The following is a 57,671-nucleotide window of genomic DNA, read 5'->3' on the forward strand; positions in this document are numbered from 1 at the left end:
ACCGTACGGCCGCTCGTCGACACCCTGGCCTGGGACGACGACGGGCGGCTCACCGTCGGGGGCAGCTTCCCCGACGAGTCGGAGACGGCGTGGGAGCTGCTTCTCCAGCACAGCGGCCACGACGAGGAGGCCGTCCTTCCGGTCGTGGTGTCCGGCGGGCGGTTCGACGCGGCGCTGTGTCCGGTCGCGGTCGCGGGCCCCGCCGGAGTCCTGCCGCTCGCCGAGGGCCGCTGGCACCTGTTCCTGCGCGAGCCGGGCGAGAGTGAACCCGGCCGGTACCGCCAGGTCCATGTCGCGCCCGCCCTGCACGAGAGCCTGCCCCTCGTACGGGCCCTGGGCGGCCGGGACTTCCGCGTCGGGCGCCACTCCTACGACCGACTCGTCATCGGGTCGGGATCCGGCCTCGCCGTCACGGAGCGCGGCGGCGCCCAGCAGGGCGCGCTGCGCACCCGCTACGCGTCCCTGCGCGTCGAGCCCCGCACCGACACGGTCCTGTACTCCAGCTTCGACGGCCGCCAGTACTCGGACTCGCCGCGCGCCGTGCATGAGGAGCTCGTCGCCCGCGGCGAACCCCTCGAGCATCTCTGGGTCGTGCGCGACCAGCAGGTCGCGGTGCCCGCGAGCTGCCGGCCCGTGGCGCTGTGGAGCACCGAGTGGTACGAGGCCCTGGCCCGCAGCCGCTACGTCGTCACCAACACGCAGCTGCCCGACTGGTTCGAGCGCGCCGAGGACCAGTACGTCGTACAGACCTGGCACGGCACCCCGCTCAAGCGCATCGGCCGCGACCTGGCGGACAGCCCGTCCGGCGACCGGCGTTACATCGCGACGCTGCCGGAGCGCGCCGCGCAGTGGAACCTGCTCGTCTCCCCGAACCGTTTCTCCACCCCCGTCCTGCGGGGCGCGTTCGGCTACCACGGCGAGGTCCTGGAGTCCGGCTACCCGCGCAACGACCTGCTGCACGCGGCGGACCGCGCCAAGGTCGCCGCCGCGGTCCGCGAACGCCTCGGCATCCCCGAGGGCCGGCGCGTCGTCCTCTACGCCCCCACCTGGCGCGAGAACCAGCCGCGCAGGGGCGGCCGTTACGGGCTCGACCTCCGGCTCGACCTGGCGGCGGCCGAGCGGGCCCTCGGCGAGGACCACGTCCTCCTCGTGCGCCGCCACTACCTCGTCGGCGGCACCGTCCCCGGCACCGCTTCCGGCTTCGTACGTGATGTGACCCGTCACCCGGACGTGGGTGAACTCCTCCTGATCAGCGACGTGTTGGTGACCGACTACTCGTCGCTGATGTTCGACTTCGCGCAAACCGGCCGGCCGATGCTCTTCCACACCTACGACCTCGACCACTACCGGGACACGCTCCGAGGCTTCTACTTCGACTTCGTCGCGCAGGCGCCGGGACCGCTGCTCACCACCGGCGAGGAGGTCGTCGAGGCGCTGCGCGACCCGGCCGCCGCGACCGCCGGGCACAAGGACGCGTACCGCCGCTTCCGCGAGGTGTTCTGCGACCTGGACGACGGGCACGCCGCCGCGCATGTCGCCGACGCCATGCTGCCGGGAGGCCGCCGATGACCACGCCCGAGGTGTACGACATCAGCTGCGTCGTCGTCTGCGGCACGGACGCCGCCGCGCTGCGCGCCACCGTACGGTCCGTGCTCGATCAGACCCTGGCCGGCACCGAGGCCGTCCTGGTGACGGCCGGGGCGGACGAGACGGCCGCGTCGCTCGCGGCCGGCGACCCGCACCGGATCCGGCTGGTCCACGCCGGTGCCGCGAGCCCGGCGTGCGTCCTTCGCGACCTGGGCCTCGCAGCCGCCCGCGGCCGGTACGTCATGGTCGCCGCCCCGGGCGAGCGGCTCGAACGGCACGCCTGCCGCAACCTCTTCGAGGCGGGCCGCCGCACGGACGCCGACCTCGTCGCGGGACGCTGGGACAAGGCGCCCGCCTGGCAGAGGGAGCTGCACGCCAGGTCCCGCGTCGTCGAGGACCTCGCGGACGCGCCCGAACTCGTCACGCGCGACAGCCTGAGCGCCGGGTTCTGCGTACGGCGCTGCGCGCTCGGCGCGCTGTCCGGCGCCGGACGGGCCCCCCTCGGCGTGCGGGCCGCCCTCGCCGCCCGGCGCATCGCGCTCGTCCCGAACCTGATCACCTCCGGATGTGCCCCGGCCGACCCGGTACGGGACCTGCCCCGCGCCGCCGACGCCCAGCGCGGCACGCTGGAGCTCCTGGACGGCGACGCCCTGCGCGCGGCCCGCGAGAGCGCCTTCCTCGCCGACCACGTCATCCCGTGCGTCCGCGCCTTTCTGGCGCTCGGCCCGGAAGACCGCCGGGAGACGGCGGACTCTCTCGCCCCGAGCCTGCAGGGCCTCGTCACCCCGGACGCGCTGCGCGCTCTGCCGCCCGTCGAGCGCATCGGCGTGCGACTCCTCGTCGACGGGGACGCCGACGGCGTGCAGGCCGCCGCGTACGCCCTGGCCCGGCCCGGCACCGTCGTCTCCCCGCTCGTCATGACGGGCGGCGGACGCGTCCGCTGGAGCGCGGAGCACGCCGACGACGACATGTTCGACGTCACCGAACTCGGCCACCAGTACCGGCAGTTCACCGACCTCCGTCTCCTGAACCGCGTCACCCACTGCCTGCGCCAGGGCGCGGTGCTCGCCGTCGAGGGGCGGCTCGTCGTGCCGCTCGGCCTCCTGGACGACCGGCCCGCGCTCGCCGCCCGCCTCGACCTCTCGGTGCGAGGCGGCCGCGCGCACACGCTCTCCGTGCCGGTGGCAGACGTACGCCAGGAGGACGGGGGTGTCGTGTGGCGGACCGAGCTGCCCCTCACCGGCGCGCTGCGCCCGCGCGGCATCGGCGACCGCGTATGGGACCCGCGGCTCGTCCTCACCGTGGACGGCGTTCCCGTCACCACCGACCTGGTCGCCGACAAGGCGGCCGTCCCCACCCGGGCCACCACTCTCCCGGCCCGCCCCCGCCTGACCCGCCTCACCGCCGACACCTGGCAGCCCTACGTCACGGCCAAGCATCACCTGGCCGTCTGCCTGCTGCCCCGCCGCCGTGCGGCCCGCACCGCGCAGGCCGTCCTGCACTACGTCACCCACTTCAGGCCCGCCCGCAAGCTGAAGCCCGTACTGCGCGCCCTGAACAAGAAGCGCGAGGCGCTGCACTCCCAGCGGGTCAAGCTGCGCGTGTACCGGCGGATCCTGGCCAGGCTGCCCGTCAGCAAGGGCCTCGTCGTCTTCGAGAGCCACATGGGCAAGAGCTACGGGGACAGTCCGCGCGCCGTGCACGAGGAACTCCTGGCGCGCGGCGCCCGGGTGCGCTGCGTCTGGTCGTATGCCACGTCGAGCGCCGGGTTCCCGGCGGATTCCCGGCTCGTGCGCCGCTGGTCCTGGCGGTATCTGTGGGCCCTGGCCCGCGCCGAGTGGTGGGTCGACAATCAGGGGTTCCCGCACGCCCTCGACAAGCCGCGCCACACCACGTATCTGCAGACGTGGCACGGATCCGCGTACAAGCGCATGGGGTTCGACGAGGCGCGGCACAGGACGCGGAACGCGCCTGAACGCGAGAAGCTGCGGCGCGCGGTGGGCCGGTTCGACCACTTCATGGTCCGCTCGGAACACGACGTGCGGACCCTCGCCCGCGCCTACCGCATCCCCGAGGAGCGGCTGCTGCGCGCCGGCTACCCGCGCAACGACCGCCTGGTGGAGGCCCGCGGGCGCGACGAGCGCGAGGGCCGCTTCCCCCGTCCGGCGCTCGCCACGGAACTCGGTATCCCGGACCACCGCACGGTGGTGCTGTACGCGCCCACGTTCCGCGGAGTCCCGAAAAGCGGGCGGATCGTCCAACTGCCGCTCGATGTAAGGGAATTCGCCCACCGCTTCGGCGACACGCACGTGCTGCTCGTGCGCGCCCACTACATGGAGGCGGCGAACCTGCCCGTCACCCCGCCCGGCACCGTCATCGACGTCTCCGGCCACCACGACGTGAGTGAACTCCTCGTCCTCGCCGACGTGTTGATCACCGACTACTCGTCGATCATGTTCGACTACGCCCTCCTCGACCGGCCCCTCATGCACTTCGCGCCGGACCTTGATGCCTACGCGGCCGACCGCGGCGCCTACTTCGACCTGCGCAAGCGCGCCGGCGGGCCCGTCGTCGAGACGCAGGAGGAACTGCTGCGGACCCTCGGCGGGCTCAAGAAGGCCGACGGGGAGTGGCAGGCCGCGCGCCGCGCGTTCGCCGCCGAGTTCGGTTCCTACGACGACGGCGGCGCCGCCCGCGCGGCCGCCGACCTCATCCTCGGGAAGAAGGCCCGCGCATGACCACCACGACCACCCCGCGCGCGGGCCGCGACCTCTTCCTCGTCGCCAACACCGTCGACGAGCTGGGCGGCGTCACCGCCTGGACCCACCAGATGGCCCGTCTCTTCCAGCGCGCGGGCCACCGCGTGCACGTCATCGGCGTCCACGAGGCGGAGCTCAAACTCGCCCTCCCCGCCGACCTCGGCTACGAAGTGACCAGCCTCTACCCCGCGCACCCCCCGACCCCGCGCCCCGTGCGCGGCCTCGCCCGCCTCAGCCCCGCCGCGCACCGCCGCGAAGCCCGGCGTCTCGCGGACCGCGGGCGCGCCGTCGCCCGTCTCTCGGAACTCTTCCGCGCCGCCCGGCCCGGCGCCGTAGCCGTCGTCACCCAGGTGTGGCCCATGGAGTGGCTGCGCGAGGCGGACACCGCCGGTCTGCGGATCATCGGCATGAGCCACGAGTCGTACGCCTACTCGCGGGCCTGCCACCGCTACCGCTGGATCAGGCGGAACTACCCGTCCGCCGACCGCTGGCTCGCCCTGACCCAGGAGGACGCCGACGACTGGATCGCCGACGGCATGCACAACGTCGGCGCCATGCCGAACGCCCTCGCCCACCTGCCCGAGATCCCCTCGCCACGCACCGCGAAGGTCGTGTGCAGCATCGGCCGCCTCGCCGACCAGAAGGGCATCGACATGCTCGTCGACACCTGGGCCGAGGTCGCCCCGCGCCGGCCCGGCTGGACCCTGCGGATCTACGGTGCCGGGGCCGACGAGCCGGACCTGCGGCGCCAGTGCACCGAGCTGGGCCTCGACGGCTCGGTGGAGTGGATGGGCCGCACGGACGACGTGGCGGGGGCGCTCGCCGGAAGCGCCGTGTTCGTCCAGTCGTCGCGCGGCGAGGGATTCCCCCTCGCGCTGATGGAGGCCATGGCGAGCGCCGTGCCGTGCGCCGCGTTCGACTGCGCGCCCGGGGTGCGGGAGATCGTGCGCGACGGCGAGGACGGCCTCCTCGCACCCCCCGGCGACACCGCCGCCCTCGCCGATCGCCTCCTGCGCCTCACCGGCAACCCGCGGATGCGGGACGCGATGGGGGAGCGGGCCAGGGTCAATGTGCAGCGGTTCTCCGAGGAGCGCGTCCTGGAACGCTGGGAGGAGCTGTTCGCCCTGCTGGAGCGGTGAGGCCCGGCCCCGCGCCTTCCGTGCTCAGGCGCGCGGGCCGACCCGCTCGTCCGCGGGCTCCGGGCGCGGCCCGGCGATCGGCACCTCGCGCACGGACCGCGCCTCCTGGTCCTCGCCGAGCACGACGTGCCGCACGACCCGCTCGGCCGCCCGCCCGTCGTCGTACGGGCAGAACCGCTCGCGGAACGCGGCTCGCAGCTGCGCCGAGCGCGAGCCGCGCCAGTGTCCCGTCGTGAAGATGTCGATCAGCTCGTCCTCGCTGCGGGCGACGGCGCCGGGCGGGGACGTGCGCAGGTCGAAGTACGTGCCGCGCGACGCCTCGTACGCCTCCCAGTCGTCGGCGTGGATCACGATGGGCCGGTCGAGGTTGGCGTAGTCGAACATCAGGGACGAGTAGTCGGTGACGAGGGCGTCCGCCGCAAGGCACAGCGACTCGACGCTCGGATGGTCGGAGACGTCGACGACACGGCCGGTGCCCTGAGCGAAAGGTGCCTGGTGCAGCGGGTGGGCGCGGGTCAGGACGACGAAGTCCGTGCCGAGCCGGCGCAGCACCCGCTCCAGGTCGAGAGTGCAGCGCTGGGTGCGGCGGTAGTCGCGGTGGGTGGGCGCGTACAGGATCGCCGTCGCGCCCTCGGGGATGCCGAGGCTCTCGCGGATGCGGGCCACGTCCCGCGAACTCGCCCGGTGGAAGGCGTCGTTGCGCGGATAGCCGTACTCCAGCGTCGTGTACGCGGCCGGGTAGACGCGCTCCCACACGAGGGTGGAGTGCCGGTTGGCGGACAGGACGTAGTCCCAGGTGTCGACGGAGCGCAGGAGCTGGTCGAAGTCCTGGCCGCGGGCCGCCGCCGGGTAGTCCTGGAGGTCGAGGCCCATCTTCTTCAGGGGCGTGCCGTGCTGCGTCTGGATCACGACCTGGCCGGGGCGCTTGACCAGCCTGCGGTCGAAGTTGACGTTGTTGACCAGGTACTTGGAGCGGGCCAGCGCCGTCCAGTAGGCGGCGGTCCCGGGACTCAGGGCGCGGGTGCCGGACGGCAGGGTGTGGTGGTGCTCGGGGCCGGCGATCCACGCGGTGGCGACGTGCGGCGCGTGCGCGCGGAACGCGGCTTCCAGGGCGCCCGGGTTGCAGCCGTAGCCGCGCCCCCAGTAGCTGGAGAACACGGCCCGGTCCGCGCGCACCGGGAGCCGCAGCTGCACGCGGTAGTGCGCCTGGAGGACGGCCGCCCGGGCCGTACGCCGCAGCCGGTCCGTGAACCCCCGGACCCGCCGCACGAGACGCATCGCCGCGGCCAGCGACCGGTAGGTGCGGTGCGAACCGAGCCGCACCAGGCCGTGCCGGAGGCGGTCGCGGGCGGCGACGGGCGCGCCGGGGACGCGGTAACGGCGGTAGTGCGCGCGGGCCCTGCGCAGGAATTCGGGGCGGGTGCCGCGCGCCAGCCGGTCCGGGTTCGTGAACACCGTGGCGAAGTGCTCGACCATCCGCCGGAACAGCAACGGGCGCCACACGGAGGCGAGGTCGGGGTGCGCGTCGAGGAACGCGAAGACTCGGTCGTACTGCTCGAAGACGTCGAAGTGCGCGCGGGACGTGGTGCCCAGGATGTTGCCCCGGCGGCGCTGGCGGTAGTGGACGCAGACCCGGTCGAGGGTGGCGATCGTCCGCGCCGACATCAGGACCGGATAGGTCCAGGGGGTGTCCTCGTAGTAGCCGGGCGGGAAGGTGAAGCCCTGCTCCTCGATGAAGGCCCGCCGGTACGCCTTGTTCCAGACCACCATGAGGAGTTGGAGGATCTCGGGGCGGTCGGCGAGCGCGAACGGCGCCGGTCCGTCCTGCGTGAGCCGGTCCGCGTACTGGTTGCGCACGGCCTCGCCCGTCCAGTACGTGCGGGCGTAGTCGTAGACCAGGACGTCGGGGCCGCCGGTCTCCTCGATGCGGTCCGTGATCGCCTGGAGCGCGCCCGGCGTGAGGGTGTCGTCGCTGTCGAGGAAGAGGACGTAGTCCCCGGTGGCCTGTTCGAGGCCGGTGTTGCGGGCACGGCCGAGCCCCACGTTCTCCGGCAGACGCACCGTCCGCACCCGCTCGTCCCGCGCCGCGAACTCGTCGGCGATCGCGCCGCTCGCGTCCGGCGAGCAGTCGTCGACCGCGATCACCTCGAGATCGGAACACGACTGTTCCAGGACGGATTCGAGGCACGCGTGCAGGTAGGCCTGCACCTTGTACACGGGGACGATGACACTGAACCGGGGCAAGGCGCATCCATGGGTCGGCACGGGCATACTGCCCGGGAACGGCCGATGGAGTGATCCGGTTACGCCAGATGTGGCATACGAGGGACCCCTCGGTAGCCGAAGAGGGGCGAACCGTGACCGGTCCGCCCCCCCCAATTCGCCTGCGAATGCGGCTATTTCACCGCTCCTGCCATCACACCGGACACGAACTGCCGCTGGAAGGCGAAGAACACGGCCAGCGGGATCACCATCGAGATGAAGGCGCCGGGCGCCAGGATCTCGATGTTCCCGCTGAACTGCCGCACCTGCTGCTGGAGCGCGACCGTCAGCGGCTGCGAGCCGGAGTCGGAGAAGATCAGCGCGACCAGCATGTCGTTCCACACCCACAGGAACTGGAAGATGCCGAGCGACGCGATGGCCGGGCCGCCGAGCGGCAGGACCACCGTGGCGAAGAGCCGCGCCTCTCCCGCCCCGTCGAGCCGTGCCGCCTCCAGGAGTTCACGGGGGATCTCCGCGAAGAAGTTGCGCAGCAGGAAGATCGCGAACGGCAGCCCGAAGCCGACGTGGAACAGGATGACGCCGATGATGCTGCCGAAGATGCCGATCTTCCCGAAGAGTTCGGACAGCGGGATCAGCGCCACCTGCACCGGCACCACGAGCAGCCCGACGACCGCCATGAACCAGCCGTCGCGGCCCTTGAAGTCCATGCAGGCGAAGGCGTATCCGGCCATCGACCCGATGATCACGACGAGGAGCGTCGCCGGGACCGTGATCCAGATCGTGTTGAACAGGGCGTGGGTGATCTCGTCCTTCTCCAGGAGCGTCTGATAGCTCTTGGTCGTCAGCTGGGCCGGAGCGGTGAAGACCTTCCACCAGCCCGACGCGGCGATGTCCGTCGGATCGCGGAACGAGGAGACCAGCAGCCCGAAGGTCGGCACCAGCCAGAACAGGCCGACCACGAGCAGGAAGGCGCGCAGCGCCCCGCCCGCCGCGCCGCTCGCGATCCGGGCGGCGAGCGAACGCTTGGCGCGCACGGACGTGTCGAGTGCGGTCACCGCTGACGCTCCTTCCGCAGCCGGCGGATGTTGACCCACATCACCGGGAGGACGAGCAGCAGGAGCAGCACGCCGATCGCGCTGCCCGCGCCGAAGTTCCCCTGGCCGCCGAACGCGGACAGGAACAGCTGGAGGGCCAGGACGTTGGCGTCATCCTGGGACGGCTGCGGCGCGATGATGTAGATCAGGTCGAAGATCTTCATCACGTTGATCATCAGCGTGACCAGGACGACGGTGAGGACCGGCGCGAGCAGCGGCACGGTGACCTTGCGGAACACCTGCCACTCGTTCGCCCCATCGACGCGCGCCGCCTCCAGGAGGTTACGGTCGATGCCCGCGAGCCCGGCCGCGATCAGGACCATCGCGAAGCCCGCCCACATCCAGGCGTACGCGCCGATGATCGACGGCGTCACCAGGGCCGGGCCGAGCCACTCGACGCCGTTGTAGGCGGTCGCGAAGTTCGAGCCCGGGAGCCGGAGCTGGGCTCCGTCGGCCGACTTGGGCAGGGTGAAGGTGCCGTCGTCGCCGCTGGTGGTGGACGCGACGACCTTGCCGCCCTTCACCGCCTCCACCTTGACGCCCTTCAGGGCCTTCTCGCCCGCGTCGACGGCGCCCTTCTCGCCGCCCCCGCCGAGCTTGAAGTCCAGCCAGACCGTCCCGGTGACCTTGTCGCCCCCGGGGCTCGCCGGCTTGGCGTTCTGCGGGCTGCCGGGCACCTTGTCGGGTGCGATACCGACGAGCGGCAGGAACGCCGGGGTACCGGCCCGAGCGGTCTGCTTCGTCATGAACGAACCGCCGCCGGACGCCTTCAGGTCGCTGCCGATGGCAGGGCGCGCCTTGGGGTACACGGAGGCGTCGGCGAACGCGTCGTGCACGGACGTCACGATCGCGTTGGCCGCGCCCTGGTTCGGGTCCTGCTCGTAGACCAGGCGGAAGATGATGCCCGCCGCCAGCATCGAGATCGCCATCGGCATGAAGACGATCAGCTTGAACGCCGTGCCCCAGCGCACCCGTTCGGTCAGCACCGCGAAGATCAGGCCGAGCGCCGTGCACAGGGCCGGCGCCACGGCCACCCAGATCGCCGTGTTCCTGACCGCGATCAGCGTCTGGTGGTCGCGGAAGATGTCGCTGTAGTTGTCGAGGCCGACGAATTCCGAGCCGCCGGAGTCGTAGAGGCTGCGCCAGACCGAGTACCCGATCGGGTAGACCACGAGCGCGCCGAGCAGGACGAGCGCGGGCAGCAGAAACAGCGCCGCCACCCACGGCCGGGTCCCGATCACGCTCTTGCGCGGTGTTCCGGACGGCGCCGGCGGCAGTGCGCCGGCGCCCCCCGCCTTCGCCACGGAGGACGACATACCGCGCCGTCAGCCGTTCTTGTACGCCTTGGCGGCGTCGGCCTCGAGTTGGCGCTGGGTCCCGGCGACGTCCTTCGGGTTCTTCAGGAAGTCCTGGAGCCCCTTCCACTCGCCGACGCCCTGCGTGCCGCCGAACGCCGCGGGCGCCTGGTCGGACATGTCGAAGCGGAAGTCGTCGCCCGCCGCGAGCAGCGCCTTCGCGATGTCCCGGGTGACCGCGTCCTTGTACTTGGCGGTGTCCATCTCCTTGTTGGGGGAGATGTAGCCGCCCTGTGCCGCCCAGATCTCGGCCGCGTCGGTCGAGGAGAGGAACGTGACGAGCGCCTGGGCGCCCTCGCCGCCCTTGAGCGCCACCGCCACGTCGCCGCCGCTGACCACGGGGGCCTTGTCGCCGACCGCCGGGAACGGGAAGACCTTGGCGTCCGTGCCGACCTTGGCCTTGGTGTCGGCGTTGATGTTGGCGGTCACGAAGTCGCCCTCGTAGACCATCGCCGCGGGGGTGTCACCGGAGAACGTCTGCGTGACGGACTTCGGGAACTCCGTGCCGAGCGCGCCCTTGCGGCCGCCCGCGATCAGGTCGTCCTTGCCCCACAGCTGGGCGAGCGTGGTCAGCGCCTCCTTCACGGAGGGGTCCGTCCACTTGATCTTGTGGGTGGCGAGCTGGTCGTACTTCTCCGGGCCCGCCTGGGAGAGGTAGATGTTCTCGAACCAGTCGGTGAGCGTCCAGCCGTCCGCGCCGCCGATGGAGACGGCGGGGGAGCCGGCGTCGGACAGGGTCTGCGCGGTGGACAGGAAGTCGTCCCACGTCTTCGGGGTCTTGGAGATCCCGGCCGCCTCGAACGCGGCGGTGTTGTACCAGACCAGCGACTTGTTGGCGGCCTTCACATAGACGCCGTACTGCTTGCCCTTGTACGCCCCGAGGTTCTTCCACCCGGCCGAGAAGTTCTTGTCGACCTGGGCCTGCGCGTCACTGCCCAGCGGCTTGATCCAGCCCTTGTCGGCGAACTGGTGCAGCACGCCGACCTGCGGCAGGAACGCCACGTCCGGCGGCTTGCCGCCCTCGATCTTCGTACTGAGGAACGTGGCGGTGTTGTTGCCCGTCGGCACGAAGTTGACCTTGGCGCCGGTGCGCTTCTCGAACTCTTTGAGGACCTTGGTGAAGTTGTCCTGCTCCGGCCCGGTCCAGACGGCCGCGACCTCCAGGGTCTGCCCGTCGAGCTTGGGCAGCTTGACGGAGGCGCTGCTGCTCTCGCCGCCGCCGCTCGTGTCCTTGCCGCTCTTGTCCTTGCCGTCCCCGCCGCCACAGGCGGTCAGTGTCAGCGCGAGGGCGCCCGCGGTCAGAGCTGCCGCTGCGGCTTTCGCGGCCCCGGACGTCCTCGACGCCCTTGATGTCGTGCGTGTACGAATGCTGCGCATCGCTGCCCCGTTCTCGTCCCGAACGCTGAACGTACGCACCGAACGCTGAACGTACGTATGTGCGCTGTCCCGTGGCGTCTGGTTCTACGCCCGGCCAGGGAGGACAGGCAAGGGCGCCTGCGGTGTCAGCTCCAAGATCGTGACGGGGTCGTGATGTCGGCCCCGAACATGGGGAGTCGGAAATTTCCGGGCCGTCCTGCCGGAGGTCCCGTCACAGAAGCGACGGCACCTCCTGCGCCGCGACGGAACGTGCGGCCCGCTCCAGCGCGCTGGCCAGCAGGGCGAGATCGGTCGGCCCGTTCCCCAGCTCCCTTACGGGGCGCCGGGCCGGCGGGTCGCCCATCCGCGTCCAGTCGAGCGGCACCACCGTGGGCCGCTGCGTGGCCGTACGGGGGATCCGCCCCGTGACCCGGCCCGCCTGGAACGCCAGCTCGCGTCCGTCGGCGCCGGAGAGCCGGCCGCGGCCGGGCGCCGGGTCGTCGGGACCGGCCGACGGGGCGTCGAGCACGACCCGCAGCGCCACGCCCCACGCCGGCTCGGAAGCGGACGCGCGGGCCGCGACCAGATGCACCCCCAGACGCTCGCCGTCCCGGACGACGGCCTCCAGGGCCCGTACGACCGATCCCGCGGCGGGTCGCCCCGGCGAGCCGAGCGGGGGTGAGAGCAGCGCGTCCAGGTCGTCCACCAGGACCACGAGACGGGGCAGGGGCGGGGCCGGATCGGCCTCCTTGCGGGCGGCGGCGGGCCGCAGGCGCAGGGTCGAACTGGGCGGCGTGTCCAGGTCCCCGGCGCCCTGGTCGGCCGTGCGGGGCGGCGCGGGGCGCTGGGCGACCATCCGGCCCGACACCTCGCGCTGGGTGTGCCACTCGGCGAAGTGCCGGCGCCCGAGCAGCTCGGCGCGGCGCTTCAGCTCGGCGGCGAGCGACTGGGCGAACTCCCGCATGCGCACCGGGTCGTTGGCGGCCAGATGGGTCGTGACGTGCGGCAGGTCCGTGCAGACGCGCAGTCCGTCGCCCCGGTCGGCGCCGCCGGTACCGTCCCGCCCGTCGACGAGGACGAGCCCGAGCCGGTCGGGACGCTCGGCCGCCGCGAGCGACGCGGCGATCGAGCGCAGCAGCTCCGTGCGGCCACTGCCCGCCGGGCCCTCGATCAGCAGATGGGGGCCCTCGGCGGCCAGGTCCACGACGACCGGTCCGCGCGGTCCGGCGCCGAGCACGGCCCACGCGCGCCCGCCGAGCGCCTCCGTGTCGTCCCCGGCGGCGGCCCAGCGGGCCATCAGGGAAGCGGGTGTGGCCCGCGCGAGCCCCAACTCGTCCAGGAGGCGGGCGATTTGGGGCAGCGGTGCGGAGACTCTGGGGTGCGGCTCGCTGGGGCCGCTGTCGGTGCGCAAGGGGGCGATGGCCCGCGCGAAGCGCTCGGCCCAGGCCGCCGACACCGCGTCGATCGCGGCGACCGTGCCGTGCCCGACGACCTGGCCGTGCGACGTCCGCATCAGCCGCAGCGCCGTCGCCACATCCCCGCTGAGCAGCGCGACGGCGCCGCACGACTTGAACGCGGGCGACACGGCGCACGCCATTTCATAGGTCTGCGTGACCGGCGACGCGGGCGAGGACGCGGGGGCCTCGGCGAGACAGATGACATGGATCCCGGCCCGGCCGCCTTCCGTCGCGAGCCGCACGGTGGCCTCGCGCAGCCCGGCCGATCCCGGGTCCCCGTCGACGACGAGGACGGTCAGCGGGCCGGTCCAGCGGTGCCCGGCGCCGGAGCCCTGGGGCGGCCAGGTCTCCTCGGCGGCGGGGTGCCCGGCGGGGTGGTCCGTCGTACGAGGTTCCCGGTCGGCGGTGGGCCTGAAATCGGCGTGGCCGTCCGCCGGGGCGTCGCTCGACCGGCCTCCCGCGCCTTCGTGCCCGTACGGCCCGGGCATTCGGCCACCGCGCTCGCCGGCGTCTGCGGCTTCACCCGAACGGGACCTCGGCACCATGGGGCCGAAGCCGGCCGGCTGCTGCCCCGCGCGGGCGGCCGCCGGCCCGGCGTCCGGGCGGCGCGACTCGTCGGCGATGTGGTCGTCGAGGCGGCGCAGGAGCTCGCCCGTGCGGGCCACGGCCTGCTCGCGGTCGTACGCGAGGAGGAGCCGGCAGTCCTGGCCGTGCGCGGGACGCAGATGGGGGAGCCAGCCGAGCCAGGACCACTCGGCAGCCCGGTCCTGGACGCTGCGCGACCGGTCCGTGCTGACCAGGACGATCTCCAGGGCGTCCGGCGAGTGCAGCGCCGCGAGCTGCGCGACGACGGAACGGGCCACGCCCGACAGCCGCGCCCGCGGCCCGGCGAGACCGAGCGCGCCCGCCTCCCGCAGCCCCACCGTCACCGGGACGCCGGGCAGCAGCCCCGTGCGGTCCGGGGCCGTCCGGTCGTCCGTGCCGAGCCGCACCGCGAGCGCCTCGGGGTGCTCGGGGCCGCGCTCCCAGAGCCGTGGCCCCGGGCCGAGCGCGGTGAGCAGCAGCGCGGCCGCGTCGGGCCAGGACTCGGAGGATCCCCTGGAGGAGGGGGAGGCGGGGGCGAAGGTCTCGGGGACGTGCGGCGGCTCGCCGTGGTGGGCGCCGGTGTCGTACGGGGACCCGTCCTCGCCCGTACGCCCGCCGGCCAGGCGCCGCGCCCAGGCGCCGAGCCCGCCGCGCCTGCGCTGCTCGCGCGGCACGGGTGTCCCGCGCGCGGGGGTGATGGTCGGCGTGCTCTCGGCGGCGGGCGGCCCGGCCTGCTCGGGCACGACGGGGCCGGATCCGGCGGCAAGCGCGGCGGGCCCGTACGCGTGCCGGGTCTCGCCCGCGAGACCCGGCTGGGAGGAGAGGGCTCCGGAGTCGCCCGCGTCCGGGGCCGTCACGCGCACGTGGCCCTCGCCGTCGGGCGCCGTCCGCAGCACGGGCCCCGAGGAACCTGAGAAACCAGTGAAAGACGAGGAACCCGCGGCGCCCTCGGGGGCCAGCCGCAGCGTGGACTCGCCGAGCCGCAGGAGCGCGCCGGGGGCGAGCCGGGCGGGGCGGTCCCCGACAGGGCTGCCGTCGACCGTCGTCCCGTTCGTCGAGCCCAGGTCCGTGACCGTCACCCGACCGTCCGTGCCGAGCGTCACAGCGCAGTGCATCCGGGACACATCGGGGTCGTCGAGCGCGACATCGGCGTCCGCGGAGCGGCCCACACGGATCTCGCCGCCGTGCAGCAGATGCACACCGCCCGCGTCGGGCCCCGCCACCACATGGAGCTGCGCCGCCGCGCCCTCGATCTCGGGTCCCGGCTCGGCGGGAACACCCAGGGACAGCACGGCCCCGTCGGTCAGCGGCGGCTCGCCCAGCGTGCAGCGCTGCCCGTCGAGCCGCTCGGGTCCCGCGTAGAGAATCGCCGTGCCCTCGCCGCCCGCGACGGCCGTCACCAGGGCGGAGGCCACCGCGGCGAGCGCGGTGCCCGCCGGGGCGGTCACCAGCACGTCGCACGACGCCGCGCGGTCTTGCGGGTCGGGGCGCGTCCCCAGGGGGTCTACGACGGTCAGCCGGATCTGCATCGCGTCAGCGGTCCCTTCTGCGCGGGCGCCCGGGAAGGGGCTGCACCGCGGTCACCCCACCGCAGATCCCCCACCGCACAACGGGCACGTAGGCCAGTACGAGAGGCATCCTCGCACTTGCCACCGACAACACGCCCGTCGGCCACCCGTAAGTGATCTTGATTGGTCGGCTCTGCCCGCAAAAGTGCCTGCATGATGCCGCTTGGGACCGCTCACCCCCTTGCCGGCGGCAACCAACCGCCCACCCCGGGCGTCTTTCCGTCGAACGTGGCTGTGGCGGGCGGGGAGTCGCGGAAGATCAACAGACAAAGGGTTGTTCGACGGCACTACAGTGGGTCGGAACACCCAAGAACGAGCAAGACCAAGCAGTACGCCAGTACGCAGCAAGCAGGGAGCGCATGACGTGCGGCCGGTAGGCAGTAAATACCTGCTCGAGGAGCCGCTCGGACGCGGCGCCACGGGCACCGTCTGGCGGGCCCGCCAGCGGGAGACCGCGGGGGCCGAGGCGGCCGTTGCCGGGCAGCCCGGCGAGACCGTGGCGATCAAGGTCCTCAAGGAGGAGCTCGCCAACGACGCGGATGTCGTGATGCGCTTCCTGCGCGAGCGCTCCGTGCTGCTCCGCCTGACGCACCCCAACATCGTGCGCACCCGCGACCTGGTCGTCGAGGGCGAGCTCCTCGCCCTCGTCATGGACCTGGTCGACGGCCCTGACCTGCACCGCTACCTCCGCGAGAACGGCCCCTTCTCCCCGGTGGCCGCGTCCTTGCTGACCGCCCAGGTCGCGGACGCGCTCGCGGCGAGCCACGCGGACGGCGTCGTGCACCGCGACCTGAAGCCGGCGAACGTCCTGCTGAAGCAGGACGGCGGTGAGATGCATCCCATGCTCACCGACTTCGGCATCGCCCGCCTCGCCGACTCCCCGGGCCTGACCCGCACCCACGAGTTCGTCGGCACGCCCGCGTACGTCGCGCCGGAGTCCGCCGAGGGCCGCCCGCAGACCAGCGCGGTGGACATCTACGGCGCCGGAATCCTGCTGTACGAGCTGGTCACCGGCCGGCCCCCGTTCTCCGGCGGCTCCGCGCTCGAGGTCCTGCACCAGCACCTGAGCGCCGAACCGCGCCGCCCGTCCACCGTGCCCGACCCGCTGTGGACGGTCATAGAACGCTGCCTGCGCAAGAACCCCGAGGAGCGCCCCAGCGCCGAGAACCTCGCCCGCGGCCTGCGCGCCGTCGCCGAGGGCATCGGCGTGCACGCGAACTCCGCGCAGATCGCGGCGGCCGAGGGCGTCGGCGCCCTGCTGATGCCGGACCCGGCGCCCGCGCAGGTGCCGGGCGTGCCCGGCGCTGCCGACCCGACACAGGTCCTGCCCAGCAACGCCGGCTCGTACGACCCGAACGCGGCGACGAGCGTCATGCAGTCCACCGGCACCGGTGACGCCGACCCCACCTCGGTCCTGCCGAACCGGGGCGCCGCCGACCCGACGGCCGTCATGCCGCCGGTCCCGCCGCACCAGCCGGGCGCGAACCCGGACGACCCGCACCCCTGGCAGAACCAGATGCGGGCGGCCCGCGACCGCAACGAGCAGACGCAGGTCCAGTACCTGAACCCGAACGAAGACCCGCTGCGCCGCCGGCCGCAGCGCCAGCAGGGGCGCCCGCAGCAGCCGCCCCAGCAGCAGTACGCGCCCCAGCAGCCCCGCCGGCAGCAGCCGCACCCCCAGCAGCAGCAGTACGCGCCGCAGCCTCAGCAGCAGCAGTACGCGCCGCAGCAGCAGCCCCGCCAGCCGCAGCCGCAGGCGCCGCAGCGTGAGCCGCGGCAGCCGAGGCAGCGCAGTGCGAACCGGACGAAGATCCCGGGGCTCGGCTGCCTCAAGGGCTGTCTCGTCATGATCGTCATGCTGTTCGTGGTGAGCTGGCTCGTCTGGGAGTTCACCCCGCTCCAGCACTGGATCGGCACGGGCAAGTCCTACTGGGGCACGTTGTCGGACTGGTACGACACGGTCTCCCGCTGGATCGGCGACCTTGGTGGCGGGGGTTCCGGTGGCGGGGGTTCCGCCAACTAGCGGGGATTGCGGCACCTGTTGGGTTCCGGCACCTGAAAAACGCCCCACGGCCCCGCTTCGGCCGTGAGGTTGGAGATTTGTCGACTTCCGGGGGTGATTTCCCCCGTGGATGTGATGGTTGGCGTCCGAGCCGCGTAGCTTGGGCGCCAACACGCGTCTGTAGGAGCAGTCTTGGCACGGAAGATCGGCAGCCGGTACACCGCGAACCAGATCCTGGGACGCGGCAGCGCCGGCACGGTGTGGCTGGGCGAGGGACCCGAGGGGCCCGTCGCCATCAAGCTGTTGCGTGAGGACCTGGCCTCCGACCAGGAGCTCGTGGGCCGCTTCGTCCAGGAGCGCACGGCCCTGCTCAGCCTCGACCACCCGCGCGTGGTCGGCGTCCGTGACCTGGTGGTCGACGGGAACGACCTCGCCCTGGTCATGGACCTCGTACGCGGCACCGACCTGCGCACCCGCCTCGACCGCGAGCGGCGCCTGGCCCCCGAGGCCGCGGTCGCCATCGTCGCCGACATCGCGGACGGCCTCGCCGCCGCGCACGCCGCCGGGATCGTGCACCGCGACGTGAAGCCGGAGAACGTCCTCCTGGACATGCAGGGCCCCCTCGGCCCCGGCGGCTCCCACCCGGCGCTCCTGACCGACTTCGGCGTCGCCAAGCTCATCGACTCCCCGCGCCGCACCCGCGCCACGAAGATCATCGGCACCCCGGACTACCTCGCCCCCGAACTCATCGAGGGTCTCCCGCCGCGCGCCGCCGTCGACATCTACGCCCTGGCGACGGTCCTGTACGAGCTGCTCGCCGGCTTCACGCCCTTCGGCGGCGGCCACCCCGGCGCGATCCTGCGCCGGCACGTCACGGAGACGGTCGTCCCGCTGCCCGGCATCCCCGACGAGCTGTGGCAGCTCCTCGTCCAGTGCCTGGCGAAGGCGCCCGCGTCCCGCCTGCGCGCCTCCGAGCTGGGGGACCGCCTGCGCGAACAGCTGCCCCAGCTCGCCGGGATGGCGCCCCTCGACGTGGACGAGCCGGACACCGAGCCCGACCCGGAGCCGGAGGCCGCCCCGGCCGCGCCAGAGGCGCCCGCCGCCCGCCGCGGCGCCGTCCCCCTGGTCCCCGGCGCGACCCCGGCCGACTCCAACAGGGACACGCACACGTCGATGCGCGTCCCGGCCCCCGACGAGCTGGCGGGCGGCGCCCGCGGCACCGCCCGCGCCCCCGCGCGGCCGGCGCACCCCGCCCCGGCTCGGCCCGCCACCGCGCCTCCGCCCGCCGCCGCAGGATCACCCTCGGCATCGCCGGAGCCGTCCTGGTGGCGGCGGCCGGCATCGGCACGTGGGCGGCCGTGGGCGGCGACGACGCGGACGCGACCCCCGGCAAGAACCCCGGACAGTCGGCCCCCGCCTCCCCCTGAGACGGCCCGGCAGAGCGCCCGGACCCGGCCCCGCGGCCACCAGGACCGGAGCACTTGCCCCAGCCGTTACGCTGGTGTCGTGGCAGTCGTCGACGTATCCGAAGAGCTCAAGTCCCTCTCCTCGACCATGGAGTCGATCGAGGCCGTCCTGGACCTCGACAAGCTGAGGGCAGATATCGCCGTGCTCGAGGAGCAGGCGGCCGCACCGTCCCTGTGGGACGACCCCGACGCGGCACAGAAGATCACCAGCAAGCTGAGTCACCTCCAGGCCGAGGTGCGCAAGGCGGAGACCCTGCGCGGCAGGATCGACGACCTGAGCGTGCTCTTCGAGATGGCCGAGGAGGAGGACGACCCGGACACCCGTGCCGAGGCCGAGTCCGAGATGACCTCCGTCAAGAAGGCGCTCGACGAGATGGAGGTCCGCACCCTCCTGTCCGGTGAGTACGACTCTCGTGAGGCGCTGGTCAACATCCGCGCCGAGGCGGGCGGCGTCGACGCCGCGGACTTCGCCGAGCAGCTCCAGCGCATGTACCTGCGCTGGGCCGAGCGCCACGGCTACAAGACCGAGGTCTACGAGACGTCGTACGCGGAAGAGGCCGGCATCAAGTCGACCACCTTCGCCGTGCAGATCCCGTACGCGTACGGGACGCTCTCGGTCGAGCAGGGCACGCACCGCCTGGTCCGTATCTCGCCCTTCGACAACCAGGGCCGCCGCCAGACGTCCTTCGCGGGCGTCGAGGTGCTCCCGGTCGTCGAGACGACCGACCACGTCGAGATCGACGAGTCGGAGCTGCGCGTGGACGTCTACCGCTCCTCGGGCCCCGGCGGCCAGGGCGTGAACACGACGGACTCCGCGGTCCGCCTGACCCACCTGCCCACCGGCATCGTGGTCTCCTGCCAGAACGAGCGCTCGCAGATCCAGAACAAGGCGACGGCCATGAACGTTCTGCAGGCCAAGCTCCTCGAGCGGCAGCGTCAGGAGGAGCGGGCCAAGATGGACGCCCTCAAGGGCGACGGCGGCAGCTCCTGGGGAAACCAGATGCGTTCGTACGTCCTGCACCCGTACCAGATGGTCAAGGACCTCCGGACGGAATTCGAGGTCGGTAATCCGCAGTCGGTGCTCGACGGCGAGATCGACGGTTTCCTCGAAGCGGGAATTCGCTGGCGCAAGCAGCAGGAGAAGTAACCCCAGGTCTTTTCCAGCTTTGTCGACAAGGCAACTGCCGCCCACCGGGCGGCAGTTGCCTTTTACGTCACAGTCACATGTCCGTACGTCGGTCAACTCCCTAGATTTCGGGCATCACGTACGCAACGACCTTGACGCTGACATGAAAACTGGGAAGGCTGACGCGCGGCATGCGTATCAGTGGGACGCGTGTGAACCGGGGGACGGGCCGACAGCGGCCGACTACCCCCGGGCGGCCCCCGTCCCGCGCGCTGCTCCATCAACGATTAGCTACTGGGGGTAGCAGGCAGATGACCAAGAAGACGCGCATCCGTGTCGCGCGGATAGCAGCCGGTGCGGTGATCGCGGCGGGTGCGTCGCTGACCGCCGCGGGCGCCGCTTCGGCCCTCGACATCGGCGTCAACCTTCCGGGCGCCGGCGTGAACGTGCACGCGGGCGAGGACGGTGTCGCGGCCGGTGTGAGCCTCGGCGGTGACGAGGACCCGACGGACCCGCCCACCGGCCTCCCGACGGACCCGACGGACCCGCCCACCGAGGACCCGACGGACCCGCCCACCTCGGAGCCGACGGACCCGACGGAGGAGCCCACCGAGCCGACCGAGGACCCGACCGCACCGACCGAGGACCCGACCGACCCGGGTAACGGGAACGGCGGCGGCAACGGCGGTGGCGGCGGTCACCACGGCGGCGGGAACGGCAACACCGACCCCGACGGCGGCAACAACCCGGTCGAGCAGGGCCAGGGCAAGGACAGCCTGCAGGACACCGGCTCCGTGCCGGCCGCCCAGCCGGCCCAGAACGGCAAGTCCGGCGGTGAGCTGGCCGAGACCGGCGCCGCCGAGACCACGTTCCTGCTGATCGGCGCCGCGACGATGATCGCCGGCGGCATCGGCTTCCGCATGCTGCCCCGCCTCGTCAGCGGCGGCCGCACGGTTGCCTAAGCAGTCGTGGTGACGTACGTCATGTACGTCCGCACGTAACGCGAGAAGGGCCCGGAGCGTCGCTCCGGGCCCTTCCTCGTGTCCTAGACGGTCTGGTGCGCGAGGAGCGCCACCGCCGCGATGAGCACAGCCACCAGGGCTATCAGGGCCATCGGGTGAAGCCCCGCGAACGGGCTCTCCTGCTGAAGCCGCTCGCGGTTCGCCCGGCACACGGGGCAGCGGCCCTCGCTCACAGGCGCCGCGCAGTTCGCGCACACCAGCCGGTCATAGGTCATGCGCTCTTCCTCCTCCCGCGCGGCGGAGCCGCCACAGCGTAATTCTCTCCGCACAACGCTCCGGGGACCGCAACCGTTCCCCCTACCACTGTGCCAGCTTCCAGGGATTTCGGCGCGCCTCCCCGGATGCTGCCCCTTTGGACCCGTTCCGTTCCTGCCACGACCCGCCCACGACCAGGCAATCAACGGGACAAAACGCTCATCCAAGGACGCCGACTGCGCCGCGGAGCCCGGTTCGCGTATGGTCACGCTCACCTACCCCCGACGCCCACGATGCACCGAGGCGCACCCGTGATCCGATTCGACAACGTCTCCAAGGCCTACCCCAAGCAGACCCGGCCCGCCCTCAGGGATGTGTCCCTCGAGGTCGAGCGCGGCGAATTCGTCTTCCTTGTGGGATCTTCCGGCTCCGGGAAGTCCACCTTCCTGCGGCTGATCCTGCGCGAGGAGCGCACCAGCCACGGCCAGGTGCACGTCCTGGGCAAGGACCTGGCACGACTGTCCAACTGGAAGGTGCCGCAGATGCGCCGCCAGCTCGGCACGGTCTTCCAGGACTTCCGGCTCCTGCCCAACAAGACCGTCGGCGAGAACGTCGCCTTCGCGCAGGAAGTCATCGGCAAGTCCCGAGGCGAGATCCGCAAGTCCGTGCCCCAGGTGCTCGACCTCGTCGGCCTGGGCGGCAAGGAGGACCGGATGCCCGGCGAGCTCTCCGGTGGTGAGCAGCAGCGCGTGGCCATCGCCCGCGCCTTCGTGAACCGCCCCAAGCTCCTGATCGCCGACGAGCCGACCGGCAACCTCGACCCGCAGACCTCGGTCGGCATCATGAAGCTGCTGGACCGGATCAACCGCACCGGGACGACCGTCGTGATGGCCACCCACGATCAGCAGATCGTGGACCAGATGCGCAAGCGCGTCATCGAGCTGGAGAAGGGCCGTCTCGTCCGCGACCAGTCGCGCGGCGTCTACGGCTACCAGCACTGAGCCCCGTGAGCACCAGAGCACTGAGAAAGGCCTGAGCAGACGCCATGCGCGCCCAATTCGTCCTGTCGGAGATCGGCGTCGGTCTCCGCCGAAATCTCACGATGACCTTCGCGGTCATCGTCTCGGTCGCCCTCTCACTCGCCCTGTTCGGCGGCTCGCTGCTCATGCGTGACCAGGTGAGCACGATGAAGGGCTACTGGTACGACAAGGTCAACGTCTCGATCTTCCTGTGCAACAAGGGCGACGCCGAGTCGGACCCGAAGTGCGCCAAGGGAGCCGTCACCGCCGAGCAGAAGCAGCAGATCGTCTCCGACCTGGGCAAGATGCCGGTCGTCGAGAAGGTCTCCCACGAGTCGGCGGACCAGGCGTACAAGCACTACAAGGAGCAGTTCGGCGACTCCCCGCTGGCCAGCTCGCTGACGCCGGACCAGCTCCAGGAGTCGTACCGGATCAAGCTCAAGAACCCGGAGAAGTACCAGGTCGTCGCGACCGCCTTCGACGGGCGTGACGGGGTCCAGTCCGTGCAGGACCAGAAGGGCATCCTGGACAACCTCTTCGGACTCCTCAACGGCATGAACTGGGCGGCGCTCGCCGTGATGGCGCTGATGCTCGTCGTCGCGCTGATGCTGATCGTCAACACGGTGCGCGTCTCGGCGTTCAGCCGCCGCAGAGAGACCGGCATCATGCGCCTGGTCGGCGCGTCCAGCTTCTACATCCAGATGCCGTTCATCATGGAGGCCGCCGTCGCCGGAGTCATCGGCGGTGTGGTCGCCTGCGGCATGCTCCTCGTGGGCCGCTACTTCATGATCGACCACGGTCTGGCGCTCTCCGAGAAGCTGAACCTGATCAACTTCATCGGCTGGGACGCGGTCCTGGCCAAGCTGCCGCTCGTCCTCGCGATCGGCCTGCTGATGCCCGCGATCGCCGCTTTCTTCGCGTTGCGCAAGTATCTGAAGGTGTGACAAGTCTCCCCGGAGTTACAGGGCGCCGTACGGTTCAACGAGCCGTACGGCGCTTCGCGTTGTCCTAGACTCACCGTCATGTCGGGCCCCGAGTTGTTCTCCCGGCCCCGCCGCTTCGGCCGCGGGGCGGCCCTGACATTGGTCTTCGCGAGCGTCCTCGCGACCGGCGTCGCGACGGGTTCGTGGAGCGCCGACGGCCACAAGTCCGAGGAGCTTCCGGTCGGTTCGGCCACCGGCGCCGGACACGAGGACGTGAGAGACGCGGCCGCCGGGGCGATGGCCGACGGCAAGTCCCCCACGCAGGCTGCCGAGGAGGCCGTCAGCCGCAGCGGAGACCGCTGGGGCGCGGTGTACTCGCAGGGTGAGTACAAGGAGTTCGAGCAGGAACTCGACGGCCAGTACACGGGCGTCGGCCTCTGGGCCCGGCGCACCGCCGACGGCCGCATCGAGGTCTCCAAGGTCGGTTCCGGGTCCCCCGCGGCCCATGCGGGCGTGCGCCCCGGCGACCGGCTCCGCACCGTCGACGGCCGTCCCGTCGACGGCCGCCCCGTCACCGAGGTCGTCTCCCTGCTGCGCGGTGAGCACGCGGGGACGGCGGTCCGGCTCGGCCTGGAGCGCGGCACGCGCGCATGGACCGAGATCCTGCGCCGGGCCAACCTCGCCACCGAGTCCGTCAGCGTCTCCCGCCTCCCCGGCGGCACCGTCCTGATCAAGGTCGCGGCCTTCACCAAGGGCTCGGGCGAGCGCGTACGGTCCGCCGTGCGCGACGCCCCCCACGGCGACGGCGTCCTCCTCGACCTGCGCGGCAATTCCGGCGGCCTGGTCACGGAGGCGGTCACCGCGGCGTCGGCGTTCTTCGACGGCGGGCTCGTGGCGACGTACGACGTACGCGGACGGCAGCGCGCCCTGCACGCCGAGCGTGGCGGCGACACCTCCAGACCTGTCGTCGCGCTCGTCGACAGCGGCACGATGAGTGCCGCCGAGCTGCTCACCGGGGCCCTCCAGGACCGCGGCCGCGCGGTCGTCGTGGGCTCGAAGACCTTCGGCAAGGGTTCGGTCCAGATGCCGAGCCGGCTCCCGGACGGTTCCGTGGCCGAGCTGACCGTCGGCCACTACCGCACCCCCACCGGCCGCGGCGTCGACGGCCGGGGCATCACCCCCGACCTCGAGGCCGATGAGGGCGCGCGACAGCGGGCCGAGACAGTATTGAGTGGCCTCGGGGACCCCTCGTAGTGCGAAAATGGCTGCACTATGGCTAAGGGAATGTTCGTACCGAAGGAATCACAGCCCAAGCAGGGCGCGTCCGGGAAGTCCGGCAAGGACAAGGACGGCAAGCGCAAGATCGTCGCGCAGAACAAGAAGGCCCGGCACGACTACGCCATCGTCGACACGTACGAGGCGGGCATCGTCCTGACCGGCACCGAGGTGAAGTCGCTGCGGCAGGGCCGTGCCTCGCTGGTCGACGGCTTCGTCCAGATCGACAGGAACGAGGCGTGGCTGCACAACGCCCACATCCCCGAGTACAGCCAGGGCACCTGGACCAACCACTCCGTGCGCCGCAAGCGCAAGCTGCTCCTGCACCGCGAGGAGATCGACAAGCTGGAGTCGAAGTCCCAGGAGACCGGGCACACGATCGTGCCGCTGGCGATCTACTTCAAGGACGGCCGGGCGAAGGCCGAGATCGCGCTCGCCAGGGGCAAGAAGGAGTACGACAAGCGGCAGACGCTGCGCGAGCAGCAGGACCGCCGGGAGTCGGACCGCGCCATCGCGGCGGCGAAGCGGAGGCAGCGGGGCGCGTAGGTGGTCGGCCCGCGGGAATAGGCTGGCACCGGCGTGTGCTGTTCACGTACGATGGCATCAGCACCTCACAGCGGGTGTGTGGGTCGAAAGACCTGATTTGAAAAATCAACATGGGGATGATCGGTTTCGACAGCGGCTGTCGAAGCAGGGGAAGCGAGCCGAGGAAGCGGCAATGATCTCGTAAACCATATGTCGCAACCAATAATCGCCAATTCCAAGAGCGATTCCCAGTCCTTCGCCCTCGCTGCCTAATAAGCAGTGACTGAAGGACCCTAAAAGGGTGTCAGCCCGGGGGTGTTCCCGACCCGGATCCTGGCATAATCTAGGGAACTAAACCGCCGAGCCCGGTCACGGGGTTCGGTGGGAAATCAAACAGTGGCTGAGCCCGTCGGAGACTTGTTCGCGTGATCTCCGGGGCTGAGAAAATCGAAGCGAACTGCGCTCGGAGAAGCCCTGATTCTGCACCGTTGGACGCGGGTTCGATTCCCGCCATCTCCACAAACCCCATGTGAGACGAAGGCCCGGCTGACACACAGCCGGGCCTTTGTCGTTGTGTGGCCCGGCTCCATATCGGGGGTCCCGGCCCGTCTCTACGGTCCCTTCCCATGACACCGACCAGAGCCGCAACACCCCCACGTCTCATGTTCGTGGCCCTCATCGCCGCCCTCCTGTCCGTCTTCCTGCCCGCGCCCCGCGCCGACGCCGCTGCGGCGATTCAGGAAGTCACCGGCTTCGGGACCAACCCCGGCGCCCTCAAGATGAACCGCTACGTGCCCGACGGGCTGCCCGCCGGGCGACCGGTCGTCGTCGCCCTGCACGGGTGCACGCAGAACGCCTCCGGCTACGGCACCGGCAGCGGCTGGACCGAGCTCGCCGACCGGTGGGGCTTCTCCGTCGTGCTGCCGCAGCAGCAGTCCGCGAACAACGCGTCCTCCTGCTTCAACTGGTTCCAGGCCGGCGACATCGAACGCGGCCAGGGCGAGGCCGCCTCCGTCGCGCAGATGGTCGACCGCCAGCTCACCGACGCCTCGGGCGACCCCGCGAGGGTCTACGTCACCGGGCTGAGCGCAGGCGGCGGCATGACCTCCGTGATGATGGCCGCGTACCCCGAGAAGTTCGCCGCCGGAGGTGTCGTCGCCGGGCTGCCCTACGGGTGCGCGGCCGCCGCCGGGTCGCCGTATGTGTGCATGTACGTGGGTGCCACGCAGACCGCACAGCAGTGGGGCGACCGCGTGCGAGCGGCGCGGCCCGGGTATGCCGGGCCCTGGCCGCGGCTGACCGTCTTCCAGGGCAGTGCCGACTACACCGTGAAGCCCGTGAACATGACCGACCTGATGAAGCAGTGGACCGACGTCCAGGGCGCCGATCAGGTCGCCGACGTCAGCGACAGCGTGGCCGGGTATCCGCACCAGGTCTTCCGCCGGGCCGACGGGAGCGCGGCCGTGGAGACGTACAGCATGACGGGGATGGGGCACGGGCAGCCCGTCGATCCGGGGAGCGGGGCCGCGCAGTGCGGGACCGCGGGCGCCTACATCCTCGATGTGAACCTGTGCGCGGCCTACGCGATGGGCCGCTCGTGGGGACTCGGCTGACGCACTCTGTCCCCGGGCGCCACGATCGGGGATGCTCCTGAGGCATGAGTAGACCCGACGGACCTGTGAGACGACTCCTCAATCCCCTTGCACGTCAACGGCGTTACCTCGTCTGGCCCGCCCTCGTCGCGCTCGCGGCGGGCCTGACCTGGGGCTCACCGGCCGGTGCCGACGGCGACAGCACCGGCCTCCCCGAGGCCATCGACACCATCCTCGGCGACCCGTCCATGGAGGGCGGCGCGGCGAGCGTCGTCGTCGCCGACGCCCGGAGCGGCGACATCATCTACCAGCACAATCCCACCGGACGCCTGATGCCCGCGTCCAACACCAAGCTCCTCACCTCGACCGCCGCGACGGAACTCCTCGGCACCGGCTACCGGTTCACCACCGACGTGCTCGGCGACGGGCGGCGGCGGGGGAGCGTCCTCGACGGCGATCTGTATCTGCGCGGCACCGGCGACCCGACCGCTCTCGCCAAGGACTACGACGAACTCGCCGCCAAGGTCGCCGCGTCGGGTGTGAGGTCGGTCAGCGGTCGCCTCGTCGCCGACGACACCGCGTTCGACGGCCAGCGCCTCGGCCGCTCCTGGGCCGCCGACGACGAGTCCTCGTACTACTCGGCGCAGATCTCCGCCCTGAGCGTCGCGCCCGACACCGACTACGACACCGGGACGGTGATCGTCGAGGCCGCGCCGGGCGCGAAGGCCGGGGACAAGCCGAAGATCACCGTCACGCCGAAAACGCACTACGTCGACATCGACGTGCGGGCCACGACCGTCGCGGCCGGCGGTGACGACAGTCTCACCGTCGAGCGGCAGCACGGCACGAACACCGTCACCGTCAGCGGCACGGTTCCCGTCGACGGGGGTACCACGAAGGAGTGGGTCACCGTCTGGGAGCCCACCGGTTACGCGGCCTCCGTCTTCCGTGACGCGCTCGCCGCGCACGGCGTGAAGGTGTCGGGCGGCACGAAGCTCGGGCGTGCCACCCCGACGGGCGCCGTGCGGCTCGCCACGCACGACTCCATGCCCCTGAAGGACCTGCTGATCCCCTTCATGAAGCTGAGCAACAACATGCACGCCGAGATCCTCACCAAGGCCATGGGCGCGAAGGCAACCGGTCGCGCGGGAACCTGGGACGACGGGCTCGCGGCGATCAGCGGCTATCTGAAGGGCGTCGGCGTCGACACCGGGCGGCTGCGCCAGGCCGACGGGTCCGGGCTCTCCCGGATGGACAACATCCCGGCGGGCCAGATCGCGAAGCTGCTGCTCGCGGTGCGCGCCGAGCCGTGGTTCGGCGACTGGTACAAGGCGCTGCCGGTGGCCTGCGACCCGGACCGGTTCGTCGGCGGGACGCTGCGCTCGCGGATGTGCAGGACACCGGCCGCGCTCAACGCCCGCGGCAAGACGGGCTCCCTGACCGGCGCGTCCGCGCTCTCCGGCTACGTGAAGGACACCGGGGGACGTGAACTCGTCTACAGCATCGTCCAGAACAACTACCTGGTCGATTCGGTGAAGCCCCTTGAGGACGCGATCGTGGTGACGCTCGCGAAGTCCGACGCGGACGCGGCGGTGGCGGTGAAGCCGCGCTCCCTGCGCTCCGTGCCGGTCTCCGAACGCAAGGGCGACCTGGAGTGCTCGTGGCGTAAACCGGCGGTGTGCTGACGGCTGCGGGTGACTACGTACGGTCGCGTGCGCCGCTGCGTACGTAACCGATGAGCGCCAGTACGAGCGCGCACGCCGACGCGGCGGCCGGGACCGCGTAACCCGCGGTGGGGCCGAGTCGCTCCACCGCGGTGCCGCCCGCCGCCGCGCCGCAGGCGATGCCCCCGAGCAGACCGGTCACGGCGAGGGTCATGCCCTCGTTCAACTGGCCCTCGGGGGTGCGGGCCTGGACCAGCGTCATGCCCGTGACCATCGTCGGGGCCGTCGCCATGCCGGCCACAAGGAGAGCCCCGGCGACCGCAAGGAGAGAGCCGGTGAGCGCCGCGAGCAGGGGGAGGGCCAGCAGGACGGTCATCGCGGCGACGCACCACGGGTGGCGCCGCGCCGCGGGACCGGCAGGCCGTACGGCCCCGTAGACCAGCCCCGCCACACAGGAACCGGCCGCCTGGAGTGCGAGGACCGCGCCGGCCGCCGCCTTGTGGCCGCCCTCGTCCGCGAACCCGATCGTGACCACCTCCATCGAGCCGAACACGGCGCCGGTGGCGAGGAACGACGCCAGGAGCACGGGCATCCCGCGCGCGCGGAGGGGCGATTTCGTGGCCGTGCGCCCATGGGTGGGCGGTTCCGTGGCGCGCTGCGCGGCGAAGACGAGCACTCCGGTGAGCAGCAGGACCGCGCCGATCAGGGTGCCGGCCTCCGGGAACAGTGACCCGCACAGGAAGGCGGCGAGCACCGGGCCGAGCATGAAACACAGCTCGTCCGCCGCCTGTTCGAAGGAGTTCGCGGTGTGCAGGGCAGCCGGGTCGCCCTTGAGGAGATGGGCCCAGCGGGCGCGTGACATGCCGCCCGTGTTGGGCGTGGTGGCCGTAGCAGCGTAGGCGGCGAAGAGGGTCCAGTCGGGCGCTGCGTAGTGCACACAGAGGAGGAGCGCGAGCGATCCGCAGACCGCGACCGACGTGGCGGGCACGGCGATTCTGGCCTGCCCGTACCGGTCCACGAGGCGCGCCGTCCACGGGGCGACGATCGCGGTCGCGGCCATCCCGGTCGCGGTGACGGCCCCGGCGAGCGCGTACGAGCCGCGCGCCCCGGCGATCATGATGACGGCGCTGACGCTGAACATGCCCATGGGGAGCCGGGCGAGGAGGTTCCCGAGCGTGAAGGCGAGCGCGCCGGGGGTGGAGAGCAGCCGGACGTACGGGGAACGGCTGGGTGGTGGCGGGGCGGTGGAGGTCGGGGGAGCGGTGACGGGCTCGGATATGGCGTCGGGCATGTGATCAGCGTCGCCGCGGGCCGCGCGCCCGGTCCAACACCTTCTCCGTACCGATTCACGCGCCCGCGTTGTAAGTTCGCCGGATGCCCGACCAGCCAGCCGCGCCCGGCACGCCGGCCCCCGCCCACCTGGAGCCCCGACTGCTGCGCGCGTTCCTCGCCGTCGCCGAGGAACTGCACTTCACCCGCGCCGCCGCCCGGCTCTACGTCGCTCAGCAGGCCCTCAGCAGGGACATTCGCCGCCTCGAACGTGAGCTGGGCGTGGAGCTGTTCGCGCGGAGCACGCGCCAGGTCGCCCTGACCGCGGACGGTGCGCGGCTGCTGCCGTACGCGCGGCGGGTCCTCGATGCGCAGGACGAACTGCTCGCCGCCTTCGCGCGCCGCCCGGCAGCGGGGACGCGGCCGCTGCTCGTCGACGTGAACAGCCCCGGCCTCGTCTTCGAGCGCATCCTGGAGCGGGCCCGCGAGTTCGCCCCGGAGTGCGAGCTGATGGCCCGCTACGAGAGCGGCCTGACCGGCGCCGCCGCCGAGATGACGGCGGGCCGCCTGGACGCGTCGTTCGGGCGGTACGCGGGGCTCGACCCGGCGGTACGGGCGCGCCTTTCGCAGCAGCCCGTGCGGTACGAGCCGATGACGGTGGTCCTGCCCGGGGACCATCCCCTCGCCGCCCTGGACGCCGTACCGCTCGCGCGGCTCGCGGGCGAGACGGTGTACGCGGGCGCGGGCAATCCCCGTACACCGGAGTGGACCGACCTGGCCGGGCGGCTCTTCGAGGGGCGCGGGATAGCGGTCGCTCCCCCCGCGCCGCTCGCGGTGGGCGTCGAGGAGTTCCGGCGGATCATGGCCAAGACGGGGACGCCGGTGCTCGCCGCGGGGGACTTTCCAGCCATGCCCGGCTCCGTCGTGCGGCCCCTGACCGACCCCGTACCCCTGTCACCTGTGTCGCTGGTGTGGCCGACGGCGCTCGTGCACCCGGGGATCGACGCGCTCCGTGCGGCGGCGGCCACGCTCGCGGAGGAGAACGACTGGCTCCGTAAGCCCCCAGGCGCCTGGATTCCCGGCATAGATGCACTCATCATGATGAGTCGGGACTGAGGATCGGGCACGGCTGTCACCCGCGTGCGCTACATTCGTCGTCCGAGCGCATTGTGATAAGGGGGGCGCTCGGATCGGGTGGGGGCCCGGTCCGAACGACGAGTGCTCGGTACGTCGTGCGCGCACCCATGTTCATGTCCTTGGGGGGATGTGCGTACGGTGGAACATTGGCGAGAAAATGCCCGTTCTGGGCAGACTCACGATCCTAATGAAGTGACGGTCCAACTCGACGGCGCAGGACGCCAGTTGGACGAACTGATCGCTGCGCGGCGCGAGGGCGCCGGCGCGGCCGACAAGGAAGTCCCGGTCTTCGTGGACGACTCGGGACGGCGTAACCGCAGGTACCGCCGCTTCGGCGCGATCATCGGGATGATCTGCGCGGTCTACGCCGTGGTCATCGTGGCGACGCTGCTCTCCGGAAACTCGAACGCTCCCTGGCTGCCCATCACGGGCCAGGACCGCGACAAGCCCGCGGGCAAGGTGGACACGCCGCCGTTGCCCGCCGACCCGGCGGCCGAGCCGTCCTCGTCGACGGGAGCCACGGCCGGTCCCAGCGCTTCCGGCACGGGAGCGGTGTCCAGCGAGCCGGGTGCCGGTTCCTCGACCGGGCCCGAGGGCAGCGAGAGCGCCGAGCCGGACGGCAAGCCCGGCAAGTCGCCCGACCCGAAGCCGTCCGGCGGCCCCGGCAAACCCGACCCGGGCCATTCGCCCGACCCGGGCCCCGGACCCTCGGAGGAGCCCAGTTCGCCGGGCCCCGGCGAGCCGTCCCCGTCGGACAGCGGACCGCCCGTCGAGCCGACGGAGTCCCCGGCCCAGGGCGGCACCGAGACCGTCGCGGCGCTGCCCGTCGAGTCGCCCGTCGAGTCGCCCATCGACCCGAGCCAGAGTCCGGCCGGACCGTCAGCGGCCTCGTTCCCGGAAAGCGGCATCCTGTAAATGTCCTCCCGCCCACGCAGCAACCGCAGGGCGCCGCGTCGCCGCCGCCTGCCCATGCGCTATCTGCTGCCGTCGCTGCTCCTTGTCGCCCTGCTCGCGATGCTCATGCTCCGCGGGTACGTGCACAGCGAGATCCTCGCCGACCACCGCATCCAGCCGCCCGCCGCCACCGATCAGGTCCCCGAGAAGATCCTCGAGGGCGGACCCGTCATCGACACGCGCGGCGGGCGCGAGACCGGCATGAGCGTGCCCGACCACCGGCTCGTCCTCACCTTCGACGACGGCCCCGACCCGCAGTGGACCCCGAAGGTCCTCGACGTCCTGAAGGAACACCACGCGCACGGCGTCTTCTTCGTCACCGGCACCATGGCCTCCCGCTACCCGGACCTGGTCAAACGCATGGTCGACGAGGGTCACGAGGTCGGCCTGCACACCTTCAACCACCCCGACCTCTCGTACCAGTCCAAGAGCCGCATCGACTGGGAACTCACCCAGAACCAGACGGCCCTGGCCGGTGCGGCCGGCATCCGCACCTCGCTGTTCCGGCCGCCGTACTCCTCGTTCGCCGACGCCATGGACAACAAGTCGTGGCCGGTCACCAAGTACATCGGCAGCCGCGGGTACATCACCGTCGTCAACAACACCGACAGTGAGGACTGGAAGCGCCCCGGCGTCGACGAGATCATCCGCCGCGCCACGCCCAAGGGCGGCAAAGGCGCGATCGTCCTGATGCACGACTCCGGCGGCGACCGCTCGCAGACCGTCGCCGCCCTCGACCGCTTCCTGCCCCAGCTCCAGGGCCAGGGATACGACTTCGTCAACCTCACCGAGGCGCTCGGGGCACCCAGCGCCCACACGCCCGTGCACGGTCTCGAACTGGCCAAGGGCAAGGCGTGGATCTACGCCGTCGGCGCTTCGGACGACGTGACGGACGTCCTCGGCGTCGGACTCGCGGTCATCGGCGTCCTCGTCTTCACCCGCTTCGGCCTGATGCTCCTCCTGTCCGGGGCGCACGCCCGGCGCGTGCGGCGCCGCGGATTCTCCTGGGGGCCGCCCGTCACCGAACCGGTGTCGGTCCTGGTCCCGGCGTTCAACGAGGCCAAGTGCATCGAGAACACGGTGCGTTCACTCATGTCGAGCGAGCACCCCATCGAGATCATCGTCATCGACGACGGCTCGACCGACGGCACGGCCCGCATCGTCGAGAATCTGCGCCTGCCGAACGTCCGGGTGGTCCGCCAGCACAACGCGGGCAAGCCGGCCGCGCTCAACAGGGGCCTGGCCAACGCCCGGTTCGACCTGATCGTGATGATGGACGGCGACACGGTCTTCGAGCCGTCCACCGTCCGCGAGCTCGTCCAGCCCTTCGGCGACCAGCGCGTCGGTGCGGTCGCGGGCAACGCGAAGGTCGGCAACAAGGACTCCCTGATCGGGGCCTGGCAGCACATCGAGTACGTGATGGGCTTCAACCTCGACCGCCGCATGTACGACATGCTGCGCTGCATGCCCACGATCCCCGGGGCCGTGGGCGCCTTCCGCCGCAGCGCCCTCGAGCGCATCGGCGGCATGAGCGACGACACGCTCGCCGAGGACACCGACGTCACGATGGCCCTGCACCGGGACGGCTGGCGCGTGGTCTACGCCGAGAAGGCCCGCGCCTGGACCGAGGCCCCGGAGTCGGTCCAGCAGCTCTGGTCCCAGCGCTACCGATGGTCGTACGGCACGATGCAGGCGATCTGGAAACACCGCCGCTCCGTGATCGAGTCGGGCCCCTCCGGCCGATTCGGCCGCATCGGACTGCCGTTCGTCGCCCTCTTCATGGTCCTCGCGCCGCTCCTGGCGCCCCTCATCGACGTCTTCCTGCTCTACGGCCTCGTGTTCGGCCCCACGGAGAAGACGATCGTCGCCTGGCTCGGCGTCCTCGCCATCCAGGCCGTCTGCGCGGCGTACGCCTTCCGGCTCGACCGCGAACGCATGACCCATCTCATCTCACTCCCGCTCCAGCAAGTCCTCTACCGGCAGCTGATGTACGTCGTGCTGCTCCAGTCCTGGATCACCGCGCTCACCGGCGGCCGGCTGCGCTGGCAGAAGCTGCGGCGTACCGGAGCGGTGGAGGCGCCGGGGGCGATTCCGCGTCAGCGGGCGTCGCGCGGCAACGATCGGAGGCCCGTCGCATGACGTATCCCACTCCCGCCACCGGCGGCCAGAGCGGGTTCCAGCAGACGCGGCGGATGCCGCAGGTGCCGTTCCCGCAGGTGCCGTTCACACCGGAACCGCCGCCCGCGCCAGCTCCGCCCGCCGCCCCGCCCGCGCAGGCCGCCGCGCCCAAGAAGCCGGGCCGCGACCGCTATCTGGACCTGCTGCGCTCCATCGCGCTCGTCCGCGTCGTCGCCTACCACCTCTTCGGGTGGGCCTGGCTGACGGTCCTCTTCCCGTCCATGGGCGTGATGTTCGCGCTCGCCGGATCGCTGATGGCGCGCTCCCTGAGCCGGCCCGCGACCGGTGTGATCAGGGGCCGTATCCGCCGGCTCCTGCCGCCCATGTGGGCGTTCAGCGTCGTCATCCTCGCCCTGCTCTTCCTGGGCGGCTGGAACCCCGGCAAGGACCCCGACAGCGGCGGGACCTGGGGCTGGATCAGCCTGTTCAACTACTTCGTGCCCGTCGGGGCGCCGTCGTTCCCCTGGCACCTCGGCGACAAGGCGGGCCTCCTGGAGGACACCTGGCCGTCGCAGGCCGCGGGCCCGCTCTGGTACCTGCGGGCCTACCTGTGGTTCGTCATCGCCTCGCCGCTGCTGCTCCGGGCGTTCCGCAAGGTGCCGTGGGCGACGCTGCTCGCGCCGCTCGCGCTGACGGCGGTCGTCGGTACGGGCATCGTCACCATCCCCGGCGAGACGGGGAACGCGGTCACCGACTTCGCGGTCTACGGAGGCTGCTGGGTCCTCGGCTTCGCCCATCACGAGGGCGTCCTCGCGAAGGTGCCGCGCTATCTCGCGGTGTCCTGCTCGGCGATCGTGATGGCGTTCGGACTGTGGTGGGCCTCGGGCCATCTCGGGCCGGACGGCTGGGACCTGAACGACATCCCGCTGGCGCAGGCGACCTGGTCCTTCGGGTTCGTCGTCATCCTGCTCCAGTACTCGCCGTCCTGGCAGGAGCTGCCGGGCCGGCTCGCCAAGTGGGACAAGCTCATCACGCTGTCCAACAACCGCGCGGTCACGATCTATCTCTGGCACAACATACTGATCATGGCCACGGTGCCGATCATCGACCTCGCGTACAACCTGCCGTTCATGGAGGACGCGAGATGGAGCGGTGCCCTCGACTCCACGTACATGCTCTGGATGTTCGTGCTGACCTGGCCGCTGATAGCGCTCGCGGTCCTCGGCACGGGCTGGATCGAGGACCTCGCCGCCAAGCGGCGCCCGCGGCTCTGGCCGAACGGCGTCAAGAAGCGGGCACATAGTCGCTAGACGGGGTTGTGCGGCCGGTGGGGGTGGGGGAGGTTGGGGCGTGAGCGACCAGTGACCGTATGACCACGAGGGGAACCCGGACCGACATGACACAGCCTCCCGGCCAGCCGCCGCAGGACGGATCCGGGCACCACCCGGCGTACGGGCCGCCTCCCGGCCGGTCTCAGGAGCCGTCCGGCGGCGGGCAGGACAACCCCTACGCCGGCGCGCCGACCCCGCCACCGGCTCCGCCGCAGATACCGCAGACCCCGCCACCGGCCCCTCAGGGCCGGCCCGGCTACGGGGACCAGCCCGCCTACGGCAACCAGCCGGGCTACGGCGACCAGTCCGGATACGGCGCTCAGCCTCCCTACGGTCAGCCCCCGCAGGGCCAGCCGCAGGGCCAACCCCCGTACGGGCAGCCCCCGTACGGCGGGCAGCCGCCCTACGGCGGGGGTGCCTATCCGCCGCCCCCGCCACCGCCGGGCGGCAACACGCGCCGGACCGCCGTCATCGTCGGGTCCGCGGTCGTCGCGCTCGTCCTGATCGTCGGCGGGATCTTCCTCGCCACGAACAGCGGCGGCGACGACGACAAGCCGAAGGCGAAGGACTCCGTGTCCGCGCAGCCCACCTCGTCGGACGAGCCCTCCGACGAGCCCACGACCGAGGACCCCGCCACCGAGGACCCCGTCGAGGAGCCGAGCGATTCCACGGGGACGGCGGAGGAGCGGCCCGCCGGGTCCACCGGCTATCAGGGCCAGTGGCAGGACGAGCAGGCCAGGACCCTCACGGTCGGCGACAAGGTCGCGACCGGCACGGCCAAGGGCAAGTACAGCGTGTCCTACATCGACGCGGGCGGTAAGGGCATCTGCACCGGCATCGGGGAGAACCGCAGCGGCGGGGCGTTCCGGATCGCCGTCAAGTGCATGGGCAAGGACACCGGTGACGAGGTCTTCGGCGCGAACCTGACGCAGGCCGACGACGTGGTCACGCTGAAGTGGGACAAGGGCGGCTCGGCCAGCCTCAAGTGGGCGGGCACCACGACCTGATCCACGCCCCACGACCTGATCCACGCCCACGACCTGACCCACGCCGTGGAGCGAAGCTCACCGCCGGGCCCCGCGCCCGGTGAGAGCAACGTTCCCCGGCGGTCACGGTGCGGCACAGCGCGGTAATCCCGCCTCCCTACGTTCGAGGTCATCAGCCGAGAACCGTGACCCTGGAGGCGTGTGATGGCAGCCCGGAGTTGGATCCAGAGGTGGGATCCGGAGGACGAGACGTTCTGGTCGCGCGAGGGCGGCGAGAAGGTCGCGCGGCGCAATCTCGCGTTCTCCATCCTGTCCGAGCACATCGGGTTCTCGATCTGGACCCTGTGGTCCGTGATGGTGCTGTTCATGGGGCCCGAGTACGGCATCGACCCGGCCGGCAAGTTCTTCCTGGTCTCGATGGCCACGATGGTCGGGGCGGTCGCACGCGTGCCCTACACCTTCGCCGTCGCCCGCTTCGGCGGCCGGAACTGGACGATCCTCGCGGCGAGCCTGCTCCTCATCCCGACGGCCGCCGCGTTCGTCGTGATGGAGCCGGGGACCTCGTACACGACGTTCATGGTGTGCGCGCTGCTCACCGGCGTCGGCGGCGGCAACTTCGCCTCGTCGATGACCAACATCAACTCCTTCTTCCCGCTGCGGAAGAAGGGCTGGGCGCTCGGCCTGAACGCGGGCGGCGGCAACATCGGCGTCCCCGTCGTGCAGCTCGCCGGGCTCGCCGTGATCGGCGCGAGCGGCGGCCCGCGCGTGCTGCTGGGGATCTACCTCCCGCTCATCGCCGTGTCGGCGATCTGCGCCGCGCTGTTCATGGACAACCTCGCGACCGTGAAGAACGACACCGGCGCGGCCAAGGAGGCCGTGCGCGACCCGCACACGTGGATCATGTCGTTCCTCTACATCGGGACGTTCGGGTCGTTCATCGGCTACAGCTTCGCGTTCGGGCTCGTCCTGCAGACGCAGTTCGGCAGGACACCGCTCCAGGCCGCGTCGATCACGTTCATCGGGCCGCTGCTCGGCTCCCTGATCCGGCCTGTGGGCGGCCGGCTCGCCGACCGGTTCGGCGGCGCCCGCATCACGCTGTGGAACTTTGTCGCCATGGCCGCCGCCACCGCCGTGGTCGTCCTCGCGTCGACGCAGAAGTCGCTGCCGCTGTTCACCACGGCGTTCATCGCCCTGTTCGTGCTCACCGGGCTCGGCAACGGGTCGACGTACAAGATGATCCCCGGCATCTTCCAGGCCAAGGCAACGGCCCGAGGGCTCGCGGGGGAGGAGGCCGCGGCGTACGGGCGGCGCCTGTCCGGGGCCTCGATGGGGCTGATCGGGGCGGTGGGCGCGCTCGGCGGGCTCGGCATCAACCTCGCCTTCCGCCAGTCCTTCCAGACCGCGGGCACCGGCACGGCCGCCTTCGTCGGGTTCCTCGTCTTCTACGCGGTGTGCTTCGCCCTCACCTGGTCCGTATACCTTCGCCGCCCGGCCGGCGCGGACGCTCCCGTGCAGGCCGCGGAGCCGGAGCCCCGGCTCAACTACGCGGAGGTGTGACGTAACACCGCTGACATCATGGGGAACCGAGCCCGTCACGGGACGTTGACAGGCTCGGTCGACCCCGGCAGAACCACCCGAGCGGGACGAGAGCCACATGTACGACGCACAGCAGGGCCCCACGGCGGGGCAGCACGGCCCCCTCGCGGGCTTCACCGTGGGCGTGACCGCCGCGCGCCGCGCCGACGAGCTCGGCGCGCTGCTCCAGCGGCGCGGCGCCACCGTCCTGCACGCACCCGCGCTGCGCATCGTCCCGCTCGCCGACGACAGCGAGCTCCTCGCGGCGACCAAGGAGATCGTCGACCACGCGCCCGACGTCGTCGTCGCGACCACCGCGATCGGGTTCCGCGGCTGGGTCGAGGCCGCCGACGGCTGGGGCCTGGGCGAGGCGCTGCTGGCCCGGCTGCGCGGCGTGGAACTGCTCGCCCGCGGGCCCAAGGTCAAGGGCGCCGTCAGGGCCGCCGGGCTCACCGAGGAGTGGTCCCCGTCGTCCGAGTCGATGGCCGAGGTCCTCGAACGGCTCCTCGACGAGGGCGTCGACGGCCGCCGGGTCGCCGTCCAGCTGCACGGCGAGCCGCTGCCCGGGTTCGTCGAGGCGCTGCGCGAGGCGGGCGCCGACGTCGTGGGGGTGCCGGTGTACCGGTGGATGCCGCCGGAGGACATCGGCCCTCTCGACCGGCTGCTCGACGCGACCCTCACGCGGGGCGTCGACGCGCTCACGTTCACCAGCGCGCCCGCCGCCGCGTCCCTGCTCTCCCGGGCCGAACTGCGGGGCAAACTACCGGAGTTGCTCGCCGCCCTGCGCCACGACGTCCTGCCCGCCTGCGTCGGCCCCGTCACCGCGCTGCCGCTCCAGGCCCACGGCGTGGACACGGTGCAGCCCGAGCGCTTCCGCCTCGGGCCGCTCGTCCAGCTCCTGTGCGCCGAACTCCCGGGCAGGGCCCGTGCGTTGCCGATCGCGGGCCACCGCGTGGAGATCCGCGGCCAGGCCGTCCTGGTCGACGGCGATCTGCACCCCGTACCGCCCGCCGGGATGTCGCTCCTGCGCTCCCTCTCGCGCCGCCCCGGCTGGGTGGTCCCCCGCGCCGAACTCCTGCGCGCGCTGCCCGGCGCGGGCAGCGACGAACACGCGGTGGAAACGGCGATGGCCAGGCTCCGTACGGCCCTCGGCACCCCCAAGCTGATCCAGACGGTGGTCAAGCGCGGCTACCGCCTGGCCCTGGACCCGGCGGCGGACTCCAAGTACGGGACGGACTGAGTCAGTTCGGCGTGCGGTGGACGCTGTGCTCGTCGAGGTCCGTCAGCAGGCCCGCGGCGGCGGCGAAGTCCTTGTCGTCGTGGAGCACCACGAGGCCGTGGTGGGCCGCGGTGGCGCAGATGAGCCAGTCGACCGTCGACAGACTCCGGTGGCGGCCGCGCTGGGCGAGTCGGTACTGCGCCGTCTCGACCCACTGCCAGGCGTTCTTGGGGACCGGCGCGTCCGGGTAGAGGCTGCCGAACATGTCGGTCATCGCGTCGTATTCGTCGAGGTCGCGCGCGGAGCGGCGGAACTCGGTGCGCTGAGGCTGGCAGGAGGCGATGGTGCCCTCCTCGATCTCACGGCTCCAGGCGTCGTTGAGCGACCGGTCGCGCTGGAGCCGCCACACCGCCGTCGAGTCGACCAGGTACCGCAGCACGTCAGGCGGTGCCCTTCTCGGCGGCGTGCAGGCGCCAGAAGCTCTCGTCGTCCCAGTCCTGGGACGCCTTGAAGTGCCGGAGGCGCGCCTCGGCACGGCGCTGGCGCTCCACGTACTCGCGCAGCGCGAGGTTCACCGTCTCCTTCTTGGTGCGCGCGCCGGACAGTCGCATGGCCTCGGCGAGAGCCTCGTCGTCTATGTCGATCTGCGTCGCGGCCACCGGGCACCTCCAGGGGAAATGTGGGTCACATACAAAGGTAGCCCATGCTTCATACATTGTGCCCGACGTCCCGGGCCGACGCCGTCGGTGAACCCTTCGTGAGGGGCCCGGTACCAGGGGTTCCGGCGGTGCCTGTGGGCGGGCACTGTAGGGGGATGGCATCGCCATCGTCCTCGTCCTCGTACGAGCTGCGCTTCGACTCCGGGCGCAGTTCGCTGGATCTCCTGGCCACGGCGCACCCCGACGAACGGCTCGACTCGGTGGGGCGGTTGCGGGCCTGGCTGGTCGGCTCGGGGCTCGTGCCCGTGGACACGCCGCTGCGGGACGCCGACGCCGCCTGGCTCGCCGCGATGCTCGAACTGCGCGGCCATATCGGCCAGTTGGTGCGCGGCGAACTCGACGGCAGGCCCGCGTCCGCCGCCCTGGAGCGGGTCAACGCCCTCGCCCGCGCGGCGCCGCCCGCACCCCGCGCGACCCGCAGCACCGACGGCACCCTCGCCAGGGCCCTGCACGCCGACCCCGGCTGCGGCGAGCTGCTCGCCGCCGTCGCCCGTGACGCCGTGGAGCTCCTCACGGACCCGGTCGCCCGCTCCTGCCTGCGCCGCTGCGAGGGCGACAGCTGCCCGATCATCTATCTCGACACGTCCCGGGGGCGGCGCCGCCGCTGGTGCTCCAGCGAGGTGTGCGGCAACCGGGAGCGGGTGGCGCGACACCGGCGCAGGGCGGCACTCGCCCGGGCCTGAAGATCACCCGACGGCCTCCCCGAACCCTTTTTGGCATGTCCCGGCAGATCGATTGAACACATCGCGGACCTCTTACGTACTGGGGTGCGTCCAGCCGAGCGGCGACCCAGCCGGAACGCTCAACCAGGGGACAGCGGAGGTAGGCGTGCGCAAGGATTCCGCCGTGGCCGATGAACGCCCGCCGAGGGCACGACATCGCGCGCCGCAGCCTCCTGAGCCCGACGAGGAGCTGATGCGCGCGCTCTACCGCGAGCACGCGGGTCCACTTCTGGCCTATGTGCTCAGGCTGGTGGCGGGGGACCGGCAGCGCGCCGAAGATGTCGTACAGGAAACGCTCATCCGTGCCTGGAAGAACGCCGGTCAGCTCAACCGAGCGACCGGTTCGGTACGCCCCTGGCTGGTGACGGTCGCCCGGCGCATCGTCATCGACGGCCACCGCAGCCGGCAGGCCCGGCCGCAGGAGGTCGATCCGTCGCCGCTGGAGGTCATCCCCGCGGAGGACGAGATCGACAAGGCGCTGTGGCTGATGACCCTTTCGGACGCGCTCGAGGACCTGACGCCCGCCCACCGCGAGGTGCTGGTGGAGACGTACTTCAAGGGGCGTACGGTCAACGAGGCCGCCGAGACACTCGGTATTCCCAGCGGAACGGTGCGCTCACGGGTGTTCTACGCGCTGCGTTCCATGAAGCTGGCGCTGGAGGAGCGGGGGGTGACGGCATGAGTGCCTCGTACGACGACTACGGACCGCATGGGTCCGGTGACGTTCACGAGACGGTCGGCGCCTACGTGCTCGGTGTCCTCGACGACGCCGAGGCAAGCGCCTTCGAAGCGCATCTGGCGGGCTGCGAGCTGTGCGCACACCAGCTGGAGGAGTTCTCCGGCATGGAGCCGATGCTCGCCGCCCTCGCGGACATCCCCGAACCGCAGGGCACCCCCGCCAGAGAACGCCTCGGTGCGCAGCTCGGCGCCCGCCCGAGCGACCAGCTCGCCGGCCGGCTCTTCGACGAGGTGGCGCAGAAGCGGGCCCGCAAGCGCCGCCGCGGGATGTACCTGGTGGCGGCCGCCGCCGCACTGATCATCGGCGGCCCGCTGACCGTGCTCGCCGTGAACGACGGCGGGACGGACAACGTCGCCGAGGGGGCCCACCCCACCAGCCCCGCCGAGGACGCCTTCTTCAACCACATGGACGAGAAGGTCAAGGCGACCGACGCGGTCACGAAGGTCACCGCCACCATCGGCATGGAGAAGAAGGCCTGGGGCACCCACACCGTCCTGGAGCTGAAGAACGTCAAGGGCCCGCTGAAGTGCTCCCTGATCGCGGTCGGGAAGAACGGCGAGCGCGAGACGGTCACCACCTGGTCCGTCCCGCAGTGGGGTTACGGCATTCCCGACAGCAAGCACGAGGTCTCGAAGGAACCCCTGTACGTGCACGGGGGCGCCGCGTTCGAGCGCAACGCCATCGACCACTTCGAGGTCGAGACCCTCGACGGCAAACGCCTCGTGGAGGTCGACGCGTAGCCCCGGCAGCCGGATGCGTAGCCTCCCGGGCCTCCCTTCGCGTACCTTTGACGGCTGCCCAGCACGTCAGAAGGGGGCCCGGTGGCCGCTCAGGCTCATCAGCAAACCGCGCTCGACCAGGACCGCGATTCCGTACGGGAGCGCGAGATCGGCGTCGAACAGGAACACCTCGACCAGGTGTACCGCCGGCTCGAGGAAAAGATCCACGAGGCCGAGTTCCTGATGAACGACGCGGCCAAGCGGGGGCAGGTCGGCACACCCGGCGCCCTCGCCGAACGCGACGCCCAGGTGTTCCGCGCGGGGATCCACCTCAATCGCCTCAACAACGAGTTCGAGGACTTCCTCTTCGGCCGGATCGACCTGCTGCTCGGCAAGGACGGCAAGAAGGGCCCCGACGGCGCGTACACGGCCGTGGAGCCCGCCGAGGGGGCCGTGCGCGAGGACGCGGACGGGCAGCGGACCGCCGACATCGCCGAGACGCTCCACATCGGCCGGATCGGCGTCCTGGACGCCGACTACTCGCCCCTGGTCATCGACTGGCGCGCGCCGGCCGCCGCGCCCTTCTACCGCTCGACCCCGGTCGATCCGGGACGGGTCGTACGCCGCCGGGTCATCCGCTCCAAGGGCCGCAAGGTGCTCGGCGTCGAGGACGACCTGATGCGCCCCGAGCTGACCGCGTACCTCGACGGCGAGCAGCTGCCCGTCATCGGCGACGGCGCCCTGATGGCCGCCCTCGGCCAGGCCCGCAGCCACACCATGCGCGACATCGTGGCGTCCATCCAGGCCGAGCAGGACCTGGTGATCCGGGCGCCCGCCGCCTCGGTGACGTACGTGGAGGGCGGCCCCGGCACCGGCAAGACGGCCGTCGCCCTGCACCGCGCCGCGTATCTGCTCTACCAGGACCGCCGCCGGTACGCGGGCGGCATTCTGATCGTCTCCCCGACCCCGCTCCTCGTCGCCTACACCGAGGGCGTCCTGCCCTCGCTCGGCGAGGAGGGCCAGGTCGCGATCCGCGCGGTCGGCTCACTGGTCGACGGCGCGGAGGCCACGGTCTACGACTCCCCGGCGGTGGCCCGCGTCAAGGGCTCCTCGTGGATGCTGCGCGTCCTGCGCAAGGCCGCGCGCGGCGCGCTCGAAGCGGGCACGCCCGCGAAGGAACCGTCGCAGGGCACGGGCCAGCTGGCCTTCGGCGAGGAGGACGACGACGCGGCGGCCCCCGCCGAGCAGCCCACGCGCCTGCGCGTCGTCGCCTTCGGCCGCCGCCTGGAGCTGGAGGCCGCCGACCTGGCGAGGATCCGCCAGAACGCGCTGAGCGGCACCGCCCCCGTCAACATGCTCCGCCCGCGCGCCCGCAAGCTCCTCCTGGACGCCCTGTGGTCGCAGTCCGGCGCGGGCACCCGCCACAGCGACCCGGAACTCGCCGCGGAGCTGCGCTCGTCGTTCGACGACGACATCACCTCCGAGGACGACTTCGTCCGCTTCCTCGACGCGTGGTGGCCCGAGCTGACCCCGCGCGGGGTCCTCGCCGCAATGGGCGACGAGCGCCGCCTCGGCCGCTGGGCGCGCCGGATCCTCAACCCCGGCGAGGTCCGCAAGGTCGCCCGCTCGCTGCGCCGCGACGCCCTGTCGGTGCACGACGTGGCGCTCCTCGACGAGCTGAACGCGGTCCTGGGCACCCCGTTGCGCCCGAAGAAGAAGCGCGAGTACGACCCCCTTGACCAGCTCACCGGCCTCGAGGAGCTGATGCCCGAGCGCCACGAGACCCAGCGCGAGCGCGCCGAGCGCCTGGCCCAGGAGCGCACGGAGTACGCGCACGTCATCGTCGACGAGGCGCAGGACCTCACGCCCATGCAGTGGCGGATGGTCGGCCGCCGCGGCCGGCACGCGACCTGGACGGTGGTCGGCGACCCCGCCCAGTCGTCCTGGTCGGACCCCGACGAGGCGGCCGAGGCCCGCGACGAGGCCCTCGGCTCCCGCCCGCGCCGCCGCTTCACGCTCACCGTGAACTACCGCAACCCGGCCGAGATCGCCGAGCTCGCCGCCAAGGTCCTCGCGCTCGCCATGCCGGGTTCCGAGTCCCCCTCGGCGGTCCGCTCGACGGGCGTGCGCCCGCGGTTCGCGGTCGTACGGGACGGCCTCGGGCACACCGTCCGGGAGGAAGCGGCGCGCCTGCTCGACCAGGTCGACGGCACGGTCGGCGTCGTCGTGGCGATGAACCGGCGGGACGAGGCGGCGCGCTGGCTGGCCGGGCTCGGCGACCGCGCGGTCGCGCTCGGCAGCCTGGAGGCCAAGGGCCTGGAGTACGACGCGACGGTCGTCGTGTCGCCCGCGGAGATCGCCGACGAGTCCCCGGCGGGCCTGCGCGTCCTGTACGTGGCGCTGACCCGCGCCACGCAGCAGCTCACCGTCGTCTCGGGCAGCCGCGACGAACCCGACGCGGACGGGGTGCCGGACCTGCTGCGTGAATGAGTTCGAGGGATGGGAATTGCCTTACGGGGATCCTTTGTTACCTTGGACGTGGCACCGGCTCGATCCAAGCCCCCGGGCCCAACCTTCGTCGCTACGAGCGACCACTTGCCGCGAGGCGAGCATGGCGGGCCGGTGTCATCAACGTAGGAAGAGGTCCACGTCACCTGACGTGGACCTCTTTCTGTTTCCCATCACTTCTCGTATGGTGGAAACAACTTTCCGAAAGTGCGCTACCGGGGCGCTGTCCGGGCAGTGAACAAAACGTTCGCAATCCGGGGCGGCTACCACGTACTCGGCGGTAGGTGCGACGATCGGACGGAAAAACAGCAGCAGCCACACGGTGAAAGCAGAGGAAGTCGGCCATGGCAACGGCGCCCAGCGTCTCCTACTCGATGACGGTCCGCCTTGAGGTGCCCGCCAGCGGAACAGCGGTATCCCAACTCACGACGGCCGTGGAGTCCCACGGAGGCTCGGTGACCGGTCTCGACGTGACGGCGTCCGGCCACGAGAAACTCCGGATCGACGTCACGATCGCCGCGAGCTCCACCTCGCACGCCGACGAGATCGTCGAGGGCCTGAACGGCATCGAGGGCGTCGTCCTCGGCAAGGTCTCCGACCGTACGTTCCTGATGCACCTCGGCGGCAAGATCGAGATGCAGTCGAAGCATCCCATCCGCAACCGTGACGACCTGTCCATGATCTACACGCCGGGTGTGGCCCGCGTGTGCATGGCGATCGCCGAGAACCCCGAGGACGCCCGGCGTCTGACGATCAAGCGGAACACCGTTGCGGTCGTGACGGACGGCTCCGCCGTGCTCGGCCTCGGCAACATCGGCCCGATGGCCGCCATGCCGGTCATGGAGGGCAAGGCGGCCCTCTTCAAGCGCTTCGCCGACATCGATGCCTGGCCGATCTGCCTGGACACCCAGGACACCGACGCGATCGTCGAGATCGTCAAGGCCATCGCCCCCGGCTTCGCCGGCATCAACCTCGAGGACATCTCCGCCCCGCGCTGCTTCGAGATCGAGGCCCGCCTGCGTGAGGCCCTCGACATCCCGGTCTTCCACGACGACCAGCACGGCACGGCCATCGTCGTCCTCGCCGCCCTGACGAACGCCCTGCGTGTCGCGGGTAAGGCCATCGGCGACATCCGCGTCGTCATGTCCGGCGCGGGCGCGGCCGGCACGGCGATTCTCAAGCTCCTGATCGCGGCCGGCGTCAAGAACGCGGTCGTCGCCGACATCCACGGTGTCGTCCATGCGGACCGCGCCGACCTCGTCGACGCGAAGGCCGATTCGCCGCTGCGCTGGATCGCCGACAACACCAACCCCGAGGGCCTCACGGGCACGCTCAAGGAGGCCGTGCGCGGCGCCGACGTGTTCATCGGGGTCTCCGCTCCGAACGTGCTCGACGGGGACGACGTGGCGGCCATGGCCGAGGGCGCGATCGTGTTCGCGCTCGCGAACCCCGACCCCGAGGTCGACCCCGCAATCGCCCGTCAGACGGCGGCAGTTGTGGCCACGGGCCGCTCGGACTTCCCGAACCAGATCAACAACGTCCTCGTGTTCCCGGGCGTCTTCCGTGGCCTCCTCGACGCCCAGTCGCGTACGGTCAACACGGAGATGATGCTGGCCGCCGCGGCCGCCCTGGCGGACGTGGTGAGCGAGGACGAGCTCAACCCGAACTACATCATTCCGAGCGTCTTCAACGACAAGGTCGCGGGCGCCGTCGCCGGAGCGGTGCGTAACGCCGCAAAGGCCGCCGGCGCCGCTGTGACAGGCGCCACGGCCTCCTGAGGCCCGGCGCGTCGCGGAATGCGGGGCCCCTGGCTGCCCTCTAGGGTGGCCGGGAAGCACGGCCCCGACCCCGCCCCAGTCCGGGACGGCGACGCATTTCGGTGACCCCCGAGGGCGCCGGATTGGCTTTCCCGCCGCTGGTGGGGGCAGGATGCGTCTTCGGGCGCGAGGGTCTGAAGACGGACCCGGGTCCGGGGCCTGACCGAGGACCCTGGCAGCATCGGCTTCGCTGTGCCCAACATGCGGCTCCGCCGCGTGGCACGCCTCAACGGCAAGAAGAACACGGGAGTACAAACATGAACCGCAGTGAGCTGGTGGCCGCGCTGGCCGACCGCGCCGAGGTGACCCGCAAGGACGCCGACGCCGTGCTGGCCGCGTTCGCCGAGACGGTCGGCGAGATCGTTGCCAAGGGCGACGAGAAGGTCACCATCCCCGGCTTCCTGACCTTCGAGCGCACGCACCGTGCCGCTCGCACCGCCCGCAACCCGCAGACCGGCGAGCCGATCAACATCCCGGCCGGTTTCAGCGTGAAGGTGTCCGCGGGCTCCAAGCTCAAGGAAGCCGCCAAGGGCAAGTAAGCCAGGCAACAGAAGGGGCGGCCACCCGGTTCGGGTGGCCGCCCCTTCTGTGTTGTCGCGGCGCTCAGGAAGGCGTCAGCAGCCTCCTGTGGCCGGCCCGGGAGCTCGGCCTTCGCGCCGAGCTCCACGAGCTTCTCCAGGCTGTGTCTGCCCGGGGGATGGCCCCCGGGCAGACAGCCGGCTTGTGGCTAGCCCAGTGCCTTGCCGGGCAGCTCGACCTTCGCGCCGAGCTCCACGAGCTTCTCCATGAAGTTCTCGTAGCCGCGGTTGATCAGGTCGATGCCGTGGACGCGGCTCGTGCCCTGGGCGGCCAGGGCCGCGATCAGGTACGAGAAGCCGCCGCGCAGGTCGGGGATGACCAGGTCGGCGCCCTGGAGCTTCGTCGGGCCCGACACGACCGCGGAGTGCAGGAAGTTGCGCTGGCCGAAGCGGCAGTCCGAGCCGCCCAGGCACTCGCGGTAGAGCTGGATGTGCGCGCCCATCTGGTTCAGCGCGGACGTGAAGCCCAGGCGGGACTCGTAGACCGTCTCGTGGACGATGGACAGGCCCGAGGCCTGCGTCAGGGCCACGACGAGCGGCTGCTGCCAGTCGGTCTGGAATCCGGGGTGGACGTCCGTCTCCAGGGCGATCGACTTCAGTGAGCCGCCCGGGTGCCAGAAGCGGATGCCCTCGTCGTCGATCTCGAAGGCGCCGCCGACCTTGCGGTACGTGTTCAGGAACGTCATCATCGAGCGCTGCTGGGCGCCGCGGACGTAGATGTTGCCCTCGGTCGCCAGCGCGGCCGACGCCCACGACGCGGCCTCCAGACGGTCCGAGAGGGCGCGGTGCGTGTAGCCGCCGAGCTTGTCGACACCCGTGACCCGGATGGTCCGGTCGGTGTCCATGGCGATGATCGCGCCCATCTTCTGCAGGACGCAGATGAGGTCCTCGATCTCGGGCTCCACGGCCGCGTTCGAGAGCTCGGTCACGCCCTCGGCCAGCACGGCCGTCAGGAGCACCTGCTCGGTCGCGCCGACCGACGGGTACGGCAGCCGGATCTTCGTGCCGCGCAGCCGCTGCGGGGCCTCCAGGTACTGGCCGTCCGCCCGCTTCTCGATGGTCGCGCCGAACTGGCGGAGCACCTCGAAGTGGAAGTCGATCGGCCGGCCGCCGATGTCGCAGCCGCCGAGGCCGGGGATGAACGCGTGGCCGAGCCGGTGCAGGAGCGGCCCGCACAGCAGGATCGGAATGCGCGAGGAGCCGGCGTGCGCGTCGATGTCGGCGACGTTGGCGCTCTCCACGTGCGACGGGTCCATGATCAGCTCGCCGGGTTCCTCACCCGGGCGGACCGTCACGCCGTGCAGCTGGAGGAGGCCGCGTACGACCCGGACGTCACGGATGTCCGGGACGTTGCGCAGCCGGCTCGGCTCGCTGCCGAGCAGCGCGGCGACCATGGCCTTGGGCACGAGGTTCTTCGCGCCGCGGACACGGATCTCGCCCTCCAGCGGGGTTCCGCCGTGGACAAGCAGTACATCGTCGGTGACGGTCATGAATCTCGCGTTCCGATGAGATGGACAGGACAGATGGGCAGGACCGCAGGGCGGAGCCGTCGGGCGAGGCCTTTCGGGCCGGGCCGCTGGCGGGCCAAGGCATAAGCGTAAGGGCCGCCTACCCCCCTTCTGTAGGCCCAAGTGCACAGGCGGGGCGTCATGACTTCGCTACAACACGAAATGTGGCTGAACGGGCGCGGAGGGTTACCTTCCGGGGGTGGTTCACGGCGCGCGCCCCGGGCGCGCGAGGCGTCTCTGAGCTGGGCGCACCCGGGAAGGGCCATTGACTCCCCGCTCGGCGGCAAGATGCGGGATCATGTCTGGCATGACCGAGGTGTCCTCGCTCACAGGGCGGCTGCTCGTGGCCACACCCGCCCTCGCGGACCCGAACTTCGACCGGGCGGTCGTGCTGCTCCTCGACCACGACGAGGAGGGCTCGCTCGGCGTCGTCCTCAACCGGCCCACGCCCGTCGGGGTCGGGGACATCCTGGAGGGCTGGGGCGAGCTCGCCGGGGATCCGGGCGTCGTCTTCCAGGGCGGCCCGGTCTCGCTCGACTCGGCGCTCGGCGTAGCGGTGATCCCCGGCGACGAAGGGCCGCTCGGCTGGCGCCGCGTCCACGGCGCGATCGGCCTCGTCGACCTGGAGGCCCCTCCCGAGCTGCTCGCCTCCGCCCTCGGATCCCTGCGGATCTTCGCGGGGTACGCCGGCTGGGGCCCGCGCCAGCTGGAGTCCGAGCTGACGGACGGCGCCTGGTACGTCGTCGAGTCGGAGCCGGGAGACGTCTCGTCGACGGACCCGGAGGGGCTGTGGCGGGCGGTACTGCGACGCCAGCGCAGCGACCTGGCGATGGTGGCGACGTACCCGGACGATCCCTCGCTCAACTGAGGCCGCCGGCCGGTGCCGTGATCGACGGAAATCGGGCGTGCGGGCCCTTCACCCCGAGGCCGCTGCCCCTTCTCCCGGCGCTTAAGTACCCTTGGCCTTTATGAGCACTCTTGAGCCCGAGCGCGGGACAGGTACGGGGACCCTCGTAGAGCCGACGCCGCAGACGTCGCACGGTGACGGCGACCACGAGCGCTACGCCCACTATGTCCAGAAGGACAAGATCATGGCGAGCGCCCTCGAGGGGACGCCGGTCGTCGCGCTCTGCGGCAAGGTCTGGGTGCCGGGCCGGGACCCGAAGAAGTACCCCGTGTGTCCCATGTGCAAGGAGATCTACGAGTCCATGGGCGCCGGCGGCGACAAGGACAAGGGCGGCAAGGACAAGAAGTAGAGGCGGCGAGCAAGAGGGCAGGAAGCGGCGGTTCGCGTCGCTGCGGAAGGTTCCTGAGGCTGCTGCGAAAGGCCCCCGAGGTGCGCATCTGTCGCGCCATGGGGGCCTTTGTGCTGCCTGCGCGACCGTTGCGCTCAGTGGTCTGGACCTCCTAGCCTCCTCTGTGTTGTGCACAGCAAAACCGCCATTGCGTATGTTGCAACGACTCTTCGGAGGCTGCCCCCATGAAGCTCCCCGTCCGAATGGCCTTGCCCCTGGCCGCACTTGTCCTCGCCGCCGCCTGCGCCCCCGGGACGTCGGACAACGGCTCCGCCGGGGACGACAAGAGCGGGACCCTGCGTGTCTGGCTCTTCCAGGAGGTCAACAACCAGCCGAAGCAGAAGGTCGTCGACGCGGCCGTCGCCGCCTTCGAGAAGTCCCACAAGGGCGCCGACGTCAAGGTTGAGTACATACCCGTCGAGACCCGCGCCGAGAAGATCAAGGCCGCCTTCAACGACCCGAAGAGCGCGCCCGACGTCATCGAGTACGGCAACACCGACACCGCCGGATACGTCAAGGACGGCGGCCTCGCCGACGTGACCGAGGAGTTCGGCGCCTGGTCCGAGGCCAAGGACACCGACCCGACGGCCAAGGAGTCCGTGACCGTCGACGGAAAGATCTACGGCGCCCCCTACTTCGTCGGCGTGCGCGCCCTCTACTACCGCACCGACGTCTTCAAGGACCTCAAGCTCGGCGTCCCGACGACGCAGGCGCAACTCGCCGCCACGGCACGGAAGATCCACAAGGCGAAGCCGGACCTGTACGGCCTCGCGGTCGGCGGCGCGTACACGTACGGCGCGATGCCGTTCATCTGGTCCCAGGGCGGCGAACTCGCCGAGAAGAAGGGCGGATCGTACGAGTCGGCCATCGACAGCCAGGCCGCGCGCAAGGGCATCGAGGCCTACACGTCCCTCTTCGGCGGCGACAACTGTCCCGCGGCCAAGTGCGCCGGCATGGGCGGCAATGACACCGTCACCGCCTTCGCCTCCGGCAAGGCCGGCATGGCCATCGGTGGCGACTTCAGTCACCAGGCCATGGAGGACGGCAAGGTCAAGGGCAAGTACGCCGTCGTGCCGCTGCCGGGCGCGGACAAGGGCGACATCGCCCCGGCCTTCGCGGGCGGCAACAACATCGGCGTGCTCAAGAGCACCTCGCACCGCACGCTCGCCGTGGACCTCATGAAGAGCCTCGCCTCGAAGAAGACGCAGGGCGAACTCTTCGACGCGATGGGCTTCCTGCCCACGTACACGGACGTCCGCGAGAGCGTCGCGAAGAAGGAGCCCTTCGTCGCGCCCTTCATCAAGACCCTCGGCGCCGGCGCCAAGTTCGTGCCCGCCTCGCCCGCCTGGGGTCAGATAGACGCCTCGCTCGTCCTGCCGACCATGTTCCAGGAGATCGTCAGCGGACGTAAGGACGTGGCGACCGCCTCGCGGGACGCGGCGAAGAAGATGGACACCGCCTTCCGCACCGCGGGCTGACCGCGTGGCCACCACCACCGCCGCCCGCCGCACCGGCGCCTGGACCCCCTGGCTCTATCTCGCCCCCGCCCTGCTCCTCCTCGGCGGGCTCCTCGTCTACCCCGTCTACCAACTCGGCCTGATCTCGTTCCTCGAATACACCCAGGCCCAGGTCAGCGGCGGCGAACCGACCACGTTCCAGGGGCTCGGGAACTACGCGACGCTCTTCGCAGACGAGCAGTTCTGGCAGGTGCTGCTCGCCACGGTCCTGTTCGCCGCCGCGTGCGTCGTCTCCACGCTCGCCGTCGGCTGCGCCCTCGCCGTCCTGCTCACCCGCGTACGTGCCCTGCCCCGGCTCGCCCTGATGCTGGCCGCGCTCGGCGCCTGGGCGACGCCCGCCGTCACCGGCTCGACGGTGTGGATGTTCCTCTTCGACCCGGACTTCGGCCCGGTCAACCGGGTGTTCGGGCTCGGCGACTTCTCGTGGACGTACGGCCGCTACAGCGCCTTCGCGCTCGTCCTGCTCGAAGTGGTCTGGTGTTCCTTCCCGTTCGTGATGGTCACCGTGTACGCGGGCATCAGGGCGGTCCCGGAGGAGGTCGTCGAGGCGGCGGCGCTCGACGGGGCTTCGCAGTGGCGGACCTGGCGCTCGGTGCTCGCGCCGATGCTGCGGCCGATCCTCCTCGTCGTCACCGTCCAGTCGGTCATCTGGGACTTCAAGGTGTTCACCCAGATCTACGTCATGACGAACGGCGGTGGCATCGCGGGCCAGAACCTCGTGCTCAACGTGTACGCGTACCAAAAGGCCTTCGCGTCGAGCCAGTACAGCCTCGGCTCGGCGATCGGCGTCGTCATGCTGCTGATCCTGCTCGCCGTCACGCTCGGCTACCTGCGGATCCTGCGCCGCAGGGGGGAGGAGCTGTGAGCTCCGTACGTGCTGCGAGTCCCGTACGCGCCGTGGGCTCCGTACGGGTCCGGGTCCGGGTGAGGGTGCGGCGTCCGTGGCGGCTCGCCGCCGAGGCGTCCGCCCTCCTGATCGCCCTCGTCGTCGCCTTCCCCCTCTACTGGATGGTGCTCGGCGCCTTCAAGCCGGCCGGGGAGATCGAGTCGACCGAGCCGAGGCCCTGGACGCTCGCGCCCTCGCTCGACTCCTTCCGGCGCGTCTTCCAACAGCAGGAATTCGGCCGCTACTTCCTCAACAGCCTGATCGTCGCGGGCACCGTCGTCGTGCTCTCCGCCCTCGTCGCATTCCTCGCGGCGACCGCGGTGACAAGGTTCCGGTTCAGGTTCCGCACGACGCTTCTCATCATGTTCCTGGTGGCGCAGATGGTGCCCGTCGAGGCCCTCACCATTCCGCTCTTCTTCCTCATGCGGGATTTCGGGCAGCTCAACACGCTGGGCTCACTGATCCTGCCGCACCTGGCGTTCTCGCTGCCGTTCGCCGTGTGGATGCTCCGGGGCTTTGTGAAGGCCGTCCCTGAAGCGCTTGAGGAGGCGGCGTACATCGACGGCGCGAGCCGCACCAGGTTCCTCTGGCAGATCCTTTTCCCGCTGGTCTTTCCCGGCCTCGTGGCGACCAGCGTGTTCTCGTTCATCTCCACCTGGAACGACTTCCTGTTCGCGAAGTCCTTCATCATCAGCGACACCTCGCAGTCGACCCTGCCCATGGCCCTGCTCGTCTTCTTCAAACCCGACGAGAACGACTGGGGCGGCATCATGGCGGCGTCGACGGTAATGACCATTCCGGTACTGGTCTTCTTCGTACTCGTACAGCGGCGCCTGGTGTCCGGGCTCGGCGGCGCGGTTAAGGACTGATGTCAGTGACTTCGGCAGATCTCATTCCCGTACCCCGCCGGACGGCGCCCGGCGACGGCCTTCACGAGCTCGGCGACGCCACCACGGTCGACGCCGGCGCGGGCACCGAGGGCGTCGCCCGCTGGCTGCGCTCGACCGTCGGAGCGGCCACCGGCCTCGCCCTGAACGACGCCGACACCGGCACTGAGCTGCGCGACGGCGGCACCCGTATCGAACTGCGCGTCGACCCGGAACTCGGCGCGGAGGCCTACCGGATGACCGTCGACCGGCACGCGGTCCGCGTCGAAGGCGGCAGCGCGGCCGGTGTCTTCTGGGGAGCCCAGACGTTCCGTCAGCTCCTCGGCCCGGACGCATTCCGGCGCGCGCCCGTCGAAGCGGGCCGCACGTGGTCCGTCCCCACCGGCACCGTCGAGGACGCCCCACGCTTCGCCTGGCGCGGACTGATGCTGGACGTATCACGCCACTTCATGCCCAAGGACGGAGTCCTGCGCTATCTCGACCTGCTCGCCGCGCACAAACTGAACGTCTTCCACTTCCACCTCACCGACGACCAGGGGTGGCGCGTCGAGATCAAGCGCCACCCCAGGCTGACGGAGCACGGAGCCTGGCGCGCACGCACGAAATTCGGCCACCGCGCCTCACCCCTGTGGGACGACCGTCCGCACGGCGGCTTCTACACGCAGGACGACATCCGCGAGATCGTCGCGTACGCCGCCCAACGGCATATCCGCGTCGTCCCCGAGATCGATGTCCCCGGCCACTCCCAGGCGGCCATCGCGGCCTATCCGGAACTCGGCAACACGGACGTCGTCGACACCGCCTCGCTCACCGTCTGGGACAACTGGGGAGTAACCCCGAACGTACTCGCGCCGACCGACCACACCCTGCGCTTCTACGAGGGCGTATTCGAGGAACTCCTCGGCCTCTTCCCGGCCGACGTCTCGCCGTTCATTCACATCGGCGGCGACGAGTGCCCCAAGGACCAGTGGAAGCAGTCGCCCGCCGCGCAGGCCCGGATCGCCGAACTCGGCCTGAAGGGCGAGGACGAGCTCCAGTCCTGGTTCATCCGGCACTTCGACACCTGGCTCACCGAACGCGGCCGCCGCCTGATCGGCTGGGACGAGATCCTGGAGGGCGGCCTCGCGCCCGGCGCCGCCGTGTCGTCCTGGCGCGGCTACCAGGGCGGCATCACCGCCGCCCGCGCCGGACACGACGTCGTCATGTGCCCCGAGCAGCAGGTGTACCTGGACCACCGTCAGGCGCCGGGCGACGACGAGCCGATGCCCATCGGATACGTCCGCACGCTTGAGGACGTCTACCGCTTCGAGCCCGTCCCCCCGCAGCTCACCGAGGACGAGGCGCGGCATGTCCTCGGCACCCAGGCCAACGTGTGGACCGAGGTGATGGAGAGCCAGGACCGCGTCGACTACCAGGTGTTCCCGCGCCTGGCCGCCTTCGCCGAGGTCGCCTGGAGCGCCCTGCCCGCACCCGCCGAGCGCGACTACGCGGACTTCCGGCGCCGAATGACCGCCCACTACGCCCGCCTTGACGCCCTCGGCGTCGGCTACCGCCCGCCCACAGGGCCCCTTCCGTGGCAGCAGCGACCGGGTGTGCTCGGACGCCCGATCGAGGGGGCGCCCCCGAACGTGTGAGAGGCCCGCCGTACGCGTGCCCCGGGGCCCCGGCCCTGGGACCGTGGGACCGCACGAAAAAGCCTTACAAAAATCACCGAAGAGTGGCAATGCGCACCGACCGGCGACCAGGGGCGAAATCGACCCATCTCCCTGGTCCTCGGGGCGAAAGCCTCCTAGCGGACCCCCTCGCCGGGCCCCCGGGAAGATGTGCCAGAGTTGCCACGTCCGGCCTGTCAGCACGTACCGTACGGCGGAACAGGCGTAACGGTGCGAACGACGGTTCACAAGCCGAAGCCGCCGGGCGAAGTGCCGGACATCGGGAAGGGGCAGCCGGTTTGACCACGCACGCAACGCAGGCCGTGACGCTCCCGGGCTCGCTGGACGAGGCCGTGGCAGCACTCTCCGCCATGCCCGCCGCGGTCCCGGTCGCGGGCGGCACCGATCTGATGGCCTCGGTCAACGCCGGACTGCTGCGCCCCGCCGCCCTCGTCGGCCTCGGCCGCATCAGCGAGATCCGCGGCTGGCAGTACCAGGACGGTCACGCCCTGCTCGGCGCCGGCCTCACCCACGCCCGCATCGGACGCCCCGACTTCGCCGCCCTGATCCCCGCCCTCGCGGCCGCGGCCCGCGCCGCCGGACCGCCCCAGATCCGTAACGCGGGCACCCTCGGCGGCAACATCGCCTCCGCCGCCGCGACCGGCGACACCCTGCCGGTCCTGGCCGCCCTCGAAGCGACCCTCATCATCGCGGGCCCCGGCGGCGTGCGGCGCGAGGTCCCCGTCTCCCACCTGCTCGCGGGCATGGAGATGCTCAGCCCCGGCGAGCTCATCGGCTTCGTACGCGTGCCGCTCCTGCACGCCCCGCAGACCTTCCTCAAGGCCACCGGCCGCACCGGCCCCGGGCGCGCCCTCGCGTCCGTCGCGCTCGTCCTCGACCCCGCGAGGCGCGGCGTGCGGTGCGCGGTCGGCGCCATCGCGCCCATGCCGCTGCGGCCCCTGGAGGCCGAGCAGTGGGTGGCCTCGCTCATCGACTGGGACGGCGAGCGGATGCTCGTGCCCGAGGCGCTGACCGCGTTCGGCGAGTACGTCGCCGCGGCCTGCATCCCCGACGCCGCCCCGGCGCCGGACGGCACCCAGGAACAGTTGCCGCCCGCCGTACTGCACCTGCGGCGCACGGTCGCCGCGCTGGCCCGACGTGCACTTGGGAGGGCGCTGTCGTGACTGACGAGCACAACCACGGTGGCCATCAGGGCGGCGGCTGGGAGCCGCTGCCCCAGGGCGACTACGACGCGGACGCCACCGCCTTCGTGCAGCTTCCCGAGGGCGGGCTCCCCGACGTGCCGCTGGCCGCGCCGGGACACGGCTACGTACCGCCGCAGATCACCATCGCGCCCGGCGGCCCCGCGGCCACGGACCCGTCGGCGACCGGCGTGTGGGTGCTGCCGCCCGACGTGACGGGGGCGCAGGCGGCGCCCACGGGGGCGGCTACGGGTGAGGTGCACTGGCCCGAACCTGCCGAACACGCCGAACCTGCCGCTACGGAGGCGATGCCTTCGTACGGCCACGGGGCCGGGGCGACCGGGCAGTGGAGCTTCTCGGACGTCGAGCAGCCGCCCGCCCACGAGCATCCGGTGGCCGAACCGGCGGAGCAGGCCGGACAGGCCGGGCAGACCGGGCAGTGGTCGATCCCGGTCATCGCCGAAGGGGATCTTCCGGACGAGTCGGGCGAGTTCACCACGTCGTCCATCGCCGCGCAGTGGGGCCGGACGCCTCCGGCGACGCTGCCGGGGGGCGCGGTTGCGCCCTGGGCGGCGGAGGAGTGGGCGCGGGAGCCGGCGGGGGAGCTTGAGCCCGAGTTCGCGCCGGAGCCGGAGCAGGCGCAGGAGGACGCCGACGACGTACGCGACGTGCATGGCGTACACGACATACACGGCGAACGCGATATACACGGCGAACCCGAGCCGGTCGGGACCGTGGACGACGAAGCGCACGCGTTCGCGGACGTCGCTGCCGAGTCGGCGGAGGAGCCGGTGCGGGTGCCGACCGCCGAGGCTTCTGAGGTCCGTGAGGCCCCGGAGGCTCCTGAGGTCGACGAGGCCCCCGAGGTCGCCGAAGCCCCCGCCCCCGAGGACGCCGTCGCCGACGAGCCCGACCCCGACGCTGTGGTCGCCCCCCTCCACGACGACCACCCCCTCGCCTCCTACGTCCTGCGGGTCAACGGCACCGACCGCCCCGTCACCGGCGCCTGGATCGGCGAGTCCCTGCTCTACGTCCTGCGCGAGCGCCTCGGCCTCGCCGGGGCCAAGGACGGCTGCTCGCAGGGCGAGTGCGGCGCCTGCAACGTGCAGGTCGACGGCCGCCTCGTAGCCTCCTGCCTCGTGCCCGGCGCCACCGCCGCCGGCAGCGAAGTACGCACGGTGGAGGGCCTGGCCGCCGACGGGCAGCCCTCCGACGTGCAGCGCGCCCTCGCCGGCCGCTGCGCCGTCCAGTGCGGGTTCTGCGTGCCCGGCATGGCGATGACCGTGCACGACCTCCTCGAGGGCAACCCGGCCCCCACCGAGCTGGAGACCCGGCAGGCGCTGTGCGGCAACCTGTGCCGCTGTTCCGGCTACCGCGGGATCCTGGACGCCGTACAGCAGGTCGTCACCGAACGCGAGGCGTCCGCGACGAGTGGGACCACTTCGACGGGCTCGACCTCTGCGGGTGACGCCGAGGGCAAGGCCCGCATCCCGCACCAGGCGGGACCCAGCGCGACCGAAGGTATTCAGGACGGAGGCCTGGCGTGAGTGACGAAGCAGCAGCCACCGCGCCCGCGGCCCCCGTGGCCGAGCCGCTGCCGCACGGCCTCGGGGCGTCCCTGCCGCCCGCCGAGGCGCGCGCCAAGACGGAGGGCACCTTCCCGTACGCGGCCGACCTGTGGGCCGAGGGTCTGCTGTGGGCGGCCGTCCTGCGCTCCCCGCACCCGCACGCGCGGATCCTCTCCATCGACACGACCCACGCGCGCGAGATGCCCGGTGTGCGGGCCGTCATCACCCACGAGGACGTCCCCGGAGCGCCCCTGCCCGGCCACCGCGCCGCGGACCGCCCGGTGTTCGCCTCCGACGTCGTACGCCACCACGGCGAGGCCATCGCGGCCGTCGCCGCCGACCACCCGGACACCGCGCGCATGGCGGCCGCGGCCGTCATCGTCGAGTACGAGGTGCTCGAACCGGTCACCGACCCCGAGCAGTCCTTCGCCGCCGAGCCGCTGCACCCCGACGGCAACCTGATCCGCCACATCCCCCTGCGCCACGGCGACCAGGACGCGGTCGGCGAGATCGTTGTCGAGGGCCAGTACCGCATCGGCCGCCAGGACCCGGCCCCCATCGGCGCCGAGGCCGGCCTCGCCGTACCGCGCCCCGACGGGGGAGTGGAGCTCTACATCGCCTCCACCGACCCGCACGGCGACCGCGACCTCGCCGCCGCCCGCTACGGCCTCGAACCCGAGCGCGTGAAGGTCGTCGTCACGGGTGTGCCCGGCGCGACCGGCGACCGCGAGGACCAGAGCTTCCAACTCCCGCTCGGACTACTCGCGTTGAGGACCGGCTGCCCGGTCAAACTCACCGCTACGCGCGAGGAGTCCTTCCTCGGCCACACCCAC

General features: G+C 71.6%; 44 protein-coding genes, 1 other RNA gene and 1 pseudogene (2 of these 46 cut by a window edge). 36 read left to right on the top strand and 10 right to left on the bottom strand.

Features of this window, described 5'->3' with window-relative positions:
- The 3 genes in view from OG574_RS28230 to OG574_RS28240 are tightly spaced (each overlapping or abutting the next) and all read left to right on the top strand, a layout consistent with a single transcriptional unit that may run on beyond the window.
- On the top strand, positions 1-1,569 hold the end of the coding sequence (locus OG574_RS28230; RefSeq protein ID WP_326775486.1) for a bifunctional glycosyltransferase/CDP-glycerol:glycerophosphate glycerophosphotransferase. It extends 1,941 nt beyond the left edge of the window; 1,569 of the gene's 3,510 nt are visible here — the last part of the coding sequence; the start codon falls outside the window, past its left edge; the stop codon is at positions 1,567-1,569.
- Entirely contained in the window at positions 1,566-4,325 is a 2,760-nt protein-coding gene (locus tag OG574_RS28235) for a bifunctional glycosyltransferase/CDP-glycerol:glycerophosphate glycerophosphotransferase (RefSeq protein WP_326775487.1), read from the top strand. Before OG574_RS28230 ends, OG574_RS28235 begins: the two co-directional genes overlap by 4 nt.
- Positions 4,322-5,485: a glycosyltransferase gene (locus OG574_RS28240; protein ID WP_326775488.1), complete on the top strand. Its 1,164-nt coding sequence runs from the start codon at positions 4,322-4,324 to the stop codon at positions 5,483-5,485. Before OG574_RS28235 ends, OG574_RS28240 begins: the two co-directional genes overlap by 4 nt.
- 24 nt (positions 5,486-5,509) lie before the next feature.
- Here the strand turns inward: OG574_RS28240 and OG574_RS28245 are convergent, their stop codons facing one another.
- The 5 genes from OG574_RS28245 to OG574_RS28265 all read right to left on the bottom strand — a co-directional run bounded on the left by OG574_RS28245 (position 5,510) and on the right by OG574_RS28265 (position 15,084).
- Complete coding sequence (locus OG574_RS28245) at positions 5,510-7,729, bottom strand: bifunctional glycosyltransferase/CDP-glycerol:glycerophosphate glycerophosphotransferase (protein ID WP_326775489.1); 2,220 nt, start codon at positions 7,727-7,729, stop codon at positions 5,510-5,512.
- 152 nt (positions 7,730-7,881) lie between these two features.
- A complete protein-coding gene (locus OG574_RS28250) occupies positions 7,882-8,763 on the bottom strand; it encodes a carbohydrate ABC transporter permease (RefSeq protein ID WP_100598930.1) in 882 nt (293 codons plus the stop codon).
- Positions 8,760-10,118 (bottom strand): carbohydrate ABC transporter permease, encoded by a 1,359-nt coding sequence (locus OG574_RS28255; RefSeq protein ID WP_326775490.1) that lies wholly within the window; start codon positions 10,116-10,118, stop codon positions 8,760-8,762. The genes OG574_RS28250 and OG574_RS28255 overlap by 4 nt, the downstream gene beginning before the upstream one ends.
- Positions 10,119-10,127: 9 nt before the next feature.
- Positions 10,128-11,534, bottom strand: a complete 1,407-nt coding sequence (locus tag OG574_RS28260; RefSeq protein WP_326775491.1) for an ABC transporter substrate-binding protein — start codon at positions 11,532-11,534, stop codon at positions 10,128-10,130.
- Between the two features lie 211 nt (positions 11,535-11,745).
- On the bottom strand, positions 11,746-15,084 hold the full coding sequence (locus OG574_RS28265) for an FHA domain-containing protein (RefSeq protein ID WP_326775492.1): 3,339 nt from the start codon (positions 15,082-15,084) through the stop codon (positions 11,746-11,748).
- Between the two features lie 403 nt (positions 15,085-15,487).
- Here OG574_RS28265 and OG574_RS28270 point away from each other — a divergent pair, with 403 nt between their 5' ends.
- The 4 genes and pseudogenes from OG574_RS28270 (at position 15,488) to OG574_RS28285 (ending at position 20,679) form a co-directional block, all read left to right on the top strand.
- On the top strand, positions 15,488-17,146 hold the full coding sequence (locus OG574_RS28270) for a serine/threonine-protein kinase (protein WP_326775493.1): 1,659 nt from the start codon (positions 15,488-15,490) through the stop codon (positions 17,144-17,146).
- Between the two features lie 171 nt (positions 17,147-17,317).
- Positions 17,318-18,552 (top strand): annotated as a pseudogene (locus tag OG574_RS28275) (serine/threonine-protein kinase).
- Between the two features lie 79 nt (positions 18,553-18,631).
- Positions 18,632-19,738, top strand: coding sequence for a peptide chain release factor 2 (gene prfB, locus OG574_RS28280; protein ID WP_326775494.1), 1,107 nt, complete (start codon positions 18,632-18,634; stop codon positions 19,736-19,738).
- A 290-nt stretch (positions 19,739-20,028) separates the two neighbouring features.
- Entirely contained in the window at positions 20,029-20,679 is a 651-nt protein-coding gene (locus OG574_RS28285) for a hypothetical protein (RefSeq protein ID WP_326775495.1), read from the top strand.
- An 83-nt stretch (positions 20,680-20,762) separates the two neighbouring features.
- Here the strand turns inward: OG574_RS28285 and OG574_RS28290 are convergent, their stop codons facing one another.
- Positions 20,763-20,954, bottom strand: a complete 192-nt coding sequence (locus OG574_RS28290) for a hypothetical protein (RefSeq protein WP_100593906.1) — start codon at positions 20,952-20,954, stop codon at positions 20,763-20,765.
- 291 nt (positions 20,955-21,245) lie between these two features.
- On the opposite strand from OG574_RS28290, the gene ftsE reads away from it, so the two are divergent.
- The 7 genes from ftsE (at position 21,246) to dacB (ending at position 27,953) form a co-directional block, all read left to right on the top strand.
- A complete protein-coding gene (ftsE, locus tag OG574_RS28295; RefSeq protein ID WP_100593907.1) occupies positions 21,246-21,935 on the top strand; it encodes a cell division ATP-binding protein FtsE in 690 nt (229 codons plus the stop codon).
- A gap of 44 nt (positions 21,936-21,979) precedes the next feature.
- On the top strand, positions 21,980-22,897 hold the full coding sequence (gene ftsX, locus OG574_RS28300) for a permease-like cell division protein FtsX (protein WP_326775496.1): 918 nt from the start codon (positions 21,980-21,982) through the stop codon (positions 22,895-22,897).
- 78 nt (positions 22,898-22,975) lie between these two features.
- Positions 22,976-24,130 carry a S41 family peptidase gene (locus OG574_RS28305; RefSeq protein WP_100593909.1) on the top strand — a complete coding sequence of 385 codons (1,155 nt, stop codon included), beginning with the start codon at positions 22,976-22,978 and terminating at the stop codon, positions 24,128-24,130.
- 30 nt (positions 24,131-24,160) lie between these two features.
- Entirely contained in the window at positions 24,161-24,697 is a 537-nt protein-coding gene (gene smpB / locus OG574_RS28310) for an SsrA-binding protein SmpB (RefSeq protein ID WP_326775497.1), read from the top strand.
- Positions 24,698-24,809: 112 nt separating this feature from the next.
- Positions 24,810-25,198: a transfer-messenger RNA gene (gene ssrA / locus OG574_RS28315) on the top strand.
- 104 nt (positions 25,199-25,302) lie between these two features.
- Positions 25,303-26,289: an extracellular catalytic domain type 1 short-chain-length polyhydroxyalkanoate depolymerase gene (locus tag OG574_RS28320; protein WP_326775498.1), complete on the top strand. Its 987-nt coding sequence runs from the start codon at positions 25,303-25,305 to the stop codon at positions 26,287-26,289.
- A 44-nt stretch (positions 26,290-26,333) separates the two neighbouring features.
- Entirely contained in the window at positions 26,334-27,953 is a 1,620-nt protein-coding gene (dacB, locus tag OG574_RS28325) for a D-alanyl-D-alanine carboxypeptidase/D-alanyl-D-alanine endopeptidase (RefSeq protein WP_326775499.1), read from the top strand.
- A gap of 13 nt (positions 27,954-27,966) precedes the next feature.
- Here dacB and OG574_RS28330 read toward each other — a convergent pair whose 3' ends face one another.
- Positions 27,967-29,223 carry an MFS transporter gene (locus OG574_RS28330; protein WP_326775500.1) on the bottom strand — a complete coding sequence of 419 codons (1,257 nt, stop codon included), beginning with the start codon at positions 29,221-29,223 and terminating at the stop codon, positions 27,967-27,969.
- 83 nt (positions 29,224-29,306) lie between these two features.
- On the opposite strand from OG574_RS28330, the gene OG574_RS28335 reads away from it, so the two are divergent.
- From OG574_RS28335 to OG574_RS28365, 7 genes are all read left to right on the top strand, one after another.
- Entirely contained in the window at positions 29,307-30,317 is a 1,011-nt protein-coding gene (locus tag OG574_RS28335) for a LysR family transcriptional regulator (RefSeq protein WP_326775501.1), read from the top strand.
- Between the two features lie 213 nt (positions 30,318-30,530).
- Positions 30,531-31,253: a hypothetical protein gene (locus OG574_RS28340; RefSeq protein WP_326775502.1), complete on the top strand. Its 723-nt coding sequence runs from the start codon at positions 30,531-30,533 to the stop codon at positions 31,251-31,253.
- Complete coding sequence (locus OG574_RS28345) at positions 31,254-33,431, top strand: glycosyltransferase (RefSeq protein ID WP_326775503.1); 2,178 nt, start codon at positions 31,254-31,256, stop codon at positions 33,429-33,431.
- 53 nt (positions 33,432-33,484) lie between these two features.
- On the top strand, positions 33,485-34,720 hold the full coding sequence (locus OG574_RS28350) for an acyltransferase family protein (protein ID WP_326778650.1): 1,236 nt from the start codon (positions 33,485-33,487) through the stop codon (positions 34,718-34,720).
- Positions 34,721-34,806: 86 nt separating this feature from the next.
- On the top strand, positions 34,807-35,748 hold the full coding sequence (locus tag OG574_RS28355) for a hypothetical protein (protein WP_326775504.1): 942 nt from the start codon (positions 34,807-34,809) through the stop codon (positions 35,746-35,748).
- A 183-nt stretch (positions 35,749-35,931) separates the two neighbouring features.
- Complete coding sequence (locus tag OG574_RS28360; RefSeq protein ID WP_326775505.1) at positions 35,932-37,284, top strand: nitrate/nitrite transporter; 1,353 nt, start codon at positions 35,932-35,934, stop codon at positions 37,282-37,284.
- Between the two features lie 97 nt (positions 37,285-37,381).
- Positions 37,382-38,542, top strand: coding sequence for a uroporphyrinogen-III synthase (locus tag OG574_RS28365; protein WP_326775506.1), 1,161 nt, complete (start codon positions 37,382-37,384; stop codon positions 38,540-38,542).
- A gap of 1 nt (position 38,543) precedes the next feature.
- On the opposite strand, the gene OG574_RS28370 is transcribed toward OG574_RS28365, so the two are convergent.
- Both OG574_RS28370 and OG574_RS28375 read right to left on the bottom strand, forming a co-directional pair.
- Positions 38,544-38,960, bottom strand: coding sequence for a PIN domain-containing protein (locus tag OG574_RS28370; RefSeq protein ID WP_326775507.1), 417 nt, complete (start codon positions 38,958-38,960; stop codon positions 38,544-38,546).
- A gap of 1 nt (position 38,961) precedes the next feature.
- Positions 38,962-39,180, bottom strand: coding sequence for a type II toxin-antitoxin system VapB family antitoxin (locus OG574_RS28375; RefSeq protein ID WP_326775508.1), 219 nt, complete (start codon positions 39,178-39,180; stop codon positions 38,962-38,964).
- Between the two features lie 155 nt (positions 39,181-39,335).
- On the opposite strand from OG574_RS28375, the gene OG574_RS28380 reads away from it, so the two are divergent.
- The 6 genes from OG574_RS28380 (at position 39,336) to OG574_RS28405 (ending at position 46,284) form a co-directional block, all read left to right on the top strand.
- The gene (locus OG574_RS28380) at positions 39,336-39,923 is read left to right on the top strand and encodes a CGNR zinc finger domain-containing protein (protein WP_326775509.1); all 588 of its coding nucleotides are present in this window, start codon (positions 39,336-39,338) and stop codon (positions 39,921-39,923) included.
- A 145-nt stretch (positions 39,924-40,068) separates the two neighbouring features.
- Entirely contained in the window at positions 40,069-40,644 is a 576-nt protein-coding gene (locus tag OG574_RS28385) for a sigma-70 family RNA polymerase sigma factor (protein ID WP_100593923.1), read from the top strand.
- Entirely contained in the window at positions 40,641-41,441 is an 801-nt protein-coding gene (locus OG574_RS28390; RefSeq protein WP_326775510.1) for an anti-sigma factor family protein, read from the top strand. Before OG574_RS28385 ends, OG574_RS28390 begins: the two co-directional genes overlap by 4 nt.
- Positions 41,442-41,522: 81 nt before the next feature.
- The gene (locus OG574_RS28395) at positions 41,523-43,910 is read left to right on the top strand and encodes a HelD family protein (protein WP_326775511.1); all 2,388 of its coding nucleotides are present in this window, start codon (positions 41,523-41,525) and stop codon (positions 43,908-43,910) included.
- 362 nt (positions 43,911-44,272) lie between these two features.
- Positions 44,273-45,706: an NAD-dependent malic enzyme gene (locus OG574_RS28400; protein ID WP_100593926.1), complete on the top strand. Its 1,434-nt coding sequence runs from the start codon at positions 44,273-44,275 to the stop codon at positions 45,704-45,706.
- A 296-nt stretch (positions 45,707-46,002) separates the two neighbouring features.
- On the top strand, positions 46,003-46,284 hold the full coding sequence (locus tag OG574_RS28405; RefSeq protein WP_030680681.1) for an HU family DNA-binding protein: 282 nt from the start codon (positions 46,003-46,005) through the stop codon (positions 46,282-46,284).
- A 188-nt stretch (positions 46,285-46,472) separates the two neighbouring features.
- Here the strand turns inward: OG574_RS28405 and murA are convergent, their stop codons facing one another.
- Positions 46,473-47,813 carry a UDP-N-acetylglucosamine 1-carboxyvinyltransferase gene (gene murA, locus OG574_RS28410; protein ID WP_100593927.1) on the bottom strand — a complete coding sequence of 447 codons (1,341 nt, stop codon included), beginning with the start codon at positions 47,811-47,813 and terminating at the stop codon, positions 46,473-46,475.
- A gap of 325 nt (positions 47,814-48,138) precedes the next feature.
- Here murA and OG574_RS28415 point away from each other — a divergent pair, with 325 nt between their 5' ends.
- The 9 genes from OG574_RS28415 to OG574_RS28455 form a co-directional block, all read left to right on the top strand.
- Positions 48,139-48,699, top strand: a complete 561-nt coding sequence (locus OG574_RS28415; protein WP_199841783.1) for a YqgE/AlgH family protein — start codon at positions 48,139-48,141, stop codon at positions 48,697-48,699.
- A gap of 100 nt (positions 48,700-48,799) precedes the next feature.
- Entirely contained in the window at positions 48,800-49,087 is a 288-nt protein-coding gene (locus OG574_RS28420; RefSeq protein WP_100593929.1) for a DUF3039 domain-containing protein, read from the top strand.
- A 224-nt stretch (positions 49,088-49,311) separates the two neighbouring features.
- A complete protein-coding gene (locus OG574_RS28425) occupies positions 49,312-50,604 on the top strand; it encodes an extracellular solute-binding protein (RefSeq protein WP_326775512.1) in 1,293 nt (430 codons plus the stop codon).
- A gap of 4 nt (positions 50,605-50,608) precedes the next feature.
- Positions 50,609-51,508 (top strand): carbohydrate ABC transporter permease, encoded by a 900-nt coding sequence (locus tag OG574_RS28430; protein ID WP_326775513.1) that lies wholly within the window; start codon positions 50,609-50,611, stop codon positions 51,506-51,508.
- A gap of 32 nt (positions 51,509-51,540) precedes the next feature.
- On the top strand, positions 51,541-52,398 hold the full coding sequence (locus tag OG574_RS28435) for a carbohydrate ABC transporter permease (protein WP_326778651.1): 858 nt from the start codon (positions 51,541-51,543) through the stop codon (positions 52,396-52,398).
- Entirely contained in the window at positions 52,398-54,050 is a 1,653-nt protein-coding gene (locus OG574_RS28440; RefSeq protein ID WP_326775514.1) for a beta-N-acetylhexosaminidase, read from the top strand. The genes OG574_RS28435 and OG574_RS28440 overlap by 1 nt, the downstream gene beginning before the upstream one ends.
- A gap of 317 nt (positions 54,051-54,367) precedes the next feature.
- A complete protein-coding gene (locus tag OG574_RS28445) occupies positions 54,368-55,252 on the top strand; it encodes an FAD binding domain-containing protein (RefSeq protein WP_326775515.1) in 885 nt (294 codons plus the stop codon).
- Complete coding sequence (locus OG574_RS28450; RefSeq protein WP_326775516.1) at positions 55,249-56,817, top strand: 2Fe-2S iron-sulfur cluster-binding protein; 1,569 nt, start codon at positions 55,249-55,251, stop codon at positions 56,815-56,817. The genes OG574_RS28445 and OG574_RS28450 overlap by 4 nt, the downstream gene beginning before the upstream one ends.
- Positions 56,814-57,671 carry the start of a xanthine dehydrogenase family protein molybdopterin-binding subunit gene (locus OG574_RS28455; RefSeq protein ID WP_326775517.1) on the top strand. 1,470 nt of this gene lie beyond the right edge of the window, so the window shows 858 of its 2,328 coding nt (coding positions 1-858); its start codon is at positions 56,814-56,816; the stop codon falls past the right edge of the window. The genes OG574_RS28450 and OG574_RS28455 overlap by 4 nt, the downstream gene beginning before the upstream one ends.

Source organism: Streptomyces sp. NBC_01445 (assembly GCF_035918235.1).
Classification (GTDB): domain Bacteria; phylum Actinomycetota; class Actinomycetes; order Streptomycetales; family Streptomycetaceae; genus Streptomyces.

Excerpts from the sequence above, each read along its gene's own strand:
- OG574_RS28235 (WP_326775487.1), top strand. The coding sequence starts at position 1,566 with ATGACCACGCCCGAGGTGTACGACATCAGCTGCGTCGTCGTCTGCGGC.
- OG574_RS28240 (WP_326775488.1), top strand. The coding sequence starts at position 4,322 with ATGACCACCACGACCACCCCGCGCGCGGGCCGCGACCTCTTCCTCGTC.
- OG574_RS28255 (WP_326775490.1), bottom strand. The coding sequence starts at position 10,118 with ATGTCGTCCTCCGTGGCGAAGGCGGGGGGCGCCGGCGCACTGCCGCCG.
- OG574_RS28260 (WP_326775491.1), bottom strand. The coding sequence starts at position 11,534 with ATGCGCAGCATTCGTACACGCACGACATCAAGGGCGTCGAGGACGTCC.
- OG574_RS28265 (WP_326775492.1), bottom strand. The coding sequence starts at position 15,084 with ATGCAGATCCGGCTGACCGTCGTAGACCCCCTGGGGACGCGCCCCGAC.
- OG574_RS28285 (WP_326775495.1), top strand. The coding sequence starts at position 20,029 with ATGACCAAGAAGACGCGCATCCGTGTCGCGCGGATAGCAGCCGGTGCG.
- OG574_RS28290 (WP_100593906.1), bottom strand. The coding sequence starts at position 20,954 with ATGACCTATGACCGGCTGGTGTGCGCGAACTGCGCGGCGCCTGTGAGC.
- ftsX (WP_326775496.1), top strand. The coding sequence starts at position 21,980 with ATGCGCGCCCAATTCGTCCTGTCGGAGATCGGCGTCGGTCTCCGCCGA.
- OG574_RS28305 (WP_100593909.1), top strand. The coding sequence starts at position 22,976 with ATGTCGGGCCCCGAGTTGTTCTCCCGGCCCCGCCGCTTCGGCCGCGGG.
- smpB (WP_326775497.1), top strand. The coding sequence starts at position 24,161 with ATGTTCGTACCGAAGGAATCACAGCCCAAGCAGGGCGCGTCCGGGAAG.
- OG574_RS28320 (WP_326775498.1), top strand. The coding sequence starts at position 25,303 with ATGACACCGACCAGAGCCGCAACACCCCCACGTCTCATGTTCGTGGCC.
- dacB (WP_326775499.1), top strand. The coding sequence starts at position 26,334 with ATGAGTAGACCCGACGGACCTGTGAGACGACTCCTCAATCCCCTTGCA.
- OG574_RS28330 (WP_326775500.1), bottom strand. The coding sequence starts at position 29,223 with ATGCCCGACGCCATATCCGAGCCCGTCACCGCTCCCCCGACCTCCACC.
- OG574_RS28335 (WP_326775501.1), top strand. The coding sequence starts at position 29,307 with ATGCCCGACCAGCCAGCCGCGCCCGGCACGCCGGCCCCCGCCCACCTG.
- OG574_RS28345 (WP_326775503.1), top strand. The coding sequence starts at position 31,254 with ATGTCCTCCCGCCCACGCAGCAACCGCAGGGCGCCGCGTCGCCGCCGC.
- OG574_RS28350 (WP_326778650.1), top strand. The coding sequence starts at position 33,485 with ATGCCGCAGGTGCCGTTCCCGCAGGTGCCGTTCACACCGGAACCGCCG.
- OG574_RS28355 (WP_326775504.1), top strand. The coding sequence starts at position 34,807 with ATGACACAGCCTCCCGGCCAGCCGCCGCAGGACGGATCCGGGCACCAC.
- OG574_RS28360 (WP_326775505.1), top strand. The coding sequence starts at position 35,932 with ATGGCAGCCCGGAGTTGGATCCAGAGGTGGGATCCGGAGGACGAGACG.
- OG574_RS28365 (WP_326775506.1), top strand. The coding sequence starts at position 37,382 with ATGTACGACGCACAGCAGGGCCCCACGGCGGGGCAGCACGGCCCCCTC.
- OG574_RS28380 (WP_326775509.1), top strand. The coding sequence starts at position 39,336 with ATGGCATCGCCATCGTCCTCGTCCTCGTACGAGCTGCGCTTCGACTCC.
- OG574_RS28390 (WP_326775510.1), top strand. The coding sequence starts at position 40,641 with ATGAGTGCCTCGTACGACGACTACGGACCGCATGGGTCCGGTGACGTT.
- OG574_RS28400 (WP_100593926.1), top strand. The coding sequence starts at position 44,273 with ATGGCAACGGCGCCCAGCGTCTCCTACTCGATGACGGTCCGCCTTGAG.
- OG574_RS28405 (WP_030680681.1), top strand. The coding sequence starts at position 46,003 with ATGAACCGCAGTGAGCTGGTGGCCGCGCTGGCCGACCGCGCCGAGGTG.
- murA (WP_100593927.1), bottom strand. The coding sequence starts at position 47,813 with ATGACCGTCACCGACGATGTACTGCTTGTCCACGGCGGAACCCCGCTG.
- OG574_RS28415 (WP_199841783.1), top strand. The coding sequence starts at position 48,139 with ATGACCGAGGTGTCCTCGCTCACAGGGCGGCTGCTCGTGGCCACACCC.
- OG574_RS28420 (WP_100593929.1), top strand. The coding sequence starts at position 48,800 with ATGAGCACTCTTGAGCCCGAGCGCGGGACAGGTACGGGGACCCTCGTA.
- OG574_RS28425 (WP_326775512.1), top strand. The coding sequence starts at position 49,312 with ATGAAGCTCCCCGTCCGAATGGCCTTGCCCCTGGCCGCACTTGTCCTC.
- OG574_RS28440 (WP_326775514.1), top strand. The coding sequence starts at position 52,398 with ATGTCAGTGACTTCGGCAGATCTCATTCCCGTACCCCGCCGGACGGCG.